Here is a 57,671-nt window from a genome sequence, read left to right on the forward strand (position 1 = left end):
CCCCTCGTTTTATCGGTATATTGATTCTTTAAAAGAAGAAGAACTATCTCATTTGATAGAGGAAACTGTAGAGTTGATCCTCCATCCATCACGGTGTCAGTAAGAAGGGGTGAACTTGATGAAAATCATACAATTGCATATTTACGGTTACGGAAAATTAATAAATAAGGTCTACAGTTTTGAGGATTTTCAACTGATCTATGGTGAAAATGAGGCTGGCAAATCCACCATCATGTCTTTTATACATAGTATATTATTCGGGTTTCCGACTAGACAGCAAACCGGGCTGCGCTATGAACCGAAAGGCTCATCCGAGTATGGGGGTAAAATCCTATGTGAAACAGAGAAATATGGAAAAGTCAGCATCGAGCGAGTGAAAGGCAAGGCAGCAGGTGATGTTTCAATTCGTCTCGACGATGGAAGAACAGGCGGGGAAGAAATCCTGTCTGAACTGATGGGGAATATGGATAAATCCACGTATCAAAACATCTTCTCCTTTAACCTGGATGGCCTGCAGGACATACACAAATTGAAAAAAGCTGAATTGAATCGTTATCTATTCAGTGCAGGCTCTACAGGAACCGATCTTCTACTGCAGATGGAGCAGCAGTGGCAAAAGGAAAGAGAACAATTATTTAAGAAATCAGGAAGAAAGCCGGTCATTAACACCAAACTTAACGAACTGAAGGCTTTGGAAAAGCAGGTTGGCGAAGCGAGGGAGAAAAATAAACAATATGGCCCGCTGCTTAAAGAAAAGCAGTTACTAGAGGCAGCAATCAGTTCCCTTGAAGAAGAAAGAGAATGCTTGACACAAGAAAAAGATGGACTGCATGTCATCGATGAACATTGGGATCGTCTCACTGAGTATGTTTCCACTTCGATTAAATTGTCAGCACTCGAAGAAATCTCTATCCCACCTAAGGGGGCAGAGAGACTGAATGGGTTGAAAGTGGAATGGAGACAGGCCTCCTCCTATATGGAAACACTGGATACAAGACACAGGAAACTGGAAGAAAAGCTTGAAGCCGTTCAGCTTCCTTCCCAATTTTCTTCACAAATTCATCATGTTGAGACTTTGGTGTCACAACAACCCATCTTCATGAAGTGGATGGATGATTTGAGTGACATCAGCCGGGAAATGAAGGCGGAAAAAAATAGAGTAAGTCATACGATGAGGGAACTTGATCTCAGGATTACAGAAAAAGATATACCATCCATCAATACAAGTTTGTTGATGAGTGAACGCATCGAACAGGTACTTCAGGAAAAGAACAAACTGGAGAATGAACATAAAAACCTTATGAAACAAGTTGAATCTGAATTTCATGCCATGCAAAGAATTGAAAGGAAAATGGGTGACCTTGAAGAACTTCTTTTGAAAGAAGAAGAGTATCAAGCGTTGCAAAGAAAAGTGAAACAGCAAACGTCGCAACATGCATCGCTTCAACAGAAAGTATGGGTTGAAAACCAACTGGATGAAGCAGAAAAAGATGTGGAGGGAAGACGTAAATCCTTTTCAAATCAAATTCTTTACAGTGGAATGGCAGCTTTAAGTCTTGCGGTATTCGCTATATGGGCATTCATGAATGATAACGCCACGGGGGCTTTGCTGGGCTTCCTCATCATTGCCATCCTTGCAGTCAATGGATGGAAATCAAGACAATATGTAAATGAAAAAGTAAACCGACTTCAGAGTCTTAAAGGAAAAGTCCGTGAATTTTCTGAAGGAGTCGAGCTTGAAGGTGACGCCGCTTCCATCGCTGCCTCAGAGCGCCTCTTCAGGGAACAGATGGAGTATCGAAGTGAATGGAAGCAGCGTATCCTTCAATTGGAGGAGCAAGAGGCGAAAGTAGACAAAGTGAGAAGGCTTCAAGAAGAAACCGAGTCCAAATTAACAGTGGAGCATAAAACACTTGAAGAAATAAAAGAGGAGTTGCATCTTCCATCTGAATTCCCATGGAAATGGCTGAGAGACGCCTTTGGGAAAATAAAGGAGCTTGTGCAATCATACGAAAGGTTACAGCAGTTGAGGGAGGATGAAAAATTCCTTCAAGAAAAGATTGATGGATTCTCAAAAGACTGTGAAGAGTGGTTCATGCGGCATTCATACGTGTTTACAACCATGCAGGAAGCCTTCATTAAAATGAAAAACATCTTACAGGATGTGGAGAAAAAGAAGCTTACTTTCGAACAACTCCAGGCAGATATTGAGTCTCTGCGTCTAGAAAGAGAACAATCCGCTCTTCACTTGAAAAAAATCAATGACGAGATTCAATCATTGATTAAAGAGGCGGGATGCAAGGACGAAGAGGAATTTCGTGAGCAATCACTGAGGGCTGAAGAGAGGAAAGACCTTCTTGCCAGGTATGAAGGGATGAAAACTAGAGTTAATCAGCTTACCCTGGACTTATTCTCAACATTTGAATTCAAAGAAGATGTGACCAATAGGCTTAGGGAAATAGTATTACGGTCCAGTGAGCTGATTAAAGACTTATCACATCGTCAAAAGAAGCTTGCTTCCGTGGAACATGAAATCAAGCTATTAGAGGAGGGGGCGGGATACTCAAAGCTCCTTCAGGAATTTCAGGAAAGAAAGGCAGATCTCCAGGAATACATCCTGAAATGGTCAAAATATACCCTTGCACAGGATAGTCTCAATAAAACGATTCATCATTACCAGCAAACAAAAATGCCGAATGTAATCAAATTGGCAGAAGAATATTTTGCAATTTTGACCAGGGAATTCTATCAATCCATTTATGTGACAGAAAACGAAATGATCGAAGTGGAGCGGAAGGACGGCCATCGTTTCCAGGCAGTCGAGCTCAGTCAGGGTACGAAGGAACAGCTGTACATCGCCATAAGATTTGCGCTCGTCCAATCATTAAAAGACATATATAAGCTTCCCCTCTTGATCGATGATGGAGCGGTTAATTTCGATTGGGAAAGAACAGGGGCTTTTGTAGAACTTTTGAGGAAAATGGGAAGAGAGCATCAAATCATATTGTTTACTTGTCATCCCCATATCAAACATTACTTTGAGGAAAGAGAAGCAATCGTATTAGAAAAATCTGTCCCTGTTTAAAAGTCCGGGTTAGAAACCGTCTGTCATCAGCCGGTTTCTGTCTCGATTACCGCACACACTTCTACGTAAGATAATAGATGAGCAGGCGGGGAAACAATGAATCTACCAAATATGTTATACTGATACTAATTACAATGAGGACGGAGGATAATGATGACTGGAATCATGACATATAATGTAGGTGAAACGGCTGATTTGTATCTTCTCATCAAACAGATGACCAAAGGTACGACGAATACTGGAAAGCCTTTTTTAACTCTCATTTTACAGGATAAAAGCGGAGAGATGGAGGCTAAGCTTTGGGACGCATCGGAACAAGATGAGAAAGCATACCAGCCCGAAACCATCGTCAAAGTGGTTGGCGATGTACATAGCTACCGTGGAAAAAATCAGCTGAAAATCAAACAGATTCGTCCTGCATCACCCGCAGATGGACATACGATTTCAGATTTTCTCCAAACTGCACCATTGTCTATTGATGAAATGACAAGCAAGATCACTCAATATATCTTTGAAATGAGAAACCCGAATATCCAACGCATAACAAGGCATCTGATCAAGAAATATCATAAACCATTTCTTGAATATCCAGCTGCAACAAAAAATCATCATGAATTCGTATCAGGCCTTGCCTATCATGTCGTCTCGATGCTGGACCTCTCGAAAGCTATCGCAAGCTTATATCCTTCACTGGATACTGATCTTTTATATGCAGGTGTGATCCTGCACGATTTGGGGAAAGTCATTGAATTATCAGGGCCGACTTCGACGACGTACACCATTGAGGGGAATCTGATCGGTCATATTTCAATCATGGTCAATGAGATCGGAAAAACGGCAGAGGAACTGGGGATTGAAGGGGAAGAGGTAATGATTCTCCAGCACATGGTACTAAGCCATCACGGAAAAGCTGAATGGGGCAGCCCCAAACCCCCAATGATCCGTGAAGCCGAGATCCTTCACTATATCGATAATGTCGATGCAAAGATGAACATGCTCGACCGGGCACTCGAACGCGTGAAGCCGGGTGAATACACCGAAAGGATCTTCCCTCTCGATAATCGCACGTTTTATAAACCGACATTCCATAAATAAAGAGATTGTATGATATATAAAGCAGTTCAGTTTGGAGACATTTTGGACCCGAATTTGGACTGCTTTTTTGGGTTCTGTTAATTCCTACCGGTTATTCTAGGTTAATATAGCGGTTGATTGGAGTGCAAGGCGAAGACTCCTGCGGGAAGAGTAGCTAATTAGAAAAGCGGAAGGGCTTTGCTCAGAGGCTTATGACATGTGCCACTAAGCCCTGCAGCTAGACAAGTGAGACCCCGCAGGAGCGAAAGCGACGAGGAGGCTCACGGGCTACCCGCGGAAAGCGAAGTCTTGCACGGATATCAAAAGCGGTATTAAATGGGCCTCTTCAAATTAGTTAGGCAATCATCGTTCGAAGCGCAAGGTTGATATAAATCTCCAATTATGGGTTATGTTTTCTTATAAAATCTCATATAGTGTCTATAAGATAGGACAAACTATAAGGAGATGAAGTAAATGACTCTACCAATTTGGATGTACTTCGTTGTGGCAGGGATCTTCGCCAGTGCCTTTATGACTATTAAATCAGCTAAAGAAGAAAAGCAGATGGAAGATGAGTGGATTGAGAAAGAAGGAGCAGTCTATATTTCACGAATGGAAGAAGAAAAAGAACGGAGACGTCAATTCTCCTAGATGAATTAAATTAAATGAAAAAAGAAGCCTGAAGATGAACATTCTCTTCAGGCTTCTTTCATTGTTTGATATTGCTATTCAGCAGCAGGTGTTTCTTCACTCTGAGGAGCCGGTGTTTCTCCATTTTCAGGAGCAGCCGGCGGGTTCAAAACTTGATCAAATGCTTTTTTCAGATCTTTATCTTTAATATTCAAGTCAGCCTTTTCGATTTCACGCTTCATGGCTTCTTGAATTTTTTGAGGATCGACTTTTGAAAGTTTTAATTCCTTTTCGATTTCTTTTTTCATTTCATCGAACGGTTTCTTTTCTTTCTTATCAGTGACTTCAATGATATGGAATCCGTATTCCGTTTTGATCGGCTCGCTGACTTTCCCTTTTTCTAAAGTATCAAGGGCTTTGGAGAATTCAGGTACGAAGTTTTGTCTGCCTGCATAATCGACCCATCCAAGGCTCCCGCCGTTTTCAGCTGAACCTGGATCTTTCGAATATTCTTTAGCGAGATCTTCAAATTTACCGCCCTCAGCCAATTTTTTCTTAACTTCCTTAGCTGTTTTTTCGTCATCGACAAGGATATGGCGGACCTGGATGTCAGGCTTCCACTTTTCATAATATTCTTTTAGTTCCTTTTCAGATACCTCTACATCGGAAATCGCTGCTTTTTCCTGCAGAAGTTGAAGTTTAAGGTATTCTTTAAATGATTTTTCATCAAGGTTATACTGCTGGAGGAACATTTCGAATTGCGGTCCCAGCTGATCCTTTGCTTCATTCAATTTTTCTTCCACTTCTTTATCACTAACTTCGTATTTATCTGAAAGAACCTTTGTGTATACAAGTTCTTGCAGAGCTTGTTCCATTTGAGGTGTGAATTTCTGCTTCATTGACTTATAAAGTTCTTCCTGTGTGACATCCCCTGCTTTTGTCGTTGCTACAACATCGCTGTTTTCCGCACCGTCTCCGCTGCAACCTGCCAGTCCTATCACTCCGGTTGCAAGTGTCACTGAAATAATCCATCTTTTCATGCTGAACATCTCCTAAAATATATATTCGCTTAATGGCTTGTCAAAATTCTACAAACCATACTATATCACACTTTTTCCATTAAAAAAAATATTTTCCAAACTTAACATAAGAAAAATGGGCATTTTACACACCCATTTCCTAGGTTCCTTCATATGATAAAAACGAATAGAAAAAAGGAGGTAATAAATATGAGCTGTGGATACAATTCCGGATTCGCGTTAATCGTAGTGCTGTTCATCTTATTAATCATCGTTGGTGCCGCGTATCTATATTAAAAAAATTAGAAATATGACAAATGCCTAAAACAAAAGGCGACTAACTTGAATAAGATACATTAGCGCTTCAAAGGAGGTGGAAAGTTATGGGTAACGCATACGGCGGAGGTTTCGCGTTAATTGTTGTACTGTTCATCTTGTTAATCATTGTAGGTGCAGCTTGGCTATAATTTAGCCTCAGGATAGTGTAGTGTTTCACCGGATAAGGACTAAAAGAGGGGGCGGTACCGATAGAAAGGCAGCCCCTTTTGCCAATTCTTATTCCGGTGGCTTTTCATAAATGAAAGGAGGAGCACATTATGTCTGGTGCTTACGGCGGAGGATTTGCGTTAATCGTTGTGTTATTTATTTTGTTGATCATCATCGGTGCAGCGTACGTTTGCTAATTGATGTAGATAAAAAAAACCAGTCTCGATTTGAATCGAGCTGGTTTTTTTCGTTCGAGCTCCGGCGGCTGAACGAGCCGCCGGAGCATTTCGATTGTCCGGCTGCAGGGCTTAGAGGCTCGAGACATAAGCTAAGCCACCCAATAAGGCAAAAAACGCCTTTTCGGGTGGCTCATCTTATGCTTGTCGCCTCTGGGCAAAGCCCTTCCGCATTTCTATTGTCCAGCTCCGGCGGCTAGTCCCTCGAGGTCATAACTGAAAAATCCCCAAAGGCAAAACACGCCTTAGGGGATTTCCCAGTTATGCTTGTCGGTGCTGAGCGAGCCGCCTCCGCATTTCTATTACGTAAACAATATTTCTATGTATGAAGATACCAAAAGAATAGTGATTAGAATGTTGATGGTTCTAAATACCTTCGGCTGGCGATCTTCAGGTATTTCCTTTTGTAAGCATAGTGCGTTTGTCATTTTGTTTATATAAAATAATATAAATACTGCAAAGACTAAAAACATGGAGATCATTCTAACCCCTCCCCGTTATCTCCTATAAGCTATACGATACCAAAATATGAAAAAGAATGGTAGAGCAAGATATGCCGAAATATTGTAATAAAGCAGAAGGATGATAGCATACCATTGCTGTCATTTTAGCCAATGGGTTTTTATCATCCTTACTGATAAATGAGAATTTCATATCCGTCATCATTCTCCTCAATTAATGCATTCTTTGGTGAGTGCATCAATTGTTTTGCATAAATAAAATCAATGAAACAAATTCCTGAATGAAACGCTAATAATATAGCGAAATAATGAGAGTAATGCGGGAATTGAATGCATCCGTAAAGCAGGAGGCTGTTAATGACCAGGAACGGTGCAAACAGCGCAATCATATACAGATACTTTGAAATCGGGCGATCGACCCTCAAGCAAACGATTGGAAGGATAATGAGCTTCCGATTCCATCTCCATCTCATCTTTTTCACATAAGGTAAAATAGGTAACAAATGAATGAATTTATGCAATGGGTAGATACTCAGAAGTCCTATCACAAAACCGAGCAAGTAATTGTCATAGAACGTACTTGAATACACTAAATTCATGGGTACGTATATAAAAGAGAATACCATCATCATGATTATAGATGAAAGTAAAAAGACTCGATAAAATCCAAATTGTCTTTCAAGATTGATTGTTTTCCAACAGTGCATAAAAAAATCGCCTCCATAGACGATAGTGTTTTAAATGAGCGCTTTACATACTTTATTACGATTGAAGGAAAAAATCAATACGAAATTTGAGATTTTTTTAGGTAAAAAAGTACAGCTGCAGCAGCGAATTGAAAAAAGCGATAACAAAAGGGGATTGGTGAAGTGAACCTTGAAAATACAAATGATTTCGACATTTATATTCAGATAGGTGAAAGTGAAAAAATAAGGATTCCAGCCCTAAAATTTACGAGTAAAGGATTTCCTTGTGAGGTCATGCACAAAGGGAAGAAAAAGCAAAAAGCGGATCGTTTTTTATGTACTCCGCTTTTTAAAAGTGTTCACATATGGATTGAATTCTATGATGGAGCTCTTGAAGTGATTGATAGCTGCATGGACCGAAGCGTAAATCAATTCCTGAATGGTAGCTGACATTTAAGCAAGTTCTTCTTCATTATCAAATAATTCATTGAGTTTTGAATTGTCTTCAGCAAATTCACTATCGATGTTATGGAATGACTTCTCGAAGATTTCCATGAAATCATTACCGTAAATATTTCGGACTACTGACATCATCTCGATCATTTCCGGGAATTTTCCATATAACTCTTTTAATGGGGCTACCCCTTGAAAGATTGAATGTGTCTCTGGTTTATAATTTTTCATTAGCTCAAGCAGGATTTTTTCTCCTTTATCAGTAAGCTGGATATACGTGTTTCTCTTGTCGTTATCACGTTTTGAGAATTGGAGTAATTCCCGCTCTTCAAGCTTTTTTGAAAAGTTGAAAGCTGTAGATACATGCATGACCCCGAACTTTGCAACATCTGAAATTGATGCACCCTTAAGATGATAAGCAATCCAAAGGATATGATGTTCGTTGATATTTAAATCATAAGGCTTTATCCATTGCTGCCAGTCTTTTTCGATGGCTTTCCACAGCGCTTTACTAAGCTGAGCCATACGTTGACTGAAGATGATCGCCTCTTTCAATGAATATTCTCTTTCTTCCATTCCTTACACCCACTTTGTTAGAAAATCTTTTCTTTATATGCGCATGCTCATTATTCTCGCGTAAACAGCTATCGATTAAAAGAAAGCGCTTTTATTTTATTATGCCAATAAAATAAAAATTAATAAAGGATAAATTGACAAAATTTTTCGAAGTATGTGTTTTTATTTGTAGTTGGACTTCTTATACCGCTATTGATTTCCGTGCAGAACTTCGCTTTCCGCGGGTAGCCCGTGAGCCTCCTCGCCTTTGTGCTGCACCCCTATTGTTGGACACCCATCCAACAATAGGAGGTGCCCGTCAAATGGCTAAGTTTACCCAAGAGTTTAAACTTCATGTTGCCAAGCGTTATCTCAATGAATTGGTCAGTTATCGAGACCTAGCGAATCAAGTGGGTGTTGATGATTCGATTCTCCGCTACTGGGTGATGTTAGTTCGTCACCACGGTGATCAAGCTTTTACCTTTCCCTATACAAACTATCCTCGTGCCTTTAAACTGAGGGTAATTCAATTTATTACGGAAAAGAATTACTCCATTCGAGAGGCATCAGCCATTTTTCATATCCCAGATCCATGTATGGTTCGCAGGTGGAAGAAAAAGTGGGAGACAGCTGGAGAAGATGCCCTTGAACCTAAAGGAAAGGGGCTTTCTACAATGACTTCTAATAACAAGAATAAAAAGGCCAAAGACAACTCTTCCAACCAGTCGGTAGAAGATATGAAAAAAGAACTTGAATACCTTCGTATGGAGAACGCCTATTTAAAAAAGCTGAAAGCCTTAGTTCAGGAAGAACAATCACCAACGAAATCAAAGCGAAAGTAGTGTATGAACTAAGGAATGAATTCCCGGTGACTCGAACGATAAAAGTAGCCAAGATGCCCAAAAGTACTTACTACAACCTCATTAAAAAGTGGAGCCAACCAGACCCTGACCGTAAATGGAAAAGGAGAATACATTTCATTTACCATAGACATTCAGGTCGGTTTGGTTACCGTCGCATTACCGACGTGCTTCAGGAAAAAGGATATTCGATCAATAAAAAGAAAGTACTTCGAATTATGAGAGACCTCGGACTTAAATGCATGGTGCGAATGAAAAAGTACAAATCGTATAAAGGAGAAGTCGGAAAAGCAGCTCCAAACATTTTAAACCGTAACTTTAGTGCCAAAAAACCTAACCAAAAGTGGGTGACGGACATTACGGAATTTGCATTGTTTGGACAAAAGCTATATCTGTCTCCGATTTTAGACCTGTTTAACGGCGAAATCATCACCTACACGATTCAATCAAGGCCGACATTTGATTTGGTTGAAACGATGTTGGCACAAGGTTTAAAACATGTAAACGAAGGTGACGAGCTCTTAATTCATTCCGACCAGGGTTGGCACTATCGAATGGCCCAGTACCGAAGGGTACTGAAGGAACACAACATCACCCAAAGTATGTCTCGCAAAGGAAACTGTTATGACAACTCTGTCATGGAAAACTTTTTTGGAATCCTAAAATCAGAATTCCTTTATCTACAAGATTTTGATAGTATCGAGCACTTTAAAGACGAACTTGAACAATACATGCATTACTACAACCATTTGAGAATTAAATCAAGGTTGAAACGGAAAAGTCCAGTAGCTTATCGACTTAGTACAGAATTAGCTGCTTAACAAATAAGTGTCCAACTTTATGGGTCCAGTGCACTTCGCCTGCGGGGTCTCACATAAGCTACTTTTCCCGCAGGAGTCTTCGTCCTGCACTCCAATCAACCGCTGAATCCGCTAAAAGTACTCGTATTAAAAGATGATGCTTATCTCCTTTAAGGTTAGTACTTTCATTTCATTTAATCTTAAAATATTTAGTAATGAGAAAGAAGACCCTGCTTGCATTTGTGTTACATAATGCAGCATTAAAGGTCTTCTTTCATTCATTTCATCATTCCATTTAGTTTGCGTTATTACTGTTATTCAATGAGCTTTCGAGTTCTTCGATTTTGGATTGGATCAATTGGATTTCCTGCTGGAGTTTCTGGTTGTTGGGTTCGGTTGATGCCTGCCATTGCTTTACGGATGACTGGAGATCCTTGGAAATTTGCTGGACGGTTTCTTTTCCTTCCTGAGAGAGGGTGCTTATCGAATCTTTCAATTCTCCCAGATGCACCTTCATCTCTTCAAAAACCTGGCTCCAGTCTTCTTTCTTGCTTTTGAGTTGGCTTCTGAGCTCTTTTCCAGATGAAGGAGTTGAAAGGAGGGAACCAATACCGCCGATCACACCGCCAATGATTAATCCATAAGTAAGAGATTTTATTTTCATTTACATCACCTCGTTATTCTATAATACTTACTTCTACAAAAAACATGTATATTCCTTTTCCCCAATGAAAGGGATTGGAAACAAGGAAGTTCATATCCCTTTTCATTTCTGCATAAAAATATAGATAAGAGGCGTGTAGGGGAGGGGTAAGGAGATGGACGGGATTATTTTCGGCTTTTTTGCTTTGAGCGGTGTATTATTCTTGTGTATGGTTTATAACTTTATCAAAATCCAAAGGCCCGGTATGTATCCTCCTAAAAATATGTTAAAGAGAAGAGCGTCGATTATGGGAACAGGCGGCGTGATCACTTTCTTGATAGGGATCCTGTTTTTGTTTGCTGCTTGAAAACAAGAAAAGCAGAACTAATGATCGAAGTGAATTTATACTTTGCCGGACAACAAAAAAGGACTGTATAGCCAAGGCTATACAGTCCTTTCATTAATCAAGAAAGTTGTTGTTCTGTAGTAACTGCTTCTTTCATGCTTGATCGCTTCAAAATGGAGTGGATGATTGGATAAACAACAAACATCGCTCCGGCGTTAACGATTGTTGCAGGCAGTACGACCGCTGCAAACAGTGCAAAGAAAGCTCCTGGAAGGCCGACGATCAAATAAGCGGATAGCAAGAATATACTACCGGATACAAGAGTTCCTGCCGCCGTTAGTACGGAAGCTCCGATAACTGTACGTGTGACCTTTTGTGTAGCCAGGAATAATCCATAGAACACGAAAGCTGTAATTGGTTTGTCAATCAAGTTGGGTAAAAAACCGCCTGGGAATTGTGTAGTTAATCCGGAAATGACTCCCGTCAGCACTCCAAGAAGTAACACATTCTTCTTGGCTGGAAACAGGATGATGCCCAGAAACATCATCGTAAGCATCATATCAGGTTTCATTCCTAAAAAGAATCCCGGAATAACCGTATGCAGCACGGCTCCGATCCCTACTAATAGTGATAGGGATACAAGTGTTTTTGTATTCATTTCTCATCTCTCCTCGACTAATCTAACTTTATTTGTCTCCTCCTGATGTGCACTCATTGCCATCAGCGAAAAGATAGATACATTATAACACAGCGAAGAAAGGTGTCAAAGATTTAATTTTCTAAAAATAATCAGCCGGCACCATTAGATATACCGGCTGTGCTTTCGATTTATGAAATATGTTTTGAGATGGACTCTGCAATGCCTTTTAAATCATCTGTGCTGTAATCGTCGTTGTGTGTCTTCCACACGGCTCCAAAGCCGTCTCCTGAACCGTAGCGGGGGATGAAGTGCATGTGGAAGTGAAAGACGGATTGACCAGCCTGCTCACCGGTATTATTTAATAAATTGAATCCAACCGGATCGAATTCCGCCTTAAGGGCATTGGCGATCTTAGGCGCTACAGAGAAAAGGTGACTTGCTGTTTCCGGTGTTAGTTCATAGATGTTTTCCTTATGTACTTTCGGGATCAGAAGGGTGTGTCCCTTTGTAACCTGGCTGATATCCAAAAATGCTAATACATGTTCATCCTCATATACTTTCATTGAAGGGATCTCACCGTCGATAATCTTGCAAAAAATGCATTCGCTCACGACATTTCCACCTTTCAGTAATGTGATTATAAGGTTTATTTTATCACGAATGGAAATAGAAAGAAAAGTAAAGAAGAGACAGGAACGGTTTTCCTGCCTCTCTTTGAAGGGGTAATCCTAAAGGTTTATACGTCCAGTTTCCTTTCTTTGATAAACACCTCATTTGCTTTGTAGCGTAAATTGAGATCCCATTCCTTTAGAAGAATGAAAAATTTGCAATGCGACCATCCCCTTATCTTTTAGCTGTTAGCTGAAGACAATAGAAACTATAAGTGGTCTGCGACAAACACCTCATTTGCTATAAGCATGATTTGTGTAATCTTGGAAAATGAATGACTTTGTTCAAAGTGACCATCCCCTTATCTTTTTTAGCTGTAACGCTGTACAAGATAATTGATTCAGTCAAAATGTTCTTTAACAAACACCTCATTTATCAAGTTAGTGATCAAATGAATCGGTGAGTGTGTCATTCACTATGAAAGACGACTATCCTTTAAGCCGTAGACAATAGTGAAATCGGTTAACTGGTCTTTAACAACCACCCCGTTTTTCTTATTGCTGGCCCCTTCAAATATTAGAATGTACAGTTGGAAGGAAGTTATGAATACTAAAAATTGGAATGAGGCTCCATTGCACGATGTCTTCAGTCAGAAATTTTGCTAAAATAGAGTCAAACCATGTAGAAGAGAAAGGACGTTGCTGCCCATGGCATTATTAGAGATCAATCACCTCATAGGAGGCTACACAAGGAAACCTGTATTAAAGGATATCAGTTTTTCAATCAATTCGAGGGAAATCGTCGGCTTGATTGGCTTGAATGGAGCAGGGAAAAGTACGACGATCAAACATATCATTGGGTTGATGGAGCCGAAACAGGGCGGGATTGCAATCAACGGACATACATTGAAGGAAAATGCTGATCAATACCGCAAGCAATTTTCATACATACCTGAAACGCCTATCCTTTATGATGAATTGACTCTTGAAGAGCACTTGAAGCTCACGGCCATGGCGTATGGTCTGACAGAAGAAGAATATAAAGGAAGGGTGGGAAAGCTCCTCAAAGCTTTTCGTATGGAAAAGAAACTGGGATGGTTTCCTGCCCATTTTTCTAAAGGGATGAAGCAGAAGGTGATGATTATGTGTGCCTTCCTCATTCAACCCAGTCTATATATAATAGATGAGCCATTTGTCGGCCTTGATCCACTTGGCATCCAATCATTACTGGATTGGATGGAAGAAATGAAGCAAAGCGGGGCAGGCATATTAATGTCCACCCATATTCTTGCCACAGCAGAAAGATATTGTGATTCATTCGTCATCCTTCATGATGGGAAAATCAGGGCAAAGGGGACATTGAAAGAGCTTCAATCAGAGTTTTCAATGCCTGGAGCGACGTTGGACGACATTTACATCCAGCTGACAAAGGAAGAGTCCGATGATGAATAATGCAGAAAATATTTGGAAGAAACGAGTAATCGAATATAACCAGGAACTTCAGAAGTACCTGAAATACATGTTCAATGATCATCTGCTCTTTGTGCTGATCTTTGCGTTGGGCGGGGCAGCTTTTACTTATAATCAATGGGTGAAGACACTCGATCCAACTTTCCCGGCAGCTTACATAATGGCGGTGATACTGGGGCTGATCCTTGCGTGGAGTCCAGTGTACACGTTTCTTAAAGAAGCGGACGCTGTCTTTTTGCTTCCTCTTGAGAATAGACTGACGGGTTATTTCAGGAAGAGTATCTGGATCAGTTTCATGTTCCAATCTTATATCCAGCTTCTCGTGCTGGCGGCGTTGATGCCTATGTATGTTGCCGTGTCAGGTAATGGGTTTAAAAGCTTCCTGCCTTTACTTGTACTGGTTCTGGCATTGAAGGTGTGGAATCTCTATGTCAGGTGGTTCATGCTGCGTTTCCAGGAAAAAGAAGCTCACTGGATCGATAGTTTCATGCGGTTTTTGTTATCCGGGTCGATACTGCTGCTGATTTTATCAGAGGCATCCATTCTCATGATAGCGGCAGTGGCACTGATCATGGCGGGTTATGTATTCTATTTCTATCACACAGCGAAAAAGAAAAATTTGAAATGGGATTTACTGATTCATCTCGAGCAGCAAAGAATGCTGATGTTCTATCGTATTGCCAATATGTTTACGGATGTGCCGAAGCTTAAAGGAAAGGTGCATAGAAGGAAATGGCTTGATTTCATTGTTAAAACCGATTTTTCACAAAGTCAATCCTACCGGAATTTATATCTTCGCTCGTTGGTGAGAACGAGTGAATTTTCAGGTTTGTATGTAAGGTTGACATTAATCGGCGCGGTATTGATTTATACGAATCAGTCCTTTATCGTCAACATCCTGACGTCTCTATTATTCCTTTACTTAACAGGTTTTCAGCTGGTTCCTCTATATAAACGGTTTGATTACAAAATATGGGTGCTAATTTACCCCATTGCGAAAGAATTGAAAACATCATCCTTTAAGAAAGTGTTGAATCAGTCCATGATGATTCAATCGATCATTTTTTCGCTTCCTCTCCTATTAAAAGGAATGTGGGTGGAAGGAGTCATCATTCTCCTCGCAGGATTCGTTTTTTCCTTACTGTTCAGCCAATACTATTTGAATCAGCGGCTTAAAAAAATGGACAACAGCTTTTCTCTGTGAAACTTAAGGCAGGCCACCTGCGTATAAACAATTGAGAAGCGAAAAGGCGGGATGATTAAATGGATCAGGAAAGAGAAGAACTTGAATCCTGGAAACGAAAATTTAATAAAAAATCATCAGTAATTCAAAGGGTTTCAAAGCAGGCCCAAAAAAAAGTGAATCAATTTATTCCTGAAAAAGCACATCAGTTGATCACGGAAAGTATAAAAAGGATGGTCGAAATAACCTTGAAGGGAAGTGAATGGCTCAAACTTTCAAATGTGGAAGCACTTCCTTCCTTACAAGAAAGAGAAAAACGGATGAAAGAAAGGCTCGAATTTCATCGGAAGGCTGCGGTCATAGAAGGGGCAGGTACAGGAGCGGGAGGAATCTTTCTGGGTCTGGCGGATTTCCCTTTGCTTCTTTCCATCAAGATGAAATTCCTGAGCGAGTGTTCCATTATACATGGCTGCGATGTAAGAAGGTATGAGGAGAGGTTGTTTCTTCTGTACGTGTTTCAGCTGGCTTTTTCAAGTGATGAACATAAACAAGGAACTTTGAGGGTCATTGAGAACTGGAATGAAGAGAAGGAAAAATTAAAACAACTGGACTGGCGTTCTTTTCAACAGGAGTACCGGGATTATATAGACTTTGTGAAAATGCTTCAGCTAGTACCCGGAGTGGGTGCAGTGGTGGGAGCGTATGCCAATTATCAGCTTTTGGACCAGCTTGGGGAAACAGCTAAATATGCGTACCGGATTCGGTATTTTAATGAATAACATCAAAAAGATCGGCCGGAGCCGATCTTTTTTTTTACTTTTTAACAGTCATTCCTGAATCTGCATGCTTCCTCTGATAGTGAAGAGTGGCTGATGCCAGTGTCTTGGCAGCGACCAATAACGCTTTTTCGTTAATATCGAATCGGGGGTGATGATGGGGGTAAAGCGTTTCTGCATTTTCTGGGGCCGCACCGGTAAAGAAGAAGGTGCCTTTTACTTTTTCCAAGTAGTAGGCAAAATCTTCCCCTCCCATTTGCAGTTCGATCTCCTCCACGTTGTGAACTTCATCTATATCGGCTGCAGATTGGATGAGAAGCTGTGTTTCCTCGGAGTGGTTCACAACCGCTGGATAACCCCTTTCAAAACGGTACTCATAATCGCAGTCGAAGGATAAAGCGACTCCTTTGATGATTTGTTCGATCTCAGTTTCAATGAAATCCCTTACTTCCGGGTTGAAGGTACGTACGGTACCGATCAGTTTTGCTTGATCAGCAATTACATTAAAGGCATTATCCGCCATAAAGGAACCCACAGTGACGACTGCAGGGTCAATCGGGTTCACCCTTCTACTCACAATTTGCTGAAGATCAGTGATAAGCTGGGCACCAGCCACGATGGCATCCTTTGTTTTATGAGGCTGTGCACCGTGTCCTCCCGACCCTTTTATCACGATTTCAAAGCGGTCCGCTGCGGCCATGACAGGCCCTGTTCTGAACAGGATTTTCCCTAGCTTTTCAGTTGCCCATAAATGAGTGCCGAAGATTACATTGACGCCTTCCAGGCAGCCATCCTCTATCATGGGTTTCGCTCCCCCTGGAGCGTATTCTTCGGCGTGCTGATGAATCAGTTTGACTGTTCCGGGGAGCTGGTCCCTTAGCTCGTGCAATGTTTTCCCCAAGACCAGCAGGGTTGCGGTATGGCCGTCATGTCCGCATGCATGCATCACACCAGGGACAGTTGATCGGTATTCCACCTCTTTCTCATCCTGGATGGGAAGAGCGTCAAAGTCAGCACGCAGTCCGACGGTTTTTCCGGGGAGACGGCCTTCAATGGTCGCCACTACACCATTTCCACCTACGTTTTCCCGCACATCTATTCCCAGTTTGCGGTAATACCCGGCAATATATTTTGCCGTATTTCTTTCTTGGAAAGAAAGCTCTGGATGTTTATGTAGATGTCTTCTGATTTCTACCATTTCTGTCCAACGCTCTTCTAATTTCTGATATAATTCATTTAGCAAGATGTAACCTCCTTATAACTGTTGAAGATTTAGAATATTATAACATTAAATAAGAGGAACATATAGGGTATTGAAAGTTAATAATAGAGGAAAGGAGGATTGAAATGAAAAAGATCTACTACATATTCGGTATTATTTCATTCATTTTATTTATGGCTATTGCCCACTTCGTATACCACGGACTTTCGATACCGTGGGATCCCTATTTATTGGAGAGTATGAATCATCTTCATTTCTTGAAGATTTTTTCTGTCATTGGGACTGAACCTGTCATCGGGGGAGGTTCAATACTGCTGATCCTTTATCTTTGGTGGGCGAAAAAAGATTTCCCCGGCATTCTGACGGTTGTAGTCGCTGTTGCAGGAAGCAATGTATTGAATAAAACAATAAAAAATCTGATGGAAAGAGACAGGCCGCCTTTTCCCCACGGGGAAGATGGCTTCAGCTTCCCGAGCGGACACGCAATGGTGGGCATTGTATTTTTACTGACTGCTGCCTATTTTATAAGCAGGGAATTTTCTTCTGTCAAAGTGAAATGGTGCTTATACGTACTTGCACTTGTGATTGTTTCTCTCACCGGTTTAAGCAGAGTAGTGGAACAAGTCCACTACCCATCAGATGTTCTGGCTGGCTTTCTGGTCGGCTATTCCATCTTTACCCTGACAACCTTCCTATATGAAAAAAGACCCAAGTAAAGAGGTCCGTCCCTTGGTGCATTCGTGCACTGAGGGACGGACCTTTGTTTAAATAAGGAACATGGCGACGATAGTGGTGACAGTAAGGCCGATGATGACCGGAAGCATATTCCTTCTTGCCAGCTCGAATGGATCCACGTTACATATGGCAGCTACTGGGATGATGGCCCATGGTACGAGAGTTCCGCCTCCTACCCAAATGCCTGCTATCTGCCCCAGTGCTGTAAGTGTTGCAACCCCGGTGCCTATACTCTCCGCGAATAAGTTCGCGACGGAACCTGCAAGTGAAATGCCCGAGAATCCGGACCCGTCAAGACCTGTGATGGCCCCGACAATCGTTAACGTAACCGCTCCGACCGCTTTGGAAAGAGGAACGACGGCAGCAAGGGATGCGCCGAGATCGTTAACGATTCCCTGTGATGTGTCCGGCAGGAAATCCCCTATGATAATCTGGAACCCGGCGTCGCCAAGATAGAAGAAAGCAGCAATCGGGATGACCGGGCCGAATACTTTAAATCCAAATTGAAAGCCTTCAATCAGAAAGGTGGTTGAACGTTCCAACCCTTTTCCTTTGTAGGCAGTAAGAGAAATAATCAGCAATATGAAAATGGAGGTTCCTCCAATAAGGGCTGTCGCATCACCGCCCTGAAGATCAAACGATACCATTGCCGCAATATTCAGGGCAAATACTAGCGGAATAAGAAGGGCAATCAACTTTTTCCACCTGCCCGTTAACAAGTCATGATCTGCACCCGAAGCACTTTCCTCAAGGTACGATGATTGGTCGACCGTTAATATCCCCTTTTTCATATCACGCTTGATGAAAAAGAAAGCTGCGATCGTCGTGACCAGTCCCATGACAATTACCAGCGGCACACTTGCTGCAATCACATCACCCACAGGAATCCCGGCGGCATCTGCAGTCAGCTTAGGGGCCGCTTGTATAACGAAATCCCCTGACAGTGCAATCCCATGTCCAAATAGGTTCATGGCCATTGCAATGCCGAGTGCAGGCAGCCCGACCCGCAGTGCGACCGGGACAAGAACAGCTCCAAGCAGCGCCACCGCAGGGGACGGCCAGAAAAACCATGAAATCAGCATCATGACAATCCCGATCGTCCAATAGGCAAGAGCAGGAGTTCGTATGAACTTTGTAAATGGACGAATCATGACATCGTTGATCCCTGTCGTTGTCAAGCCTTTGCTCATGGCAACGATGATCGAAATGACAAGGATCGTGGACAGTAATTCAGTGATTGCAAAGATAAAGCTGTTAAACACAGAGCTTATTGATCCACTGATGGAACCTGTCGCTGTAAGAGCGATACAGAAGATTCCAAGTATACATACAATAGTTGTATCTTTTCTGAAGATCATAAATAGGATAATCAATCCAATGAAAACCAAGTAGATCCAATGAAGAGCGGTTAAATCGATCTCCAAAAGAATTCCCCCTTACTTAAATCCTTTCTCAAATTGGGTATACGCCCTAATCTGTACTATAGATTATGAAATTCAGGGGAAGGTGTGAAACAACTTTTTTCAGTCTGGGGGCGGAGAGGGAATCATTCGTATGCTGCTCATTCTCCTTCCGTTTGCCATTTATAATGAATACAGTTACAGGAATTCTGAACCTTTTATCGAAATGAATAGAAGTGAAGGTGGTGTGACAGTGAGGCACAAAGGAAGGAATCAATGGTTCTTCTCATTACTATTATTAATGGCCGGTGTATGGCTGTTACTGTTGAATATCGGTGTCATTTCCTTGGAAATAACGAGAGACTTTGTCAAAATACTTCCTATTTTGTTGATTTTGATCGGATTGAAATGGGTGGTAGACAGTTTTCTGAAAAATAGCTTCGGTAAATTATTTTTCGGGCTGTTCACCCTTGTATTTGGTTCACTTATTATTCTCGATGAATGGAATATCGTGGATTTTGATTATGGAAGCTGGTGGGAACTGTGGCCGATATTGATTATTTCGATTGCCATTTACAGAGTAGCTTTTAAAAAATCGATTCAAGTGACCGTTACAAATGAATCTCCCTATGAAAAAAAATTACCAGTGGGTTTCGAAGGTGGAAGGAAACATGAGGAGAAGACCAAAACGAACAAGCTCAAAAGAAATTTCATTATAGGGGAAATCAAGTTTTCAGAACCTAATTGGCCGTTAGAACCTATGAAACTTCAAAATGTCGTGGGAGACTATTATTTCGATATGAGTAAAGCGTTTATCCCTGAAGGTGAGACCCCCATTGAAATAAAGGGCTGGGTCGGGGATGTGAAAGTGATCATTCCTGAAAGGGTTCCGGTGGACATCACAATCAATGTCAAAGTCGGGGAACTGAAATTATTTGATCGGAAATCATCTGAAATCAGGTCTGATTTCTACTATCAATCACCTGGATACGAGGAATCAAGCAGGAAAATAAAACTTTTTATAAACGTAAAAGTAGCTTCGATCAGGATCAGTGAAGTATAAAAGCGAGAGTGCATAAAGTGTTCGTCAACTTTAGGAAGGGGGAGAGGAATTGAATCATTCTTCTGCCATCAGGAATTTGATCTTTAAAAGTTTTTTTATGATGACTATCATGGCGACCCTGAGTTCCTTCATCTTTCTGCAAATCTATTTGTTTATTTCAAAAAATGATGGTGTTTCGCTTAGTCTTTCGATTTACCTGACACTTGCACTATGTCTTATCCTTTTTTTATTAAGTGTATATTTTGGGTTCAGGACGACCTATGCATTTAAAGGGCGTGTTGATGATATTTCCACTTTCGTTACCTTGCTGAGAAGCGGGAAGTTTTCCGCAAGGGTCGATTGGCACGAGCAAGACGAGCTCGGGGTGCTGGCAGATGAATTGAACCAGCTTGCAAAATACATTCAGGAACAGGTGAAGTCCCTTCAGCGTTTGGCTGACGAAAAATCAGAACTTGCCGAAAGAGCTCACGGGGCTGCTGTCATGGAGGAACGCCAAAGACTGGCAAGGGATCTGCATGATTCAGTGAGTCAGCAGTTGTTTGCTCTGAATATGCTGTCTTCAGCAGCACTTAAAAGCATGGCGAATCATCCTGATAAAGCAGAAGGGATCATGGGACAGGTGGCAGAAATAGCTGCTAAGGCTCAGGGAGAAATGAGGGCACTGCTTCTGCATCTAAGACCCATAGACTTAAAAGGTGAGAGTCTTTGTGAAGCGTTGACGATTCTGATTCAGGAACTAAAAGAGAAGACACAAATTGAAATTGAAGCAAGCCTTGATGGAATAGAGAATCTCTCAAAAGGCACGGAAACACATTTGTTCAGAATCATCCAGGAAAGTCTTTCAAACATTCTGCGTCATTCAGAGGCAACAAAAGTGAAGATCATGACTGAGAAAAAAGAGGGATTCATCATTTTGTATATAAGTGACAACGGGATAGGGTTTAGTTTAAGAGAAAGCAAGATGACGTCATATGGACTTCAAACGATGAGGGAACGGGCTGAAGAAATCGGCGGATACTTTCAAATCCGTTCCAAAGAAAGAGAAGGAACGTATATCGATTTGAGGATTCCGGTCTGAATAAGGGGGAGAGCATTGTGGAGAAAGTGAAAGTGATGATTGTCGACGATCATGAGATGGTCAGATTAGGAATCAAAACCTATCTGCTCACTGAAGATCGAATCGAGTTCCTTGGAGAAGCAAAGAGTGGGAATGAAGCTGTTCAGCTCGCAAAAATCTATAAACCGGATGTTATTTTGATGGACCTTCTGATGGAAGATGGCAACGGAATCGAAGCAACTGAAAAAATATTATCCTATTATGGCAGCTGTAAAATCATTATACTCACAAGCTATTATGATGATGAGAAAGTATTTCCGGCGATAGAAGCAGGTGCCCACAGTTATCTGCTGAAAACAGCAAGTGCCGAAGAAGTTACCACTGCCATTTATAAAGCGGCAAAAGGAGAACCCGTCATTGCATCAAAAGTCGCTGATAAAATGATGACAAGGTTCAGGCCGCAAGAGAGGAAGCCCCATGAAGATTTAACGACGCGGGAATATGAAGTCCTGAGGTGTCTCGGGGAGGGGATGACCAATCAGGAAATATCCGGGGTCTTATACATAGGGGTGAAAACGGTAAAAACCCATGTAAGCAATATCTTAAGCAAACTGGGAGTAACCGACCGGACACAGGCGGCAATTTATGCAAATAGGAACGGGATTTTATATAAAAAGGATTAACATGCTAAAAGGCTGACAGGGATTCCTGCCAGCCTTTCAATATAAGCCTTACGTGTTGAAGGACCTGAATGATAGGGAGTTTAATCTTCAGTAACCTGGTACTCCGTTACATAAGATGCCCCCGAAAAGATATCTTTTTTGGCATCGATTCCTTCTTCTGTTCCCCTTTTTTCATGCGCTTTCTGATATTGCTTGGAGTCCTGCCAGCCTAAGAAGCTTTTGCGATCTTCCCAAAGCGTCATGATCACATATGTATCGCTCTCCAATGGGCGAAGCACACGAATGGCGATAAAGCCCGGGACTTCTTCAATCAGTCCTGCCCGATTTTTGAATCGGTATTCAAATATCGGACGTCCTTCGTCCGTAACAGGGATGTTGTTGAAAACGGCATATCCCCTTTTTTCTAACGAGCCGGATTGGTCGACAACCTCATATCTTCGGGGGGATTCAAATACGCTCTCCCCATCTGTTTCGTGAACAAGAAGGGCATCTGATTCCTGCATCAGAATCATGTTCTTATCAGGATGCTTCTTTAAGATCTTACTTAAAAATTCATGAGTTCCTGTCGTCATATACATCTTCATCATCATTCACCTCGTAAAAGTAGTCTCCTTACTAATCTTCCCTAATCTTAACTCTCTGTAACCTGATTTCCAAGATTTTATGATAGTGAAAAAACATTATGATGGTTCATCAAGACATTAAGCTGTTTAAACGTGAAAGCGGGCGCATAGAGCCGGGCGGAGGCGCCCATTTTTACTGCTTTGGTTAATAAAATCGGCAAATTTATGACATTTTCTGTTGATAACTATACATTTTAATGATAAAAGTCTATAGTTTATAAGGGTTACAGTTGTACGGTTAAACAATTTTAGAATTTAATTCATTTATTATACAATAGAATCAATGGATCTTTGAAAGGTGGCCGACAGGTATGAAACAGTTAAACGACACATTTTTAAAAGCGGCAAAAGGTGAAAAAACAGACTATACACCGGTATGGTATATGAGGCAGGCTGGCCGTTCGCAGCCCGAATATAGAAAAATAAAGGAAAAGTATTCCCTTTTTGAAATTACGCATCAGCCTGAGCTTTGTGCGTACGTGACCAGACTTCCGGTAGAACAATACGATGTGGATGCTGCGATCCTCTACAAAGATATCATGTCACCGCTTCCGGCAATTGGAGTGGATGTAGAAATCAAGTCGGGAATCGGTCCTGTAATCGACAATCCTATCCGTTCTGTGGCAGACGTTGAGAAACTTGGGGAAATCGATCCTCAAAATGATGTTCCTTATGTTCTGGATACAATCAAGCTTCTTACTCAGGAACAATTATCTGTACCGCTGATCGGCTTTGCAGGAGCACCGTTTACGATGGCAAGCTACATGATTGAGGGCGGTCCTTCCAAGAACTATAACAAAACGAAATCATTCATGTACTCTGAACCGAAAGCCTGGTTTGCTTTAATGGACAAGCTAGCAGATATGACAATCACGTACGGTAAAGCCCAAATCAAGGCAGGGGCATCGGCTTTTCAAATCTTTGATTCCTGGGTAGGAGCATTAAACGTACAGGATTACAGAACATTCATTAAACCGATCATGGAAAAGATCTTCACTGCATTAAAAGAAGAGAACGTTCCTTTAATCATGTTTGGTGTGGGAGCCAGTCACTTGGCAAAAGAGTGGCATGACCTTCCCATCGATGTAGTTGGACTTGACTGGCGTCTGCCGATTACAGAAGCAAGGCAGATGGGGATTACCAAAACTGTTCAAGGGAATCTTGATCCGGCTATCCTACTCGCTCCGTGGGAAGTAATCGAAGAAAGAGCGAAAGCCATATTGGATCAGGGAATGGAACTGCCGGGCTACATTTTCAACTTGGGACACGGGGTATTCCCATCCGTCAACCCTGACACCTTGAAGCGTTTGACGGCTTTTGTCCATGAATACAGTGCGAGATAATGCAAATCCTGTAACAATAGAAGGATTAGACACTAAACATGAGGTGAAAACAAATGGCAAAAAAGAAGATGGGTCTGTTGGTTATGGCCTATGGAACTCCATATAAAGAAGAAGATATAGAACGCTATTATACTCATATCCGTCATGGCAGAACGCCTTCTGAAGAAATGCTTGAAGACTTGCGCGGAAGATATGAGGCAATCGGCGGCATCTCCCCGCTTGCCAAGATCACGATGGATCAGGCCAAGAGCCTTGAGGAGCATTTGAATTCCAAGCAGGATGAGATCGAGTTTAATATGTATCTCGGTTTGAAGCATATCGAACCATTTGTCGAAGATGCAGTGGAACTGATGCATAAAGACGGCATCGAGGAAGCGGTATCCATTGTCCTTGCTCCTCACTTTTCTACCTTCAGTGTTAAGTCGTACAATGGAAGAGCGAAAGAAACAGCTGAGAAACTAGGCGGTCCTTCCATTACATCAGTTGAGAGCTGGTATGATGAGCCGAAATTCATCCAGTATTGGGTAGAGAAAGTGAAAGGGACGTTTGAGAGCATGAATGAAGAAGAACGCCAGAATGCTGTGCTGATCGTCTCTGCACACAGCCTGCCTGAACGTATCCTTCAGTCTGGAGATCCATATCCGCAGCAGCTGGAAGAGACGGCAAAAATGATAGCTGAAGGTGCCGGTGTGGAGCACTATGCCGTTGGATGGCAGAGTGAAGGGAATACCCCGGATCCATGGCTCGGTCCTGACGTTCAGGACTTGACGCGCGAGCTTCATGAGGAGAAAGGGTACAAAACGTTTGTATACACTCCAGTAGGTTTCGTTGCCGACCATTTAGAGGTATTGTATGATAATGACTATGAATGTAAAGTGGTAACGGATGAGATAGGTGCAAGCTACTATCGACCTGAGATGCCGAACGCTAAACCTGAGTTCATCGACGCGATGGCAGATGTCATCTTAAAGCATTTAAATAAGTAGTGATTCATCTTTCGTACTCTAATACGAAGATGTGGAGGACTGCAGCTGATGAGTTCATTCTCAGGAGCTCAGTCCTTCTCTTTATTGGTAAGGAAGCGTGACAGGCTGCACGTTTTGTTTTCTGAATAATGAGCAAACTCCAGATGAAAATCATTAGGGATTAATAATTAGATAAAGAAGGCGATGTTATTGAGGGGACAACAAGTGAAAAAAGTTGTGGTCATTGGCGGAGGAATTACTGGTCTGGCAACCGCTTATTATTTGCAAAAAGAAATCAAGGAAAAAAACCTTCCCATCCAACTGAAATTAGTAGAGGGATCACACCGGTTAGGCGGTAAAATCCAAACGCTCATTAAAGACGGTTATGTCATTGAAAGAGGACCTGACTCATTTGTACCTCGTAATTCAAGCCCGATCACTTTGGCAAAAGAAATCGGGATCGATGATACGCTGGTCAGCAGCACTTGGGGAAAATCATTTGTCATTGCCGGCGGGGAACTTTACCCTATGCCTGGGGGTTCTATTATTGGAATACCGACCCAAATCGCCCCATTTATCACCACGAATCTTTTTTCTATCACTGGAAAGATGAGAGCTGCCGCTGACTTTATCCTTCCGCGCTCCACAGTCACTGACGATCAATCACTTGGCAGATTCTTCAGAAGACGAATGGGGGATGAAGTAGTCGATAATCTGATCGAACCCCTGTTGACCGGTATATATGCCGGGGATATCGATCAATTAAGTCTTATGTCTACATTTCCTGAACTGCATCATATCGAACAAAAGCACCGCAGTCTGATTGCCGGTATTAAAAAAGCTGCTTCCCAGACTGAGAAAGAAGAGAAGAACGGCAGGTTCATGACTTTTTCACAAGGACTTCAATCCCTTGTCGATGGAGTGGAAAATGCGTTGGAGCCTCAGACGATTCATAAAGGGATGAAGGTTTCCCATGTTCACCAAGAGGGTGATGGAGGTTACACGATTGAGTTTACAAACGGCCATGTACTGGATGCTGACAGCTTGGTAATCACCACGCCTCATCACTCACTCCAATCCATGTTTCCTTCCTATTCATTTATGGATTATTTAAAGGAAATGCCGGCAACTTCAGTAGCTACTGTTGCCATGGGATTTGACCAATCTGCGATTAAAAAGAATGTGGATGGGAACGAGTTTATTGTGTCGAGAAACAGTGACTATTCTATCACAGCGTGCACATGGACTCATAAAAAATGGCCGCACAGCGCTCCCGATGGAAAGGTATTGCTGCGTTGTTATCTGGGGAAATCAGGGGATGAGACCATTGTGGACCTTTCAGATGATCAGATTGAGCAAATCGTGCTCGAAGACTTGGAAAAAATCATGGACCTTGAAGGTGAACCTGAATTTACAGTCGTCACCCGTTACAAGGATTCGATGCCTCAGTACACGGTTGGCCATATTGAGCGGACGAAAGCCCTCTATCAGAACCTGGAAGAAAGGTTACCCGGGGTCTTCATTGCGGGAAGTTCATTTGAAGGTCTCGGCATTCCTGAATGCATTGAGCAAGGGGAGAAAGTGGTTCGGAAGGTAGTCAACTATATGCAATGAAAAAGAGGATGGGACAAAGCCAATACATCCCTGTCCCAGCCTCTTTTTGATTATTTAAGATCTATTTCACGACCCTGTACCTTGCATGCTGCATCACCCAGTTTTGGGGGAATGCACTTCCGAGTACCCAATAGCTCATCCCTCTCAATTGATATTCATCCAATATGTTATGTTTGGCTAATATGCTCCTGGCATCTTCAAACCATACTTCATGCTGCTGCCCGGTTTCATCCCAATATTTAAAGTAGGGTGCCTGATATTCTGTGTCGTACTGAATCCGGACACCATATTTACCTGCTAAATCAACTGCGGCCAGGGGCGAAACGGTTTTGGCGAAAGTTCCCTCTACCCAGGGGACCTTCCAATCCCGTCCGTATAAAGGTACACCCATAAGGATCTTATTGCGGGGAATAACAGTAACTGCGTAATCCAATACTTTTTTTACTTCGCTGATGGGAGCGATCGCCCATGGCCTTCCGCCTGCCCACCCCCACTCGTATGTCATGAGCACGATGAAGTCGACGATCTCCCCGTGGGCTTTATAATCATGCGCCTCATATAACAGCCCTTTTTGATCTTCCTTTATTTTAGGAGCCAGGGCAGTGGATACTGAATACCCTTTCGGCTTCAATGCCGCTGTAACTTTTCGAAGGAAGCTGTTATAATTTTCGCGATCTTCGGGATAGACGTATTCAAGGTCGAAATTCACACCCTTATATCCTTTGGTTTCCATTGTTTTTATCAGATTGGAAATAAAAGTTGTCTGAAGTGTTTCGTTTCGAAGAAGAGAAGCAGCTAAATCCGAGTCAAACATTGAGCCGGAATAATTCGTCATAACAAGAAGCGGATCAACATTAGTATCGTAAGCGGCAGATATCAATCCCTCATCATTCAAAGCAGTCAGCGTCCCATCTTCTTTAAAGGAATAAGTGAATGGAGTGAGATACGTAAAATAATTCCCCAATCCCCTTACCTCACCGACCCCTTCGCTCCCGGTTTGAGTGATATATGAATTGATTTCAGTTGATTTCTTTTTATTGGGAATCCGGATTTTCTGATCGGGATAAATGAGTGAAGGGTTTGGGATCTGATTTGCATTTAGAATGTCCTGCAATCCAACTTTATAGTTATAGGAAATGGTATAAAGAGTGTCCCCTGCTTTGACAGTATGGGTGAAGTATGGCAGGACGATCAGCTGTCCAATGTAAAGTTGCGAAGGATTTGCAATTTGGTTGAAGTCGATAAGTTCCTGCAGTCCGATGTTGACTTTCTGACTGATTTTATTTAAAGTATCACCCGGCTGCACGATATATTCTTTATTGGGCTCGGGAATGATGAGACTTTGTCCGATAATAAGAAAGTTAACGTTTTTCAATTGATTCCCATGGGAAATCTGGGACATGTCAACGTTGAATTGCCGGGAAATGGACCAAAGCGTATCACCGCTTTTTACAACATAGATATTCATGTAGCACCTCCTAGACAGAGTGTTCTGTATAGCTTATTCTTGGAGGCTTATTTTATATGTCTCTTTACAAACATTGCTGCTGTCGGGAATTCAACAGCGGCCATGAATGAAGGTTACTAGAAAAATGCTAAAAAATAAAAGAGTTGTATAATTTGTAAAGGTGTGATAGATTAAACAATGTGATAATGACTAAAATTCAATTTTGGTCATACAGTCAAAAAGAGGTGAGTGAATGGCAGTTAACAGGAAACAACAAATAGTAGAGGCAGCTTCCAAGTCATTTTCTTTATTCGGATATAAAGCTACCACCATGGACCAGGTCGCCAAGCTTGCAAACGTTGGTAAAGGCACCATCTATACGTTCTTTAAAAATAAGGAAGAATTGTTTGACGAGATTGTCACTTCATTAATCAATGAAATGAAAAAGGAAGCAGAGCAAGTGATTGACCCTCAAGAATCTTTTACGGAGAATGTTCATCGTGCACTTTTTCGCCTGCTTGAGTTCCGAAAAGAGCATCAGCTGACAATAAAGCTGTATCAGGAAGCAAGAGAAATCGGAACCCCCGCAGTATCGGAAGTGATTGATCGAATGGAGAAAGCGGTCATCGAGCTTTTGAGTCAACGAATTGAAAAAGCAATAGCTTCTGGAGCGATTAAGCCGTGCAATCCAGAAATGACCGCATTTATTATGTTGAAGCTGTATGTCTCATTGATCTTTGATTGGGAACGGACCCATGGTCCACTCGATAAAGACGAAATTTCCAATCTGTTTGAGCTGTATCTTATAAAAGGGTTATCTGCAGGATAGTCCTTTATTTTTGATCGGGAATGACCAAACGAATAATATGGTCAATTATTTTTTGTTTCAAAGTGACTATTTGAGATAAATGGTCATTTATTCTTATTTCAATCAACATAGGAGGAAAAGATGAAGAAAACTTTTACAGGTTCAGAATTTAAAGCAATATTCCGTAACAAAAAACTGCTTATACCCATTCTCGCTGTGTTATTCATCCCTGTCTTATATAGCGGTATGTTTCTGTGGGCGTTTTGGGATCCTTATGAACAGCTGAATGATTTACCCGTAGCAGTTGTAAACAGTGACCGCGGAGCAGAGTTTAATGGGGAGGAACTTCATATTGGATCTGATCTCGTTCAGAAACTGAAGGATAGCGGTCAATTTGACTTTCATTTTGTAGATAAAGAAGCAGGTTATGAAAACCTGAAGAAACAAGACTATTATATGCTGGTAGAAATTCCAGAGGACTTTTCTGAAAATGGCACTACACTTCTGGAGGATCATCCTCAAAAGCTTTCCCTGAAGTATGTCCCTAATGAAAGCTTCAACTTCTTGTCTGCTCAAATCGGTGATACAGCGATGAAAGAAATCAAGGCCAGCCTTTCCCAATCTGTGTCCGAAACCTATGCGGAAACGATGTTTGATAAAATCCAGGAAATGGGTGATGGGTTCCAGACAGCGAGTGATAAGGCGGGAGAAATCAACAGTGGAGCCCTGGACTTGTCCAAAGGTGCACAAACATTGAAGGATAATCTAACTGTTTTGGCTGAAAAGAATGTTGAAATGACAGACGGCGTCGCAAAAACGAAGGCAGGAGCCGCTGAACTTGCCAAGGGTTCAAAAGAACTATCGGACGGTGTCGGTGTCATGGCCGACAAATCTCAACAATTGTATAAAGGAACACAGGATATACAATCAGGTATTGATGCTCTGGCAGGAGGTATTGATAAGAGCAAAGCCGGCTTGGAAGAAGTGGATGCCGGACTGGATAGTGCAATCCACAATACAGCCCAATTATATGCAGGTTCTCAAACCCTGACAGATAAAATAGGGGAGCTTCAGGCAGGAGCTGATCGTGCTGAAGCCGGAGCGCAGGCGATTGGGGCAGGTGCCCATGAACTTGAAACTCAATTGGCGCCATTCATGGAAAACCTTCCAAAGGAGAAACAAGAACAATTGAAGGCAGCCATTAATCAAATTAAACAAGGTGCCACAGGTCTGGAGACAGGCACAGGGTCCCTCAACAGCGGGGCTGCAGAGCTGCAGAAGAGTGCTGGAAACCTTGCAGGCGGACTCGGAAAACTGAATGAAGGACAGAAAAAGCTGCAAGGCGGGGTCACCCAACTTGTTGATGGAACGGTTCAGCTTGACCAAGGTTCCAACCAGCTCCAGGCGGGGCAGGCTGAGATTGTAAAGAACGTTGGTCTGTTAACTGGAAAGATGGGAGAAGTCCACCAAGGAACGGTTCGACTTGCTTCAGGTGCAAGTGAATTAAGTTCTGGGCTGAATAGAGTTTATAATGGCTCGACTCAATTGATGGATGGATCTAAAAAGCTCGCTGACGGCTCTGTTCAATTAGCGGAAGGGTCGACAAAATTATCCGATGGAACGACGGAATACGAAAACAAGTTAAAAGACGCTGCCAAAGAAGCAAACAGTGTAAAGGCAAATGGAGATACCTATGACATGATGGCAGCACCAGTCGATGTAAAAAACGAAAAAATAAATCATGTGCCGAACTACGGAACTGGTTTCGCTCCTTACTTCTTATCCCTCGGACTGTTTGTGGGTGCACTTTTGATTTCGATAGTCTATCCACTGAAAGAACCTGCAGATCGTCCTTCGAGTGGGATGAGCTGGTTCATGGGTAAATTCACGGTCCTTACGACAGTAGGGATCATCCAATCCCTGATTGCGGCAGGAATTCTACTGTTTGGATTGGGTCTTGAAGTAGAAAGTGTACCTTTGTTCTTGTTTTCTACCATCATCACAAGCCTTACGTTCCTTGCGTTGATTCAGGTGCTTGTGACGATCTTGGGTGATCCGGGACGATTCGTGGCGATCATCATTTTGATCCTTCAATTGACGACAAGTGCAGGGACATTTCCATTAGAATTGATACCAAGTGCACTTCAGCCTATCAGTGCATTGCTGCCGATGACATACTCCGTATCAGCGTTTAAAGCAATCATCTCAAGCGGCGATGTTGGTTACATGTGGCAGAATCTCTTGATCCTTCTGGGGTATTTCCTTGTCTTCATCGTCCTAACTTCAATTTTCTTTGTAGGACAATTCAAGAAACAATATACGAAAGCCATTGAAGCTTAATATGTAAGAGGAGATGCCCGTGCATCTCCTTTTTACATTCATAAAATGGACAAACCAATCATGACAATCAAGGTGTATACTATGTGGTGAGAAGTTCACAATGATTATTGAACACAAGATTGCTTATCAAAGGAGAGTTATGATGAAGAAGTTGCTGCTGTTCTTACTAATGAGTGTACTGGCACTATTGGTTTCTGCCTGCGGAAACTCAAATGCAGGTGACTCATCTGAGGAAGGGAACAAGATGGAACCGATAGCTGCAGAACTTGAGGTCCCGGAAAAGGGTGAAAAAGGAAAAGCCCTGTCTCTTTCCACAAAAGTTACTCAAGGTGCAGAGAGTGTGGAGGATGCAGATGAAGTAAAATATGAAATATGGAAAAATGGTCAAAAAGAAGAAAGTGAAATGATTGAGGCGAAGCATGACAAGGACGGAGTATATAAAGCGGAAAAGACATTAGATGAAGACGGCATGTATACTGTACAGGTCCACGTGACGGCCCGCGAAATGCATACCATGCCGAAAACGGAAATAACAATCGGTGAAGGTCATGAAGAAGGACATGGAGATGAAGGCGGCGATGATCATGGCCACCACGATAGTACAGTCTCTATTGACTTGATAAAGCCTGACTCGATTAAAGCCGGGGAAGAATCTGAATGGAAGGTACATGTAGAAAACGAAGGGAAGGCATTGGAAGGTGCCGAAGTGCGTCTTGAAATCTTTAAAGAGGGTCAAGAAAAGCATGAATGGGTCGATCTTGCAGCTGGTGAAGACGGTGAATATAATGTTTCTTATGCCTTTCCGGAGAAGGGGAAGTATACCGTCGAGGTCCATGTGACCAAAGGGAAAGAAATTCACGAACACACCATGCAGACAGTAGAAGTTAAATAACATGAAAAAGGATGCTCTCATTTTAGAGCATCCTTTTTGTTATCCATTTCCGGCGGCCAGTAACCTCGAGAAGTCAAAGAACGTCATTTCAGCGGGTACACACTTTTTACCTCATACAGATCGTCTTTTTAATAACCCTATTAATCCTTAATACTCGTAATCAGTCGTACATTTCTCGCAGTAAATACCGTAGCATTCATGCTGCTCTTCAATTACTTCTCCACATTGTGCACAAGACTTAGGCGGCAAATTTCGAAAGAATTCCATAATATTTTTTACCATGTTCATCACCCTCCGTAATTTTTATTCACCCGTCATTTGTTTGTGTTATATAACTGGTGTGTTAATTTATTTTATTGTATTATAACAGTATGAATCCCGTCAATGGTTTATTCAAAATTAGGCGGAAAAAATGAAAAAATAGGCAGAATGAAGTATAGTAGGGTTATATGACATGACAAATTTCGCAGGGGAGGTTCAACATGAAGCTGACCATCATCGGTCATTGGGGTGGATATCCGAAGGCAGGCGAAGCCAGCACAGGGTATTTGCTCGAACACAATGGCTTTACATTATTAGTGGATTGCGGGAGCGGGGTACTCTCCCATTTACAAAAATATATTGATCCTACTGAATTGGATGCCGTACTAATTTCCCATTATCATCCGGATCATATTGCGGACATCGGTGTACTGCAGCACGCTTTATTAATACAGTATTTCTTAGGGAAATCAAAAGGTACACTGCCGGTTTATGGGCATGACGAAGATGCCCAGGGTTTCAAGTCACTTACATATAAACAATTCATGAAAGCTCATCCGTATAATGAAAAGTCAGAATTGACCATAGGACCTTTCTCTGTAACATTTGTGAAGACCAAACATCCTGTACCATGTTACGGGATGCGCATTGAAGCGGATGGGAAATCCATTTTTTACACAGCTGATTCTTCCTACAAAGACTCTTTTGTACCGTTTGGAAAGGATGCAGACCTGCTCCTTTGTGAGTGTAATTTCTATGGGGATATGGATGCTTCCGGTGCTGGTCACATGACAAGCCTCGATGCAGGAAAGCTTGCCCTGGAAACCGGAGTGAAAAAGCTGATTCTGACTCACCTTCCTCATTTTGGGGATCTGGAACAATTAGCCTCTGAAGCAAAAACGATCTATAAAGGAGACGTACAGCTCGCCAAACAGGGGATGGAAATCATCATTTAGGAGGATTACGATGTTATTTATTGATAATAAAGGGATCACAGATCCACGAATCAACTTGGCAATCGAAGAGTATGCACTGAAAAACCTCGACATCAACGAAAGTTACTTACTGTTCTATATCAATGAACCTTCGATCATCATAGGTAAAAACCAAAATACAATCGAAGAGATCAATACAGAATATGTTGATAAAGAAGGACTGCACGTAGTAAGGCGCCTATCAGGCGGTGGAGCGGTCTACCACGATCTCGGTAACTTGAACTTCAGCTTCATCACAAAAGACGACGGAGAAAGCTTTCATAACTTCCAGAAGTTCACCGAACCCGTTGTGAAAGCTTTAAACAAGCTTGGTGTCAACGCTGAACTGAGCGGCCGTAATGACTTGCTGGCAGAAGGAAGGAAAATCTCAGGAAATGCCCAGTTCTCTACAAAGGGACGGATGTTCAGCCATGGAACGTTATTGTTTGATTCAGAAATGGAGAACGTTGTGTCTGCGCTGAAAGTGAAGAAGGATAAAATTGAATCAAAGGGAATCAAATCAATCCGCAGCCGTGTCGCGAACATCTCTGAATTCCTTTCTGAAAAAATGGCGATTGAAGAGTTCCGTTCCACGCTCCTTGACTATATTTTTGGTGGAAGCGATGTAGAGGAATATGTTCTAACAGATGAAGACTGGAAAAATATCCATGAACTTTCCAAGGAACGCTATCAAAACTGGGATTGGAATTATGGGAAATCCCCGAAATTCAATCTGCAGCATTCGCACAGATTCCCGGTCGGCCAGATCGATGTCCGTCTGGAAGTCAATAAAGGTATGATTGAAAACTGCAAGATTTACGGAGATTTCTTTGGCGTCGGCAACGTGGAGGACGTAGAGGAGAAACTCACGGGCACGCGCTATGAAAGAAAAGAAATTGCGCAGGCATTGGAAGGTGTAGAGATCCAGCATTATTTTGGAAAAATAACTAAAGAAGAATTTGTTGATTTGGTTTATTGATATTGATATACGTGGTAAAGCACTCCCTGGTTTTGGGAGTGCTTTTTTTATCGTGCAGATTTGGAGGGTTAGCCATGCATTTGTTCAGTGATATGGTTGGTAATATTCTACCATATAAAATATAGAACTAAATATTTATGTACCACATTGAATTATTATTCTATCATTATAGTATTACATAATTTGGAGGTACATACATGAAAAACAAGTTACTTGCAGGAATTGCCAGTTTTACACTGCTGGCTTCCTCCCCACTCAACGTATTGGCCGATTCTCCCCAAACGGTCATCCAAAACACTCAATTAGAGGAAAAGGAGAAGAGCTTATTCAATAGTGAGCACTATGATTTTGTGAAGTACTCGCAAATAGAAGGGAAACTGAATGCCCTTGCCAAAGAAAGCAGCCGGATTTCCGTGGAAAAGAGTAAAACGAAGTCTGCTTTGGGACAGGACATGTATGTCGTGACAGTGTCCGACCCTTCTGCAAAAGGGAAATTCGGATATTACAAGGGTCTCCGCAAAAAGATGATCAAATCTCCTGATAAAGCCCAGGATTTCATCGAAAAGCACCCCGATTTAAAAGTACCGGTCATGATAAATGGCTCTATCCATGGTACCGAGTTTGTAGGCACTGACGCAGTTCTTCAATTGATTGAACGATTCGCAACCGACAATGACGAGGAGACAAAATCCATTTTAGAAGACCATATTCTCATCTTCAATGTTACAGCGAATCCGGATGGGCGCATTGGTGCAACCCGTTTCAACGGGAATGGGATCGATCTTAATCGTGACTTCATCACTCAATCGCAGCCTGAAACAGAACATATGGTAGATTTGATCACTGAATGGAATCCAATGGTATTCCTTGATCTTCATGGATACGTGAAGGGATATGGCGGTCCTTCTAAACCTGGTCTTATTGAACCGTGCACTCCTCCACATAACCCAAACTATGAGTATGATTTGTATTCCAAATGGGCCATGGGTCAAGCTGAAGCGATGGAGGCAAGCATTGTAGGCAATAAGGCTAATTACGAAAATACAAATACGGAAACGTCCAAAGTGGATTATCAGAATATGGAGGGGACCTATATCCCGCAGCGTGATGATTCTGCAGGATGGGACGATTATCCGCCTATCTTCACCCCGATGTATGCCATGTATCATGGGGCATACGGTTATACGCTTGAAGCACCGACAAATGACTGGGATGGTGTCAAGTGGACGTATGATGCTGTAATGGGGGCGTTGAATTTTGCCAGTGAAAACAAAACTGAAATGGTAAAGGATCAAATTGAAGTGTTTAAGCGCGGCGTCCAATTCGATCATCCATTCCATAAAGAGGGGCATTTCCCATCTGCCTATATTTTACCAAACGACGCAGAAGATCAAACAGCTACTCAAAAAGCTGTCGCACACCTTCAAGATAATGATATAACCGTGGAAGAAGCGAAAAAAGAATTTACTTACGATGGTGTTACGTATCCTAAAGGCACCTACATTGTGCCAATGGATCAGGCAAAAGCAGGGCTTGCCAATACGATGCTTTGGGATGGTGAGGATATAACGGAAGACACGCCGAGCATGTATGACATTTCCGCATGGAATCTGCCGGAATTATGGGGATTCCAGGCAGTTGAAGTAAGCAGTGAGGATCAACTGAATGTGAAGTCAAATGAAGTACGCGCCCTTGATTCCAATGGGGAAGTGATTGGAGAGGGACCATATGCCATCCCGAATTCATCAGTCGAATCTGTATCTCTGGCAAATCAGTTATTAAATAAAGGTCACACGCTGTACAGGGGCAGTGATGGCACATTATATGCCGACAGTTCAGCTAAATCTGAATTGCAGACCCTTGTAAAAGATTCAGCTGTCACAATCGCCACGAAGGCAATCCCAGAGGGGGCAAAAGAAGTGAAGGCCCAGGTTGTTACAATCCTTAAAGATGGAGGAATCAATAAAGCTCAATCTCATGCCGGAACAAAGCTGGCGTTGGAGCGTCTTGGATTCCAAGTTGTTGAAAAAACTCCCGTTCAAATAGCCGAAGAAGGATTGGGAGAAAGTGATGTGTTCATCTATAATGGAAAATCAAATTTGATTTCTTATGAAAACAGTACTGCCAATCAGGAGTTTGGACTACAGGATGCAGCTCAATATGAAGCGTTTAAAGCAAACGTAAAAAGCTTTATTGCTGAAGGTGGAAACTTCCTGGCTATCGGGGCTGGCGCTTCCCAGGCATCAACCAAACTTGGCCTGAGTGACGTTGAAGTGAAAACCGGCGGATCAAACAGCAACGGCATCGTGCATTTGACACATGGAGATTCAACTTATACAGCCGGGTATAATGCCGAGGACCTCGGGTTTGTCTACCAGCCGACATGGTACTCAAATACCGAAAACAAGGAAGTGTTATCAAACTATAAAGATAGTGAAGATTTCTTCATGGCCGGACACTGGAAAGGTAGAAGTCAAGCGCAGGGGAGACCGGTCATGGTGAAAGACGGGAATGTCTTGCTCATTGGATTGGAACCAACTTTCCGAGATCATACGGATTATCTGTTCCGACTGGTATCAAACGCCATTTTTGCCGAATCGAATTAATCACCATACAAAGAAAGACTGTCTTGGACCAGGGCAGTCTTTTCTACTATTCTATCAAAGGTTTTATGATGCGGGGGACTTGTAATAATAGTATTCTTTATATAAAATATATTTTGAATACTTTTAATAATTAGATGAATGACCATTCATTCATTTTGCAAAGGGGAGGTATTTTTAATGAATATTTCATCACGTTTGGAACAAATTGCTCTAGAAAAATCAGATAAGACAGCATATCATTTCCTGGCTCATTCGAGTACATACGGAGAGTTAAATGCTGCTGTGTCTAAATTTGCAAGCGGGTTGGAGCAGCTGGGATTGAAAAAAGGGGATCATATCGCACTTGTTCTTGGAAATTCACCACATTTCGTCATCGGATTGTACGGTGCACTGCGCCTTGGATTAAAAGTCATTCCTATTAATCCGATTTATACGCCTGACGAAATCGGCTATATCCTTAAAAACGGGGATGTCAAAGCCATCGTTACGTTAGACCTGCTTCTCCCATTAATTGAGAAGATGCAGCATCTGCTGCCTGATGTACAGAGCTTTATCCTCTGTGAATCTGGTGATGAACGTGCTAAGGGGATCGATCTGGAAAGACTTTCTGAAGCAAACCCAAAATTGAAATCGTTTTCAAGTGTATTGTCCAGTGGGGATATGGGCTTTAAAGGACCCGAGATCGCTGAAGAGGAAGTCGCCATCATCCTGTACACATCCGGTACAACAGGAAAACCTAAAGGAGCCATGCTGACACATAAGAATATTTATTCAAATGCAATGGATGTCGGCAGCTATCTGAAGATGAATGAAGAAGATCGTGTCATCACCGCGCTTCCGATGTTCCACGTCTTCTGTCTGACCGTCGTCTTAAATGCACCACTGATGACCGGTGCCACATTATTGATTGTCCCGCGCTTCAGTCCGAAAGATATTTTCGCCTTATCGAAGGAATATCAACCGACTGTGTTTGCAGGTGTACCGACGATGTACAACTTCCTTTACCAATATCCCGAAGGCAATCCGGAAGACCTATCTTCGCTGCGTCTATGCATTTCCGGCGGAGCTTCTTTACCAGTAGCCTTACTGAAAAACTTCGAAAAGAAATTCAATGTCATGATCTCAGAAGGGTACGGATTATCTGAAGCATCACCTGTAACATGCTTCAATCCACTCGACCGCCCTAGAAAACCGGGGTCCATCGGTACATCGATCATGAACATCGAGAACAAAGTAGTAGATGAACTGGGAGATGAAGTTCCTGTCGGTCAGGTGGGCGAACTGATCGTAAGAGGCCCGAATGTCATGAAAGGCTATTATAAAATGGAAGAAGAAACAGCTGCTGCCATTCGTGACGGCTGGCTGTATACCGGCGATCTGGCCCGGATGGATGAAGAAGGCTACTTCTATATTGTGGACCGCAAAAAAGAATTGATCATCGTCGGCGGCTACAACGTCTATCCGCGTGAAGTAGAAGAGGTTCTCTATGATCACCCTCAAATTGTGGAAGCCGCAGTCATCGGTGTACCCGACCCTGAAATGGGAGAAGCGGTAAGCTGCTACGTGGTCAAAAATGACCCGGCACTAACCGAGGATGCCGTGATGGAGTATTGTAAAGAACATCTGGCAAAGTACAAGCTTCCTTCTCAAATTGAATTCCTGGAAGAACTGCCTAAAAATACAACAGGGAAGATATTGAGGAGAGCATTGAAGGAGCAAGTACTGCAGTCTTGATTGAGGAGGTGCCCAGTGAGTTATCACTGGGCCTCTTTTTTTATTCTTCACACATAAGGAAATTTCGTGCGATTTGTTATGTTACGGGCAGCCATCAGAAAACAGATTTTTGATTAATTCATGGTGTTTGAAAGGGTTTACACTATTTTTGTCGAATGTTAGTTACTGAGAAACTATACAAACAAAGGGGAGAACCATCTTGGAAACGATCTTATTAGAACAAAAGGGACATACTGCAATTGTAACGATCAATCGACCAGAGGCGATGAATGCCTTTAATTATGATACGTTAAATGAATTACAGCAGGTAGTGGACTCACTGCGCATCAATCCTGATGTACGAGTTGTGATCTTTACCGGGAGCGGTGAGAAAGCATTCAGCGTAGGTGCTGATCTGAAGGAGCGAAAAACACTGACCGAAGCGCAGGTGCTTCGAAACGTATATAAAATAGGGGAAGTCTTTCAATCCGTTTCGACCCTTCCGCAGCCGACAATTGCCGCAATGAACGGCTACGCATTCGGCGGGGGGATGGAGCTTGCACTCGCCTGTGATTTCAGACTGGCGGCAGCCGGAACCTCAATGGGCCTTACCGAAACAAGTCTTGCCATCATCCCGGGAGCGGGAGGAACACAGCGCCTGCCAAGGTTGATTGGGGAATCGAAGGCACTCGAACTGATCCTCACAGCCAAGCGCCTGACCTCAGAGGAAGCACACGAAATCGGATTGGTGACAAGGGTCGTCAACAAAGACAACTTCTTCGAGGAAGTACATGCATTTGTGGAACCTATGCTTTCCAACGGACCGGTCGCTCTTCAACAGGCAAAATATGCAGTTAAGAATGGCATGAACGTGGATCTTCAAACCGGCCTGCAAATCGAAAGAAAAGCGTATGAAATCACGATTCCGACAGAGGACCGCGTTGAAGCGTTACTGGCATTCAGCGAGAAGAGGAAGCCGGAGTTTAAGGGAAAATAGTTTATACGGGGAGAGCTCGCCTGGTTTTTGGGCGGGTTCTTTTATTTTGGGTGTGGATAGTGTGCAGCGTTTGAGATGGAATTGGGCTTGGTATGAGTAAGATGGTTCATCCGTTCATGTTATGTGGAAAGTCATTGGTAGATTTGTCTGTTTTGGCTGGATAGTAGGGGAATGGGGGAGGTGGTGTTTGATATGGATTGCAGGGGAAGGGGGGTTTTTTGAAAAAGGTTTGGACAAATTAGGGTTTTGGTTGTTTGGTTTGTATTGATCGGCTGCAATAGGGGGAGGTTTGTAGCGACCTTGAATGGACGTATGCGGTGATGAGGAGACAACCCGTGGTCTGTAACGAAATTCGACAAGTGGTGCAATTATCTGGAAAGTAGAACGATTATTTTTATAACGGTTCAATTTAAGATAAAACGGAACAATAATCTCAAAACCGGTTCAATATTCCAGAAAGCGGAACAATTAATATAAATATATTAATATTCAATCCTCGAAATAAAAAACATATCAGGTATTCTGACAATCGACCCCGAATTTAATCAGCTGACCAGGAATTACAATGGGACACCAAAGGAACCATCTACCACAAACAATTCCATTAACCCCAATCACATAACCGGTACCAAAATTCAAACCCATCCCCCAACTCCAAACCGCACCTTTGACATCTCCCCCTAAATCTATTACTATATTAAAATAAATTCATACTAAACCAATCAGATTAAGGAGGGTTTTGCATGGGAAGCTATGTTCAACCTATAGATGAAACAAAAGGTCCCAAGAAGGGCAGTACTGAACTTAACCCGCCTCAGACGTCTTTAGTGGCCAGTGGATTAGTGGCGGCGGCTATTCTCGGGATTTATTTGTTATTTACCCAGGAAATAGCTCAAACGGTATTGCTTGTTCTTGGATTGCTTTTAGGATATACATTATTTCACGCAAGATTCGGCTTCACTTCGGCATTCCGTAGAGTAATGTCAGTGGGGAACGGGCAGGCGCTCAGATCTCATATGTTGATGCTTGCTGTTGCCGTTACGCTTTTTGCACCGATTTTGGCAACGGGCTATACGTTCTTTGGCGGTGAAGCTGCCGGTTATGTGTCACCGGTCGGTGTGAGCTTGATTGTCGGTGCCTTTATGTTCGGGGTCGGCATGCAGCTTGGCGGGGGGTGTGCTTCAGGTACGCTTTATGCCATTGGCGGAGGTCGTTCCGTCATGTTCATCACGCTGCTTTTCTTTATCGTAGGAGCAACGGTCGGAGCGGCTCATTTACCATTCTGGACAGAGGAACTGCCTTCATTTGAACCCATTTCACTTGCAACTTCTACGGGACTGGGATATTTCGGAGCATGGGCAGTGTCTATTGCTTTATTTGGCTTCATTGCCTGGATCACTTTAAGAATAGAGAAGAAGAAAAATCCGCCGAGAATGGCGGCACTTCCAACGACGCAAGGCTGGAAAAGGATTTTTCGCGGATCTTGGCCGCTTATCGCAGCAGCCATTGTTCTTGCAGTTTTAAATGCACTTACACTCATGACGAGAGGAAATCCTTGGGGCATCACATCTGCTTTTGCGCTTTGGGGTTCAAAAGCGGCAGCAATGTTCGGAGTGGATGTTGCGAGCTGGGGATACTGGAGTGGATCGAATGCAGCAGCTCTGCAATCGTCCATTTTCGCTGATTCCACCACGGTCCTGAACTTTGGTGTCATCCTTGGAGCGTTCCTCGCGTCAGCAGCGGGAGGACTATTCCGGTTTAATAAGATCACTGGTAAAAATGCAGCGGCATCCGTCATTGGCGGTCTGCTGATGGGATATGGTGCACGTTTGGCATTCGGATGTAACATCGGTGCTTATTTCGGAGGGATTGCTTCATTCAGCCTTCATGGCTACATTTGGGGCATTCTTGCATTAGGAGGAACATTCCTTGCCCTATATCTCAGACCTTTATTCGGCCTCTCAGTACCTAAACCTAAGGATACGTTCTGTTAACTCCAAACTAAAACTCCTGCCTGAACAACCGGGCAGGAGTTTTTTCATTCATTTCCATAATAAATCATCATTTGGCAGACAGCCTGTTCCTCCGAAGAATTTATATATTGATGACCTGAATCCGCTGCAAAGCGAATGGAACTTCCTTCGTCCAATTCATAGGTTGCATCCGCTATCTTCAAGGAGATCTTACCGGCTATCACGGTGATATATTCCTCTACTCCGGGAGGGTGGCCTTCATTCTTATAGGAACAGCCCGGCCTCATCTCCACCCGATAGCTTTCCCATTTTTTAAAAGGGTCGAATGGGAATATTGGATAGACAATATAGTTTCCATCATCTTCGAGTACAGGCTGCACATCCTTATAGTGGGTGATCGATACCTGGTGCTGCGGCTTTTCGATAAGCGATGAAAATGAGACCTTCAGTCCATTTGCGATCTTCCATAGAATGGCTACGGTTGGATTGGAATCACCCCGCTCGATCTGTCCGATCATTGCTTTACTCACCCCGGTGGATTCAGCCATTTGTTCAAGGCTAAGTCCGCGTTCGCGTCGTATTTTTCTGATGTTATCGCCAATTTGTATCGGGAAATTTTCCATATTAAAACCTCTCTTGTATACTATAACGTCTATATGTATAATATAATAAATTATCAAATTATTAAAATAGCTTATTACCTTCTATTATAAAGGATGTGAAGAGATGGAGGCACTGCTTTCCACAAAAAAAGTAAGTGATTTTCGCCATGGCCTGCAGGGTGGGATAAGTATTGCCATTGGATATATGCCAGTTGCCCTTACGTTTGGATTGCTGGCAAGGACTACTGGACTTACTGTCACCGAAACCGTATTAATGAGTATGCTTGTATTTGCAGGGGCGGCTCAATACATATCTCTGAGCTTGATTGCAGTCGGTACGGGGATTCTTGAAATCATTCTCACCACGTTTATCGTGAATATCCGCCACTTCTTGATGTCTGCATCACTGAGTGAAAAGCTGGAAGAGGATGTTCTGTATAAAAAATTGACATATGCTTTTGGGATAACGGATGAAACGTTTACAGTCATCAGTGTGAAAGAGGGTAAAGTGAAAACCGGCTTTGCCTTTGGCGTCATCCTGATTTCCTATGGCAGCTGGGTGCTCAATTCCGGTATCGGGTACTTTATTGGAGAGATTCTTCCCCAGTTCCTGCAGGCAAGCATGACGATTGCTCTTTACGCCATGTTTGTCGGGCTTCTTGTCCCGTCCATGAAAAAAAGCATCAAGGTGACCTTTCTTGCGGTGACGGCAGGGGCTTTAAACAGCGTCCTCCTGTTTACAACAAACTTATCAAATGGCTGGTCCATTGTACTCGCTACGCTTGTGTCTGCCATCCTTGTAGAAGCAGTCGTCATGATTAAACAGAATGGGGGAGCAGCGAATGAATAGTACGGTTATATGGATGATTATCGGGATGGCTGTCGTCACATATATTCCGCGGATGCTTCCGTTTCTCGTTTTTAAAGGAAAAGAACTTCCTCCGTTTCTACAAGGGGTGTTGAAAAATGTCCCGTTTGCAGTGTTAGGGGCACTGATTTTCCCCAGTATATTATTGATTCAGGAAGGGAATCTTTTATTTGGGGTGGTAGGGACGGCTGCAGCATTCCTCATCGCCTTTCTGGGTGCCAATGTGATTGTTGTCGTTATCGGTGCCATTTCCATTTTATCACTCTATTCGGTATTCTTAATGTAAAGGATGAAGTCACGTGTCCCCGTGACTTTTTTATTTGGTTGGTTTGCCTCTGTTGTCCTTATACTTGTCGCCTCTGAGCGAGCCGCCTCCGCCTTTCTAGTGTCCAGCTGCAGGGCTTAGAGGCACATGTCATAAGCCAAATTGTCCAAGAAGGCAAAGAGCCGCCTTCATGGCCAATTTGGCTTATGCCACCCGCCTCTGACCAAAGCCCTTCCGCATTTCTATTGTCCAGCTCCGGCGGCTAGAGGCTCGAGGTCATAAGTCAAGCATACCAAAAAGGCAAAAGGCGCCTTTCCGGTATGCTCGCCTTATGCTTGTCGCCTCTGACCAAGCCGCCTCCGCTTTTCTTGTTCTAAATAGAAGGACAAGGTATTACATATAGTAAGAGAGAAGGAAGGGAGGAAGTAATTTGGTAAGAAAGTGGGCTTTCCGGGCGGTAATGGGTTATTTGCTGCTGGGATTATTTTTATATGTGTATTTGTTCTTTCTGGCTGACTCCTCATTACCCGACGGCTTTAGAGGGAGCAGTGCAGATCCTGCTACATTCATGAATGCAAGAGAAATCATGCTGAGTGAGGAATTTTCGAAGATCAAGAATCTGTTGTTTTTCCTTTCGACGCCTTATGAATGGTTATTTTACTTTTTGATTCTTATTTTTGGAATATCGAGAGGCTTTGAAAAATGGGCCAGGGGTACGGCGAAAAACCGCTTCATCCAAACGGCGGTTTACCTGTTCTGGTTATCACTTGCTTCATTCATTGCCATTTTCCCTTTGTCGTTCATCTCTTATAAAATTTCTAAGACTTACAATATCTCGACACAGACTTTTTCCATGTGGATGAAGGATGAATTGACGGATTTCTGGGTGAACTACTTGATTATGTTCATCATTGTCTCAGTCCTGTATGGGCTTATGAAAAAGTTTAAGAATCGATGGTGGCTGGCGGCATGGGCCTTGTCCGTACCATTTACGATTTTCATGATGTTCATCCAGCCGGTGGTGATCGATCCCCTTTATAATGATTTCTATCCTTTGAAGGATAAAGCACTTGAACAAAAGATCCTGACGCTTGCTGAAAAAGCCCAAATTCCGGCTGATCATGTGTTCGAGGTCAATATGTCGGAAAAGACCAATTCCCTTAATGCGTACGTAAATGGAGTGGGCTCAAATTCCCGTATCGTTCTTTGGGACACCACCCTTGAAAAGCTGACGGATGAAGAAATTCTGTTTGTCATGGCCCATGAAATGGCCCACTATGTAGAAAAGCATATTTATATCGGGATTGCGATTTATTTAGTGCTTTCGTTCTTCGGTTTATTCCTGGCTTCCAAGCTGATGAGGGGAATCGTTGCGAATTACAAGGATGAAATCAAGGTAGGGAATGTATCCAGCCTGAGTTCATTGCCTTTATTCCTCCTGATTACCTCTATGCTGATGTTTACGGTCAGTCCATTTTCAAATTGGATCTCCCGATATCAGGAAACACGTGCAGATCGGTACGCGATTGAAATGACCGAAGATAAGCAGGCAGCCATCACGTCCTTTCAAAAGTTGTCTAAGGTTGGCCTCTCACAGGTAAATCCACCACTTTTGGTGAAGATTTTCCGGTATGGGCATCCAACCATGATGGAGCGATTGAACATGCTTGAGCATCATGAACAAGAGAAGAATGAATAAAGAAAAGGCCTGGTCATCTGACTAGGCCTCTTCTCTTTTACTGATGATTAGGTTTTTCTTCTTTTCCGTCATATAGGCGAAGATGACTTCTTTTGGTTTTATTCCTTCATGTGATAATTGATCAAGCAGCCAGTTCCGATCTTTGCCGAGGAGGTGCAAGTTTCGTTTTTGAATCTTTCCATCGACAATGACAGAAATCGGCAGCCCTTCATCATCAATCTTTAAATCTAAATGCTGAACCGTTACCGGTGTGTTTTCTACTTTAGGGATGACACTCACTTCCCCGATCGGTTCGAGCATGGCATAATCCACATCAGAGATTTTAGGGTAGCCGTTCGCTCTCAGGATGGAAGTCAATTGGATAAGGGAAATCTTTGATTTTTCCAGATTGTCCTCCAGAATTTCGCCATTTTTAATCAACAGGGTCGGTTCCCCAAGGAAGAATTTGTTTCCCCATTGACTTAATGTGAGGTATGAGAACAAAACATGAAGGCCCACCAATATGACAAGCGCTGTGATTGTTGGCCAGAACTTTGTACTGATGAGCGGTTCTGATGCGATCGTCCCTACAATGATGATGGCCACAAGGTCATAGGGCGTCATCTGTACAATGGTTGATTTTCCCATGAGCCGCATGGCCGCAATCGTAATGAGATAAAGGACAAGTACCTTGATGAATATCATGTTGTTCGCTCCAAATTTATCGACTTGCGGTTAGTTTTTACCATTAGGAGCGAAGTCATTCTCTGATCGCGGTACAAAAAGGGAAGGCTGGCTCGTTCTCAGAGCCAGCCTTTTGTTATAATCCATAACGAATATTGATTTCTTTTAATTCTTCCGTAAGTTTCATAAATAACGATTCATTCTTATGGTCCAGGGCCGCATCAATGTCTTTTAACAATTTCGTCTTTTGGGTTGTCAGGATGCTTTCGTATAGAAGCATATCAATGTAAATCTCCATCACGCTTCTTTCAGCGTTTCGTTTCCGGGTCATCGCAGAAGCTTTCATCATTTCGGTATAGGACTTTTTATTTTCCAATACGATCACCTCTGAATTCTTTTTATTAGTATATGGAAGGAAACTCAAAAATTCAACCAAAAAATTAATTATTCTGATAATTTTTATAGCAGGAATTAGTGTCATGTAAATAATTTCAGAATTTTTTAATAATATTGGAGACACCTGGTGGTATTTATGGTATTATTTTGGAGAATTATGTAAAAGGAGGAGAAAATATGAAGGGGAAATCGCGAATTTTGGAAGAATATGAAGTAAATCCTCATACATTGATGTTAAAGCCCATTGAATATGGTGCCAAGACATTTACAGAAATCATTGAAATGGAGGATGTCATTCTTTCTCCGTTTAAACCAATGGACATCCTGAAGAAAAGCTGTGAATTTTTCGGTTCGTCGTATCAAGGCAGAAAGGACGGGACGAAAGAGCTGATTGGTATTTCATATAAGGCCCCAATCATGTTAAACCCCCAAATGTCGATGTTTTTATTTCCGACTGCTTCTCCTGTGAAAAGTGAGTGTATGTGGATCTCCCATTCCCATGTAACCAGTTATTCTGCCGCCGAGAACGGTCAAACTTCAGTAACCTTTCAAAATCGGGAATCCCACCTGGTTCCCATTTCATACAGTTCATTTGAAAATCAGATGCTTCGTACATCCAGCCTTCGAATCGCTTATTCCCAGCGGGTTTCAGAGATGGAAAGCAAGTACACCATGAAATCATTTTACCTTAAAGATAAAACAAACGCGTGAGGGCATCCAATCACGCTTTTTTTATTGTTGTGAAAGGCTGATGAAACATATCAGGCCTGACGGGGATGGTCCGGTTTTTCCGGTGCGGATTTGGTTTCAAGAAACCGGCGGAATAGATAATGGCGCATTAAATCTTCCACCTTGTTTCTGAGCCGGGGGTTAAAATAATTGTGATGTTCCTCGTATCCCTTATACAAAAACATATACATCGTGAAGGCATCGTCTGATTGAAGCCTCTCCACCTTCATTTTATTCGTCCTCATATACTTTCTTACATAAGCAAGCTCCCCCTGGATGACTTTCATGGTTTCCTCTATCAGCTCTAGATAAGGACGCTTGAGTTTAAATGGGCTTTTGTCTACAATTTGTAAGTCTCGATTTAGTATGGTCAGTACCATTGGCAGATAAATCGCCTGTTCCAAAATGTTACGGTCATTCTCTGGGATTCGTGTCATATGAAAAGACCCCTTTTCATTCAATTATCGAACTTATGTTCGTATTTTTATTTTAAGGTGAAATGACTGAACTTTCAATAGCGAAAAATGGAGAAATGGGGATTTGTTGTTAGTATGAAGGGGAGAGCTCATTCTTATCCAATAAAGGAATTCAATTCCCCCTGTCGAAATCATATATAGGTCAAACGAAAGGGAGTTATTAACTCATGAATACCAATGGAATCAAAATAAAAGATCTTTATCAAATAAAAGCTCTGTCCGATCCGCGGATTTCTCCGGATGGTAAAGAGGCAGTCTTTGTACAGACGATCATGGATGGGAAGAAGGATGAATACCAGTCTCATTTATTTTGTCTTGAATTGGAATCCGGGGACAGGACGCAATGGACATTCGGGGAGGAAAAAGTCTCTTCGCCTAGATGGTCGCCGGACGGCAGGCAGGTTGCATTTTTATCCAATCGGACTGGAAGTGCACAACTTTATGTAATGAACCGAAATGGCGGGGAAGCAGAACGGCTGACAGAAACCCAAAGAGGAATATCAAATCCTGTCTGGTCACCGTGCGGAAAGAAAATTGTCTGTGTAATCCGTTTGAAAAAGGGGGAAGGACTTCAAGAAAAAGAGGAGAAGGAAGAAGATAAAATCAAACCTTTTGCCGTTTCCTCGATGAAATATAAATCGGATGACCGGGGGCTGCATGATGATCGTTACGCTCAATTGGTGATGATCGACCTTGAGCATAAAGAAATGAAGAGACTTACTCATGACGAGAATGATTACACGCTGCATGCCTGGAATGGAAACTACATAGCCTTTTCTGCAGACTTAGAAGAAAAGAAGGATCTATCTTTTACATCTTCACTGTACTTACTCGATATAGAAAAAATGGAATCCACGAGAGTGACAGAAGAACAAGGGTATTACGGGGGAGCAAGCTTTTCGGTTGACGGGAAACACCTTGCCTATATAGGGCATAACCGGGAATTTGAAAATGCCACTCAGAACAAGGTTTATTTATACAATATGGAATCCGGCTTCTCATTGCCGCTTACTGAAGCGATGGATATCCCGGTCGGGGACTATCTCAACAGTGATAGTATTCAAGGGGCATCACATACGGGAATCGTATGGTCGAAGGATAACGAAAGCCTTTATTTCATCGCTTCCGATCGCGGTAATACAATCCTTTATTATGCACACATAGATGGAGCGGTTTATCCGGCTCTATTTGAGGAAGAGCAGCATATTTATGGATTTGATTTTCACTCGGAAGGCCAAAAGGCGGTGCTTGCCATGAGTAAGCCGGAAGAACCGGGGGAACTATATACCCTCCATGTTCCCACAGGAAAGATAAAGAAACTCACGGATGTGAACAGTGAATGGTTGAAAGGCCGCCAGCTTTCTTCTCCTGAGATGATCATGTTTAGCGGGGAGGATGGGACACCCGTTCAAGGATGGATTATGAAGCCCGTAAACTTCGAGGGTGGAAAGAAATTCCCTCTCGTCGTGGAAATCCATGGTGGTCCCCATACAATGTATGGCAATACTTTCTTTCATGAACTGCAGCTGCTTGCAGGTAAAGGGTATGGTGTCTTATTCATAAATCCACGGGGAAGTCATGGGTATGGCCAGGCGTTTGTCGATGCAGTACGCGGTGACTACGGAGGCGGGGACTATGAGGATATCATGGCAGCAGTCGATTACGTCCTGGAGGAGTATGATTGGATTGATGAAGCCCGGCTTGGGGTGACCGGAGGGAGTTACGGAGGGTTTATGACCAACTGGATCGTCGCCCACTGTGACAGATTCAAAGCGGCTGTCACCCAGAGATCGATCAGTAATTGGATCAGTTTCTATGGAGTGAGTGATATCGGGTATTACTTCTCTGAATGGCAGATGAAATGTGAACTGCATGATATAGAAACGCTATGGAAGCATTCTCCTTTAGCGTATGTGAAGAACATCAGCACGCCTCTTTTGATCCTTCACAGCGAAAAGGATTACCGCTGTCCGATTGAACAGGCTGAACAGTTGTATATCGCATTAAAACGGGACGGAAAGCAGACGAGGTTTGTACGATTCCCGGAATCCAATCATCATCTATCCCGCAGCGGTATCCCTTCCTTGCGGGAAGCAAGGCTGCAGGAAATCATCGATTGGTTTGAAGAATATCTTTAAGGAACGGACCGCCATTTCGCACACGATATGGCGGTTTTGTTTTCAATACGGCATGAGGCCGGAGACAATGAAGTGGTCAACCCTGCAATTAAATTTATCCAGATTATATCCGGCTGCCTGTTTAAATTTCCTTTCTTTAGGAAAAGGTTTAAATACAAGAGTATGGAATTATGAAAGTGGTATGATATGATAAAGTGAGCAAGCTAATGTGAATGCGAATGAGAATGGTTCATCGTCGTATAAGGGGAAACATATACTATGGATATTAATGCAATTAAAGAGTGGTTTACCCTCGAAAATATTATGGAATTGATACAGCAGTATAAAGCCCTGGGGCCGTTTGCGGGTATTCTGCTGCCTATGGTGGAGGCCTTTCTACCCTTCCTGCCGCTGGTTGTGTTTGTTATGGCAAATGCCAACGCTTTCGGCTTATGGTTCGGGTTCCTTTTTTCCTGGATCGGTGCAGCCGGAGGAGCCCTGCTTGTGTTTGTACTTGTCAGGAGGTATGGAGAGGCACGGATTTTTCGCTTCTTACGAAACAATCGTCAAGTGAAGAGGCTGACCCGCTGGGTGGACAAACATGGTTTTGGACCTTTGTTCCTGCTTTTATGTTTCCCATTTACTCCTTCAGCGCTTGTAAACGTCGTTGCTGGATTATCAAGCATCAGCATCGCTCAATATATGCTTGCAGTCCTGACTGGAAAAATGGTAATGATTTTTACCATAAGTTTCATTGGATATGATATTATATCATTAGTGAAACAGCCTGTACGTACAGTAATAGTAGGTGTAATCATCTTTGTTTTGTGGCTGGTAGGAAAACAAATCGAAATACGTTTAAATAAAAAGCTGGATATCGATCAAAGGATTGAACGGAAAAAGCAGGAGGAATCGAATTGAGAGAAGAGGTAAAAAGAGAAGGTCTTGAATGGATTAAAGCTCTGGGTATTGGGTTGATCATTTTTATTGTCATTCGAACTTTTCTTTTCTCAAATTATGTGGTGGAAGGCGAATCGATGATGCCTACGCTGGAAGATGGGAATAAGCTTGTCGTTAATAAAATCGGATACCAATTAGGTGATTTGAACCGGTTTGACGTAGTGGTCTTCCATGCAAATGAAAACGAGGATTACGTGAAGAGGATCATTGGACTGCCTGGTGATAAAGTGGAGTATAAAGACGATAAACTTTACGTCAATGGAGAATATTATCCGGAGCCGTACTTGGATAAATTCAAGCAGGAATACATCGGCAATAAGCTGACGGGTGACTTTACAATAGAAGAAATCACCGGAAAACAGATTGTACCCGAAGGAAAAGTATTTGTTCTCGGCGACAACCGCAGGGGGAGCATGGACAGCAGATATTTCGGGTTTATCGATCAGAAGCAGGTTGTCGGGAAAGTGGATCTCAGATACTGGCCTTTAAGTGAATGGGATATGCAATTCAAAAACTGATGCACAGAAAGAATTTTGTTCAGAATAGGAACAGAATTCTTTTTTTTTTGCCCTTTTTTCAATAAGTACTGCCCGGACCCCATAGACTACTATAGATATGGTAAAATAGTAAGAAAATTCGTTCGTTTTGAGGGTGATGGTATGGCAGCAGAAATTCCTATTATTGAAACGAAGTTTGTTCCGCCTGTTGTCAAAGAGACATATATACGACGACCTGCGTTAATGAAAAAAATGAGAACGATTACAAATTATAAACTGCTCATTGTTCATTCCGGTGCAGGTTATGGAAAAAGTACAGCTATCAGTCAATTCTTACAAGATGAGAGCCTAGATTATTGCTGGTATTCCATAACGGTGAACGACGACGGTTTGATTCCTTTTGTCACGAACATTTTATACAGCATAAAGAAACAGGTCCCTGCATTTGGAAGCGAACTGAAAGAAGCACTGGCTTCCATCGGTCAGTATATCAAAGAAGAGGATTTATACAAATTAAGTACTGTTTTTATTAATGAATGTATGAAAATCCCACACTCTTTGACCGTCATACTTGATGATTACCATCTGATTGATCATTCTTTTCTTATTAATCAGTGGATGGAAAAGGTGCTGGAACACCTGCCAAACCATATACACTTCTTCCTCTCCACACGGACCAAACCTTCATGGACTTCTTTCATTCAGCTGAAAATTTCCAGGCAGCTGCTTGAAATAACAGAAGCTGATTTGTGCCTGACTGACGAAGAGGTGGAAATGCTTTTAACCGACTTCTATGACACGGCGATTCCGGAAGCACAAATCCAAGCCATCTGCAAATTGACCGAGGGATGGGTGATCGCAGTCAGCATGATTCATTCACAGCTTCAGGAGAATCCCTATATTTTAATGGTGGATAAGCAGTATTCTTCGTTAACAGAACTTTTTCAATATTTGGCCCACGAGGTCTTTTCGAAGCAATCTCCTATTGTTCAACAATTCTTGAAGCAAATCTCCATTCTTCAGGAAATCGATGGTGAAACATGTGAAGCGATCTTTGATGTGCCGGGATCTCATCATATGCTCAAACAGCTTTCGGAGAAGAATGCCCTTTTGCAGGAGATGAAAGGAGCCTCTCATTATCGTCTTCATGCATTGTTCCAGGCGTTCCTGGAACGGAAATTGGCAGAGGAAGATGCACAGCTGTACAATGAGCTGCAGCTGAAGTGTGCTTTTTATTTTGAGAGAAAAGGACAGTGGGAGAAAGCAGTGCTGCATTATTTCAAAATGGGGAACATGGATGCTGTAGCTTCCATATTATCGAGGGAAGCAGAAGGCATGATAAAACGGGGTCATCTGGAGACGCTTGGTGATTATCTTCGCCAGCTGCCCCATGATATTAAGGATCGATATTATTCTCTATGGGTTTATCAGGGGGAGTTCTTCCGTTATCGATCATTTTACGAAAAAGCAGAAAAAGCGTACACAAAAGGAATTCAACAGGCGTTTGAAAATCAAGATACGTTCAACCTCAGCAGAGCGTATGAAGGAATAGGCAGGATATATCTTGATACGATACAGCCGGGTAAAGCCCAGCGTTATCTCTTGAAAGCAATTGAGGCGTTAGAAGATGACCATGATCGTTTCACGCAGGAAAAAATTCAGCTTTACTATTTGATTTCTGAAAATCTGGTTAATTCCGGGAAAGCCGTCCAGGCGAAAATCTGGTATGAAAAAGGGAAAGAAAATGGGGTCATGATGGAAGAAGGGAACCTTGGAGCAAGGATGCTTCTCCGAACAGGGAAGCTTCAGGAAGCGAAGGCGCTTCTCCTCGATAAAGAAAATCATGACGGGCTCCCCCAGTCTCACAGGGAAAAAGAGTTACTGCTCTCTTTGATTGAATCATTCATGGGGAATGGCAGTGAAGCAAAAGTACTTGCACAACAGGGGATCAGCCAAGGCATCAAAACCAAATCGCCCTTTGTGGAAGCGTGCGGATGGATTCGGATGGGGCATGCCGTCCAACTACTAAATGACTATGATGGCGGACTCGCAAAAAATTGTTATGAAACCTCGCTGGAATTAATGAGTCAAATCAACATTTCCAGAGGGAAGGCAGAGCCGTTTATGGGGCTTTCGATTATGTACAGCAGGATGGGCGATTATCAAAAGGCAAAAGAATATGCGGGGGAAGCACTGCATGAAACCGAGAAGGTTGAAGATGCGTGGCTTTCTTCCTTAATCCTTCTGAGTGCAGGGATAAATGATTACTACCGCGGAGAGGAAGACGAAGCATTCACCCAGATCACGAGGGCAGGCAGACAATTTGATGCGTGCGGTGACGGCTATGGAAAGATGCTTACAAATCTATGGAAAAGTGCAGTGGCCTACAAAAGGGATAAGCATGATGAATTTCAAGAATACATGACAGCTTGCCTGAATGAAGTGCAGATAGGGAATTATGAATTTATTTTCTTTAAACAGACGACGTTCGGCCCAAAAGACCTTCAGAGCCTCATCCCGTTATTGGTGAGGGCCCATCAGGAAGGAATCCATTCTTCTTATTGCCTTGAACTCTTAAGGAAAATGGGCTATGAATCCCTTTCTTCCCACCCCGGTTATACCCTGAAAGTCCATACGCTGGGGAGCTTTGAGATATGGCTTGGGGACGAGAGAGTAACCGAAAAACAATGGCAGAGAGACAAGGCCAAGGAGCTGTTTCAATATTTCCTCATCCAAAGGAATCATATTAAGCGAAAAGAAGAAATCATTGAAGAACTGTGGCCTGAAGGAAGCGGGTCAGACCGGGATTTTAAGGTGGCGTTGAATACATTGAATAACGTCCTGGAACCGAACCGGCCGGCGAGAGGGAAGGCTTTCTTTATCAGCAGGATTCAGGATGGCTACAAGTTAAATGGGCAGGCGGGCATCGAGTATGACAGTGACCAATTTACAAGCTGGATATCACAGGGCTTAAAAGAGCCGGATGCTGATAAATCAATCCAGTACCTGGAAAGGGGGATGCTCTACTACAAAGGGAGCTTCCTTCCAGATCGAAAAGGCACATGGTGGACAGAGAAAGAAAGAGAAAGACTGAAGCACCTGTACTTGAGAGGACTGGAGAAAAGGGCACAGCTGGCAGTGAGAAAAGAAACCTATGAGGATGCCATCGACTGCTGCCTGATCATCATCGAACATGATTCACTCTGGGAAGAAGCCTACCGCATTCTTATGTATTGCTACTATCAAAAAAATAATCGTCCCCAGGCAGTGAAATGGTATCAGAAATGCAAGGATTTACTCGACACCGAATTGGGGGTATCTCCCATGGAGGCTACCCAAAGAATGTATGAAATGGTGATTGGAGTGAGTGGATAGGAGGAACAGATTTCTGTGCGTTTGATCAATTCTTATATAGAGATTGGCCAGGACCCGGTGAGCATTCAATGCCTCGGGGGCCTGGCCACTTTCTTTTTATTGAATGTGGAAAAAGTGTCCTTGTCTTTGCTCCGTTATTGGTAGAGGGGAACTGTTCTTGTGAGTTGTGAGTAAATGGAAAAATAGTAGTTTGTTGAGTGAAACTCATAGATTATAGCTTGTAATTCATAGAATATGTTAAAAAACTTATAGAATATAGCTTAAAACTCATAGATTTTCCGCTGAAACTGATAGAATCCCTTCTTTTACCCACGCTTAGAGGCGTTTCAAGTTCATTAGAAGGATCATTTTGGCGCGGTGCAAGACGATTCAATTTACTTTCACCGATATTCGTGCAAGATTTTAAAAATACGTGCCACTTTTCGTTTTGTCCAGCTCCGGCGGCTAGAGGCTCGAGACATAAGCCATGCCATCCAAAAAGGCAAAGAGCGCCTTTATGGCTGCCCTGTCTTATGCTTGTCGCCTCTGAGCAAGCCGCCTCCACTTTTCGTTTTGTCCAGCTCCGGCGGCTAGAGGCTCGAGACATAAGCCATGCCATCCAAAAAGGCAAAGAGCGCCTTTATGGCTGCCCTGTCTTATGCTTGTCGCCTCTGAGCAAGCCGCCTCCACTTTTCGTTTTGTCCAGCTCCAGGGCTTAGAGGCACATGGCATAAGCCAAACCGGCCAAGAAGGCAAAGAACGCCTTCATGGCCGGTTCGTCTTATGCCACCCGCCTCTGACCAAAGCCCATCCGCTTTTCGTTTTGTAACTCATTTGTAACTCCCTTTTCTTACTATATGGTCAAAGCTATTTTCGCTTTAGTTTTTAAATAAGGGGGATAAAAGATGAGGAAATCGATGAAGTGGTCTGCTTTGATGGTTCTGCTGTCTTGCATGCTGGTTGTGTCAACGGCCTGTAATTCTGAGTCAAGTGGTGGATCGGGTGATGGGGCGTCGGAAAAAGAAACCGTGAAGGTCGGGGTGCTGGCTTCATTGACAGGAGCTTTGGAGTCGTATGGCAAGCAAACGCAAAGGGGCTTTGAGCTCGGGCTGGAATATGCGACTGACGGGACGATGGAAGTCGCAGGAAAGAAAATAGAGGTTGTCTTTGAAGATACTGAAACAAAACCGGAAGTGGCAGTTCAAAAGGCCACTAAATTATTGGAGGAAGATGAAGTGGATTTCCTTGTGGGATCGTCAAGCTCCGGTGATACACTGGCGGTGCTTCCACTCGCAGAAGAATATGAAAAAATCATGATTGTCGAACCTGCAGTTGCTGATAGTATTACAGGTTCAGAGTTCAATCCATATATTTTCAGAACCGCCCGCAACTCTTCACAAGATGCGGTAGCGGGAGCAGCTGCCATTGCGAAAGATGGAGTGAAAATCGCCACCCTGGCACCTGATTACTCGTTTGGACGTGACGGGGTAGCTGCTTTTAAAACAGCAGCAGAAGAACTTGGTGCAGAAATTGTCCATGAAGAATATGCAGATCCTGCAGCGACAGATTTTACCTCTAATATTCAAAAAGTGATAGAAGCAAAGCCCGACTATCTATTTGTCATTTGGGCAGGTGCCAATTCACCTTGGAATCAAATTGCTGATATGAAGCTGCAGGACAAGGGAATTAAAATTTCTACAGGAGCACCGGATATCGCGGCACTCTCGGCAATGGAACCGCTTGTGGGAATGGAAGGATTCTCTGTTTACTATCATGAGCTTCCAGATAACGAAATTAATGACTGGTTAGTCGAAGAACATAAAAAGAAATATGACGGAGAGGTTCCGGACTTATTCACCCCAGGAGGGATGAGTGCCGCCATTTCGATTGTGGAAGCACTTAAAAAGACTGAAGGTGATCTGGATCCAGATACCCTGATTGAAACGTTGGAAGGAATGAGCTTTGAGACACCTAAAGGGAAAATGACATTCCGTGAAGAAGATCATCAGGCATTGCAGACCCTTTATGCCATCAGACTGGAAAAGAAAGAAGGCGTACCTTATCCGGTGCCTGTTTTAATAAGGGAGCTTTCACCTGACGAAACAGCTCCTCCGATCCTGAATTAAGGTAGATAGGGTTGACCGGCTTGCCCTTTGCTCTATTAGCAGAGGGCATGGGTGCGGTCGGCCTTTTTCATAACATCATATACAAAAATGAGGTGAAGGAAATGAACATTTTAGAAACAAAAGATTTAACGATTAAGTTCGGCGGCCATACAGCGGTTGATAATGTATCGTTTTCTGTTCCCGAAAAGGAATTCAAATCGATCATCGGCCCGAATGGGGCGGGTAAAACGACTCTTTTTAATTTATTGAGCGGACAATTGAAACCGACTAGCGGAGATGTCTTCCTGAAGGGAAAGAAAGTGACGAAACTTTCCCCTACAAGGAGGGCTCGTCTTGGTATAGGGCGTTCTTTTCAAATCACCAATGTGTTTCCTAATCTTACAGTTTTGGAGAATGTAAGACTGGCTGTTCAATCAAAACGTGGAATCCGCTATATCATGCATCGTGATAAAAATGGTTTTGGAGATATCATGAGTGAAGCCCATCGATTGCTGGACCTGGTGATGCTGACAAAAAAAGCTGATTTTCTTGCCGTTAATCTGGCACATGGAGAAAAGCGAAAGCTTGAGATCGCCATGCTTCTCGCACTGGACACAGAAATCCTGCTGCTTGATGAACCGACTGCGGGAATGTCTTTAGAAGAAGTGCCGGCGATTCTTGATGTGATTCGGACAATCAAAGAACAAGGAAACAAAACGATTGTGTTGATCGAACACAAAATGGATATGATCATGGATCTTTCCGATTCAATCATGGTGTTATTCAATGGACGATTACTGGCGGATGATCACCCGAAGGAAATCATGAAGAATGAACAAGTGCAATCGGCATACCTGGGAGGACTTTACGATGAGCACACTGCTTAAGGTAGAAAACATCGAAACCTATATTGGGCAATACCATATCCTTCAAGGAGTCTCCTTTGAAGTGAAAAAGGGGGAGGTCACCGTCCTACTCGGCAGGAACGGCGCAGGAAAAACCACCAGTCTGAGGAGCATCATGGGTCTTACCCCTCCTTCATCGGGGAGAATCATTTATAAAGGGGAAGAAATCCAAGGACTGCCTACCTACAAAACAGCGAACAGAGGAATTGGTTATGTGCCGGAAGATCAAGGGATATTCGGGGAACTGACTGTCGAGGAGAATATGAAGGTAGCCATGAAAAATCAGGATGGCGAAACGAAAGACAGGATGGAATGGATAACCGATTTAT

General features: G+C 42.7%; 55 protein-coding genes and 1 pseudogene (2 of these 56 running past the window's edge). 40 read left to right on the plus strand and 16 right to left on the minus strand.

Annotated features, from left to right (window positions below; genetic code table 11):
* The 4 genes from HWX64_RS06190 to HWX64_RS06205 form a co-directional block, all read left to right on the plus strand.
* Nucleotides 1-103: the 3' end of a DNA repair exonuclease gene (locus tag HWX64_RS06190; RefSeq protein ID WP_175988220.1), read on the plus strand. 1,118 nt of this gene lie to the left of the window's left edge; 103 of the gene's 1,221 nt are visible here — the last part of the coding sequence; the start codon falls outside the window, past its left edge; it ends in the stop codon at nucleotides 101-103.
* A gap of 15 nt (nucleotides 104-118) precedes the next feature.
* The gene (locus HWX64_RS06195; protein WP_175988222.1) at nucleotides 119-3,085 is read left to right on the plus strand and encodes an AAA family ATPase; all 2,967 of its coding nucleotides are present in this window, start codon (nucleotides 119-121) and stop codon (nucleotides 3,083-3,085) included.
* Between the two features lie 150 nt (nucleotides 3,086-3,235).
* Complete coding sequence (yhaM, locus tag HWX64_RS06200) at nucleotides 3,236-4,180, plus strand: 3'-5' exoribonuclease YhaM (protein ID WP_175988224.1); 945 nt, start codon at nucleotides 3,236-3,238, stop codon at nucleotides 4,178-4,180.
* A gap of 453 nt (nucleotides 4,181-4,633) precedes the next feature.
* Nucleotides 4,634-4,810, plus strand: coding sequence for a sporulation YhaL family protein (locus tag HWX64_RS06205; protein WP_175988226.1), 177 nt, complete (start codon nucleotides 4,634-4,636; stop codon nucleotides 4,808-4,810).
* 74 nt (nucleotides 4,811-4,884) lie between these two features.
* Here the strand turns inward: HWX64_RS06205 and HWX64_RS06210 are convergent, their stop codons facing one another.
* A complete protein-coding gene (locus tag HWX64_RS06210; RefSeq protein WP_175988227.1) occupies nucleotides 4,885-5,829 on the minus strand; it encodes a peptidylprolyl isomerase in 945 nt (314 codons plus the stop codon).
* A gap of 189 nt (nucleotides 5,830-6,018) precedes the next feature.
* Between HWX64_RS06210 and HWX64_RS06215 the strand changes: the two genes are divergently transcribed.
* The 3 genes from HWX64_RS06215 to HWX64_RS06225 all read left to right on the plus strand — a co-directional run bounded on the left by HWX64_RS06215 (nucleotide 6,019) and on the right by HWX64_RS06225 (nucleotide 6,491).
* Complete coding sequence (locus HWX64_RS06215; RefSeq protein ID WP_032089275.1) at nucleotides 6,019-6,105, plus strand: YjcZ family sporulation protein; 87 nt, start codon at nucleotides 6,019-6,021, stop codon at nucleotides 6,103-6,105.
* Between the two features lie 86 nt (nucleotides 6,106-6,191).
* A complete protein-coding gene (locus HWX64_RS06220) occupies nucleotides 6,192-6,275 on the plus strand; it encodes a YjcZ family sporulation protein (RefSeq protein ID WP_032089274.1) in 84 nt (27 codons plus the stop codon).
* A gap of 129 nt (nucleotides 6,276-6,404) precedes the next feature.
* Nucleotides 6,405-6,491: a YjcZ family sporulation protein gene (locus HWX64_RS06225; RefSeq protein WP_082051156.1), complete on the plus strand. Its 87-nt coding sequence runs from the start codon at nucleotides 6,405-6,407 to the stop codon at nucleotides 6,489-6,491.
* Between the two features lie 341 nt (nucleotides 6,492-6,832).
* Here HWX64_RS06225 and HWX64_RS21885 read toward each other — a convergent pair whose 3' ends face one another.
* Both HWX64_RS21885 and HWX64_RS06230 read right to left on the minus strand, forming a co-directional pair.
* A complete protein-coding gene (locus HWX64_RS21885) occupies nucleotides 6,833-7,012 on the minus strand; it encodes a hypothetical protein (protein WP_254871050.1) in 180 nt (59 codons plus the stop codon).
* 149 nt (nucleotides 7,013-7,161) lie between these two features.
* A complete protein-coding gene (locus HWX64_RS06230) occupies nucleotides 7,162-7,698 on the minus strand; it encodes a DUF3267 domain-containing protein (RefSeq protein WP_175988228.1) in 537 nt (178 codons plus the stop codon).
* A gap of 162 nt (nucleotides 7,699-7,860) precedes the next feature.
* Between HWX64_RS06230 and HWX64_RS06235 the strand changes: the two genes are divergently transcribed.
* On the plus strand, nucleotides 7,861-8,127 hold the full coding sequence (locus HWX64_RS06235) for a hypothetical protein (RefSeq protein WP_175988230.1): 267 nt from the start codon (nucleotides 7,861-7,863) through the stop codon (nucleotides 8,125-8,127).
* A gap of 3 nt (nucleotides 8,128-8,130) precedes the next feature.
* On the opposite strand, the gene HWX64_RS06240 is transcribed toward HWX64_RS06235, so the two are convergent.
* Nucleotides 8,131-8,706 (minus strand): HTH-type transcriptional regulator Hpr, encoded by a 576-nt coding sequence (locus HWX64_RS06240; RefSeq protein ID WP_175988232.1) that lies wholly within the window; start codon nucleotides 8,704-8,706, stop codon nucleotides 8,131-8,133.
* A 302-nt stretch (nucleotides 8,707-9,008) separates the two neighbouring features.
* Here HWX64_RS06240 and HWX64_RS06245 point away from each other — a divergent pair.
* A pseudogene (locus HWX64_RS06245) lies at nucleotides 9,009-10,366 on the plus strand (IS3 family transposase).
* Nucleotides 10,367-10,640: 274 nt separating this feature from the next.
* On the opposite strand, the gene HWX64_RS06250 reads toward HWX64_RS06245, so the two are convergent.
* Complete coding sequence (locus tag HWX64_RS06250) at nucleotides 10,641-11,009, minus strand: YtxH domain-containing protein (protein ID WP_175988234.1); 369 nt, start codon at nucleotides 11,007-11,009, stop codon at nucleotides 10,641-10,643.
* Nucleotides 11,010-11,163: 154 nt separating this feature from the next.
* Here HWX64_RS06250 and HWX64_RS06255 point away from each other — a divergent pair, with 154 nt between their 5' ends.
* Nucleotides 11,164-11,355, plus strand: a complete 192-nt coding sequence (locus HWX64_RS06255) for a hypothetical protein (RefSeq protein ID WP_175988236.1) — start codon at nucleotides 11,164-11,166, stop codon at nucleotides 11,353-11,355.
* Nucleotides 11,356-11,452: 97 nt separating this feature from the next.
* Here the strand turns inward: HWX64_RS06255 and HWX64_RS06260 are convergent, their stop codons facing one another.
* Together HWX64_RS06260 and HWX64_RS06265 are read right to left on the minus strand one after the other, a co-directional pair.
* Nucleotides 11,453-11,992, minus strand: a complete 540-nt coding sequence (locus HWX64_RS06260) for a tryptophan transporter (protein ID WP_175988238.1) — start codon at nucleotides 11,990-11,992, stop codon at nucleotides 11,453-11,455.
* 170 nt (nucleotides 11,993-12,162) lie between these two features.
* A complete protein-coding gene (locus tag HWX64_RS06265) occupies nucleotides 12,163-12,585 on the minus strand; it encodes an HIT family protein (protein ID WP_175988240.1) in 423 nt (140 codons plus the stop codon).
* Between the two features lie 705 nt (nucleotides 12,586-13,290).
* On the opposite strand from HWX64_RS06265, the gene HWX64_RS06270 reads away from it, so the two are divergent.
* From HWX64_RS06270 to HWX64_RS06280, 3 genes are read left to right on the plus strand one after another with little or no spacing between them, the layout of a single operon-like run.
* Nucleotides 13,291-14,034: an ABC transporter ATP-binding protein gene (locus HWX64_RS06270; RefSeq protein WP_175988242.1), complete on the plus strand. Its 744-nt coding sequence runs from the start codon at nucleotides 13,291-13,293 to the stop codon at nucleotides 14,032-14,034.
* Nucleotides 14,024-15,256 carry an ABC transporter permease gene (locus tag HWX64_RS06275; RefSeq protein ID WP_254871051.1) on the plus strand — a complete coding sequence of 411 codons (1,233 nt, stop codon included), beginning with the start codon at nucleotides 14,024-14,026 and terminating at the stop codon, nucleotides 15,254-15,256. The genes HWX64_RS06270 and HWX64_RS06275 overlap by 11 nt, the downstream gene beginning before the upstream one ends.
* Nucleotides 15,257-15,315: 59 nt before the next feature.
* Nucleotides 15,316-16,014 (plus strand): EcsC family protein, encoded by a 699-nt coding sequence (locus HWX64_RS06280; RefSeq protein ID WP_175988244.1) that lies wholly within the window; start codon nucleotides 15,316-15,318, stop codon nucleotides 16,012-16,014.
* A gap of 34 nt (nucleotides 16,015-16,048) precedes the next feature.
* Here the strand turns inward: HWX64_RS06280 and HWX64_RS06285 are convergent, their stop codons facing one another.
* Nucleotides 16,049-17,254, minus strand: coding sequence for a M20 family metallopeptidase (locus HWX64_RS06285; protein ID WP_303049462.1), 1,206 nt, complete (start codon nucleotides 17,252-17,254; stop codon nucleotides 16,049-16,051).
* Nucleotides 17,255-17,358: 104 nt separating this feature from the next.
* On the opposite strand from HWX64_RS06285, the gene HWX64_RS06290 reads away from it, so the two are divergent.
* On the plus strand, nucleotides 17,359-17,949 hold the full coding sequence (locus HWX64_RS06290; RefSeq protein WP_175988245.1) for a phosphatase PAP2 family protein: 591 nt from the start codon (nucleotides 17,359-17,361) through the stop codon (nucleotides 17,947-17,949).
* A gap of 48 nt (nucleotides 17,950-17,997) precedes the next feature.
* Here the strand turns inward: HWX64_RS06290 and HWX64_RS06295 are convergent, their stop codons facing one another.
* Entirely contained in the window at nucleotides 17,998-19,392 is a 1,395-nt protein-coding gene (locus HWX64_RS06295) for a hypothetical protein (RefSeq protein WP_175988247.1), read from the minus strand.
* Between the two features lie 130 nt (nucleotides 19,393-19,522).
* Between HWX64_RS06295 and liaF the strand changes: the two genes are divergently transcribed.
* From liaF to HWX64_RS06310, 3 genes are read left to right on the plus strand one after another with little or no spacing between them, the layout of a single operon-like run.
* Nucleotides 19,523-20,431 (plus strand): cell wall-active antibiotics response protein LiaF, encoded by a 909-nt coding sequence (gene liaF, locus HWX64_RS06300; RefSeq protein ID WP_175988249.1) that lies wholly within the window; start codon nucleotides 19,523-19,525, stop codon nucleotides 20,429-20,431.
* A gap of 49 nt (nucleotides 20,432-20,480) precedes the next feature.
* Entirely contained in the window at nucleotides 20,481-21,509 is a 1,029-nt protein-coding gene (locus HWX64_RS06305; protein ID WP_254871052.1) for a sensor histidine kinase, read from the plus strand.
* A 17-nt stretch (nucleotides 21,510-21,526) separates the two neighbouring features.
* Complete coding sequence (locus HWX64_RS06310; protein WP_303049463.1) at nucleotides 21,527-22,171, plus strand: response regulator transcription factor; 645 nt, start codon at nucleotides 21,527-21,529, stop codon at nucleotides 22,169-22,171.
* 80 nt (nucleotides 22,172-22,251) lie between these two features.
* Here the strand turns inward: HWX64_RS06310 and HWX64_RS06315 are convergent, their stop codons facing one another.
* On the minus strand, nucleotides 22,252-22,755 hold the full coding sequence (locus HWX64_RS06315) for an antibiotic biosynthesis monooxygenase (protein ID WP_175989667.1): 504 nt from the start codon (nucleotides 22,753-22,755) through the stop codon (nucleotides 22,252-22,254).
* A 350-nt stretch (nucleotides 22,756-23,105) separates the two neighbouring features.
* On the opposite strand from HWX64_RS06315, the gene hemE reads away from it, so the two are divergent.
* The 3 genes from hemE to hemY all read left to right on the plus strand — a co-directional run bounded on the left by hemE (nucleotide 23,106) and on the right by hemY (nucleotide 26,716).
* Nucleotides 23,106-24,137, plus strand: a complete 1,032-nt coding sequence (hemE, locus tag HWX64_RS06320) for a uroporphyrinogen decarboxylase (protein ID WP_175988251.1) — start codon at nucleotides 23,106-23,108, stop codon at nucleotides 24,135-24,137.
* A 53-nt stretch (nucleotides 24,138-24,190) separates the two neighbouring features.
* The gene (gene hemH, locus HWX64_RS06325) at nucleotides 24,191-25,123 is read left to right on the plus strand and encodes a ferrochelatase (RefSeq protein ID WP_175988253.1); all 933 of its coding nucleotides are present in this window, start codon (nucleotides 24,191-24,193) and stop codon (nucleotides 25,121-25,123) included.
* Nucleotides 25,124-25,306: 183 nt separating this feature from the next.
* Complete coding sequence (hemY, locus tag HWX64_RS06330) at nucleotides 25,307-26,716, plus strand: protoporphyrinogen oxidase (protein WP_175988255.1); 1,410 nt, start codon at nucleotides 25,307-25,309, stop codon at nucleotides 26,714-26,716.
* Between the two features lie 61 nt (nucleotides 26,717-26,777).
* Here the strand turns inward: hemY and HWX64_RS06335 are convergent, their stop codons facing one another.
* Nucleotides 26,778-28,184, minus strand: coding sequence for a LysM peptidoglycan-binding domain-containing protein (locus HWX64_RS06335; RefSeq protein WP_175988257.1), 1,407 nt, complete (start codon nucleotides 28,182-28,184; stop codon nucleotides 26,778-26,780).
* 232 nt (nucleotides 28,185-28,416) lie between these two features.
* Between HWX64_RS06335 and HWX64_RS06340 the strand changes: the two genes are divergently transcribed.
* The 3 genes from HWX64_RS06340 (at nucleotide 28,417) to HWX64_RS06350 (ending at nucleotide 32,203) form a co-directional block, all read left to right on the plus strand.
* Nucleotides 28,417-28,992 carry a TetR/AcrR family transcriptional regulator gene (locus HWX64_RS06340; RefSeq protein WP_175988259.1) on the plus strand — a complete coding sequence of 192 codons (576 nt, stop codon included), beginning with the start codon at nucleotides 28,417-28,419 and terminating at the stop codon, nucleotides 28,990-28,992.
* 120 nt (nucleotides 28,993-29,112) lie between these two features.
* Nucleotides 29,113-31,311, plus strand: a complete 2,199-nt coding sequence (locus HWX64_RS06345) for a YhgE/Pip domain-containing protein (RefSeq protein ID WP_175988261.1) — start codon at nucleotides 29,113-29,115, stop codon at nucleotides 31,309-31,311.
* Between the two features lie 139 nt (nucleotides 31,312-31,450).
* Nucleotides 31,451-32,203 carry a FixH family protein gene (locus HWX64_RS06350; protein ID WP_175988263.1) on the plus strand — a complete coding sequence of 251 codons (753 nt, stop codon included), beginning with the start codon at nucleotides 31,451-31,453 and terminating at the stop codon, nucleotides 32,201-32,203.
* A 147-nt stretch (nucleotides 32,204-32,350) separates the two neighbouring features.
* Here HWX64_RS06350 and yhfH read toward each other — a convergent pair whose 3' ends face one another.
* Nucleotides 32,351-32,485, minus strand: coding sequence for a protein YhfH (gene yhfH, locus HWX64_RS06355; protein WP_175988265.1), 135 nt, complete (start codon nucleotides 32,483-32,485; stop codon nucleotides 32,351-32,353).
* A gap of 200 nt (nucleotides 32,486-32,685) precedes the next feature.
* On the opposite strand from yhfH, the gene HWX64_RS06360 reads away from it, so the two are divergent.
* The 6 genes from HWX64_RS06360 (at nucleotide 32,686) to HWX64_RS06385 (ending at nucleotide 41,727) form a co-directional block, all read left to right on the plus strand.
* The gene (locus HWX64_RS06360) at nucleotides 32,686-33,420 is read left to right on the plus strand and encodes an MBL fold metallo-hydrolase (RefSeq protein ID WP_175988267.1); all 735 of its coding nucleotides are present in this window, start codon (nucleotides 32,686-32,688) and stop codon (nucleotides 33,418-33,420) included.
* Nucleotides 33,421-33,430: 10 nt separating this feature from the next.
* Nucleotides 33,431-34,417: a lipoate--protein ligase gene (locus HWX64_RS06365; RefSeq protein WP_175988269.1), complete on the plus strand. Its 987-nt coding sequence runs from the start codon at nucleotides 33,431-33,433 to the stop codon at nucleotides 34,415-34,417.
* 197 nt (nucleotides 34,418-34,614) lie between these two features.
* Complete coding sequence (locus tag HWX64_RS06370; RefSeq protein ID WP_175988271.1) at nucleotides 34,615-37,023, plus strand: M14 family zinc carboxypeptidase; 2,409 nt, start codon at nucleotides 34,615-34,617, stop codon at nucleotides 37,021-37,023.
* Between the two features lie 177 nt (nucleotides 37,024-37,200).
* The gene (locus tag HWX64_RS06375) at nucleotides 37,201-38,757 is read left to right on the plus strand and encodes a fatty acid--CoA ligase family protein (protein WP_175988273.1); all 1,557 of its coding nucleotides are present in this window, start codon (nucleotides 37,201-37,203) and stop codon (nucleotides 38,755-38,757) included.
* Nucleotides 38,758-38,956: 199 nt separating this feature from the next.
* On the plus strand, nucleotides 38,957-39,733 hold the full coding sequence (locus HWX64_RS06380; protein WP_175988275.1) for an enoyl-CoA hydratase-related protein: 777 nt from the start codon (nucleotides 38,957-38,959) through the stop codon (nucleotides 39,731-39,733).
* 743 nt (nucleotides 39,734-40,476) lie between these two features.
* Nucleotides 40,477-41,727, plus strand: coding sequence for a YeeE/YedE family protein (locus tag HWX64_RS06385; protein WP_175988276.1), 1,251 nt, complete (start codon nucleotides 40,477-40,479; stop codon nucleotides 41,725-41,727).
* 44 nt (nucleotides 41,728-41,771) lie between these two features.
* Here the strand turns inward: HWX64_RS06385 and HWX64_RS06390 are convergent, their stop codons facing one another.
* Nucleotides 41,772-42,329, minus strand: a complete 558-nt coding sequence (locus HWX64_RS06390; RefSeq protein WP_175988278.1) for a helix-turn-helix domain-containing protein — start codon at nucleotides 42,327-42,329, stop codon at nucleotides 41,772-41,774.
* Nucleotides 42,330-42,432: 103 nt separating this feature from the next.
* Here HWX64_RS06390 and HWX64_RS06395 point away from each other — a divergent pair, with 103 nt between their 5' ends.
* From HWX64_RS06395 to HWX64_RS06405, 3 genes are all read left to right on the plus strand, one after another.
* The gene (locus HWX64_RS06395) at nucleotides 42,433-43,158 is read left to right on the plus strand and encodes an AzlC family ABC transporter permease (RefSeq protein WP_175988280.1); all 726 of its coding nucleotides are present in this window, start codon (nucleotides 42,433-42,435) and stop codon (nucleotides 43,156-43,158) included.
* The gene (locus tag HWX64_RS06400; protein WP_175988282.1) at nucleotides 43,151-43,462 is read left to right on the plus strand and encodes an AzlD domain-containing protein; all 312 of its coding nucleotides are present in this window, start codon (nucleotides 43,151-43,153) and stop codon (nucleotides 43,460-43,462) included. Before HWX64_RS06395 ends, HWX64_RS06400 begins: the two co-directional genes overlap by 8 nt.
* A gap of 409 nt (nucleotides 43,463-43,871) precedes the next feature.
* Nucleotides 43,872-45,140, plus strand: a complete 1,269-nt coding sequence (locus HWX64_RS06405; protein WP_175988284.1) for a M48 family metallopeptidase — start codon at nucleotides 43,872-43,874, stop codon at nucleotides 45,138-45,140.
* Nucleotides 45,141-45,161: 21 nt separating this feature from the next.
* On the opposite strand, the gene HWX64_RS06410 is transcribed toward HWX64_RS06405, so the two are convergent.
* Nucleotides 45,162-45,824: a DUF421 domain-containing protein gene (locus HWX64_RS06410; protein WP_175988286.1), complete on the minus strand. Its 663-nt coding sequence runs from the start codon at nucleotides 45,822-45,824 to the stop codon at nucleotides 45,162-45,164.
* 115 nt (nucleotides 45,825-45,939) lie between these two features.
* Nucleotides 45,940-46,179 carry an IDEAL domain-containing protein gene (locus tag HWX64_RS06415; RefSeq protein ID WP_254871053.1) on the minus strand — a complete coding sequence of 80 codons (240 nt, stop codon included), beginning with the start codon at nucleotides 46,177-46,179 and terminating at the stop codon, nucleotides 45,940-45,942.
* Between the two features lie 197 nt (nucleotides 46,180-46,376).
* Here HWX64_RS06415 and HWX64_RS06420 point away from each other — a divergent pair, with 197 nt between their 5' ends.
* Complete coding sequence (locus tag HWX64_RS06420) at nucleotides 46,377-46,910, plus strand: competence protein ComK (RefSeq protein WP_175988290.1); 534 nt, start codon at nucleotides 46,377-46,379, stop codon at nucleotides 46,908-46,910.
* 50 nt (nucleotides 46,911-46,960) lie between these two features.
* Here the strand turns inward: HWX64_RS06420 and HWX64_RS06425 are convergent, their stop codons facing one another.
* Nucleotides 46,961-47,365: a hypothetical protein gene (locus HWX64_RS06425; protein ID WP_175988292.1), complete on the minus strand. Its 405-nt coding sequence runs from the start codon at nucleotides 47,363-47,365 to the stop codon at nucleotides 46,961-46,963.
* Nucleotides 47,366-47,571: 206 nt separating this feature from the next.
* On the opposite strand from HWX64_RS06425, the gene HWX64_RS06430 reads away from it, so the two are divergent.
* The 7 genes from HWX64_RS06430 to HWX64_RS06460 all read left to right on the plus strand — a co-directional run.
* Nucleotides 47,572-49,542, plus strand: a complete 1,971-nt coding sequence (locus HWX64_RS06430; RefSeq protein WP_175988294.1) for a S9 family peptidase — start codon at nucleotides 47,572-47,574, stop codon at nucleotides 49,540-49,542.
* A 258-nt stretch (nucleotides 49,543-49,800) separates the two neighbouring features.
* Nucleotides 49,801-50,442 carry a TVP38/TMEM64 family protein gene (locus HWX64_RS06435; RefSeq protein WP_175988296.1) on the plus strand — a complete coding sequence of 214 codons (642 nt, stop codon included), beginning with the start codon at nucleotides 49,801-49,803 and terminating at the stop codon, nucleotides 50,440-50,442.
* Nucleotides 50,439-50,999, plus strand: a complete 561-nt coding sequence (lepB, locus tag HWX64_RS06440) for a signal peptidase I (RefSeq protein ID WP_175988298.1) — start codon at nucleotides 50,439-50,441, stop codon at nucleotides 50,997-50,999. Before HWX64_RS06435 ends, lepB begins: the two co-directional genes overlap by 4 nt.
* Nucleotides 51,000-51,140: 141 nt before the next feature.
* Entirely contained in the window at nucleotides 51,141-54,353 is a 3,213-nt protein-coding gene (locus tag HWX64_RS06445) for a BTAD domain-containing putative transcriptional regulator (protein WP_175988300.1), read from the plus strand.
* Nucleotides 54,354-55,237: 884 nt separating this feature from the next.
* Complete coding sequence (locus HWX64_RS06450) at nucleotides 55,238-56,458, plus strand: substrate-binding domain-containing protein (RefSeq protein ID WP_175988302.1); 1,221 nt, start codon at nucleotides 55,238-55,240, stop codon at nucleotides 56,456-56,458.
* Nucleotides 56,459-56,559: 101 nt separating this feature from the next.
* Nucleotides 56,560-57,324: an ABC transporter ATP-binding protein gene (locus HWX64_RS06455; protein ID WP_175988304.1), complete on the plus strand. Its 765-nt coding sequence runs from the start codon at nucleotides 56,560-56,562 to the stop codon at nucleotides 57,322-57,324.
* Nucleotides 57,308-57,671, plus strand: partial view of an ABC transporter ATP-binding protein gene (locus tag HWX64_RS06460; RefSeq protein WP_175988306.1) — the 5' portion only. The gene runs 344 nt beyond the window's last position; the window shows 364 of its 708 coding nt (coding positions 1-364); the start codon lies at nucleotides 57,308-57,310; its stop codon lies beyond the right edge, outside the window. The genes HWX64_RS06455 and HWX64_RS06460 overlap by 17 nt, the downstream gene beginning before the upstream one ends.

The organism is Bacillus sp. Marseille-Q1617 (genome assembly GCF_903645295.1).
Lineage (GTDB): Bacteria > Bacillota > Bacilli > Bacillales > Bacillaceae_B > Rossellomorea.

Coding starts and splice junctions, on each gene's coding strand:
- HWX64_RS06195 (WP_175988222.1), top strand. CDS start 119: ATGAAAATCATACAATTGCATATTTACGGTTACGGAAAATTAATAAAT.
- yhaM (WP_175988224.1), top strand. CDS start 3,236: ATGATGACTGGAATCATGACATATAATGTAGGTGAAACGGCTGATTTG.
- HWX64_RS06205 (WP_175988226.1), top strand. CDS start 4,634: ATGACTCTACCAATTTGGATGTACTTCGTTGTGGCAGGGATCTTCGCC.
- HWX64_RS06210 (WP_175988227.1), bottom strand. CDS start 5,829: ATGAAAAGATGGATTATTTCAGTGACACTTGCAACCGGAGTGATAGGA.
- HWX64_RS06215 (WP_032089275.1), top strand. CDS start 6,019: ATGAGCTGTGGATACAATTCCGGATTCGCGTTAATCGTAGTGCTGTTC.
- HWX64_RS06220 (WP_032089274.1), top strand. CDS start 6,192: ATGGGTAACGCATACGGCGGAGGTTTCGCGTTAATTGTTGTACTGTTC.
- HWX64_RS06225 (WP_082051156.1), top strand. CDS start 6,405: ATGTCTGGTGCTTACGGCGGAGGATTTGCGTTAATCGTTGTGTTATTT.
- HWX64_RS21885 (WP_254871050.1), bottom strand. CDS start 7,012: ATGATCTCCATGTTTTTAGTCTTTGCAGTATTTATATTATTTTATATA.
- HWX64_RS06230 (WP_175988228.1), bottom strand. CDS start 7,698: ATGCACTGTTGGAAAACAATCAATCTTGAAAGACAATTTGGATTTTAT.
- HWX64_RS06240 (WP_175988232.1), bottom strand. CDS start 8,706: ATGGAAGAAAGAGAATATTCATTGAAAGAGGCGATCATCTTCAGTCAA.
- HWX64_RS06250 (WP_175988234.1), bottom strand. CDS start 11,009: ATGAAAATAAAATCTCTTACTTATGGATTAATCATTGGCGGTGTGATC.
- HWX64_RS06255 (WP_175988236.1), top strand. CDS start 11,164: ATGGACGGGATTATTTTCGGCTTTTTTGCTTTGAGCGGTGTATTATTC.
- HWX64_RS06260 (WP_175988238.1), bottom strand. CDS start 11,992: ATGAATACAAAAACACTTGTATCCCTATCACTATTAGTAGGGATCGGA.
- HWX64_RS06270 (WP_175988242.1), top strand. CDS start 13,291: ATGGCATTATTAGAGATCAATCACCTCATAGGAGGCTACACAAGGAAA.
- HWX64_RS06275 (WP_254871051.1), top strand. CDS start 14,024: ATGATGAATAATGCAGAAAATATTTGGAAGAAACGAGTAATCGAATAT.
- HWX64_RS06280 (WP_175988244.1), top strand. CDS start 15,316: ATGGATCAGGAAAGAGAAGAACTTGAATCCTGGAAACGAAAATTTAAT.
- HWX64_RS06290 (WP_175988245.1), top strand. CDS start 17,359: ATGAAAAAGATCTACTACATATTCGGTATTATTTCATTCATTTTATTT.
- liaF (WP_175988249.1), top strand. CDS start 19,523: ATGCTGCTCATTCTCCTTCCGTTTGCCATTTATAATGAATACAGTTAC.
- HWX64_RS06315 (WP_175989667.1), bottom strand. CDS start 22,755: ATGAAGATGTATATGACGACAGGAACTCATGAATTTTTAAGTAAGATC.
- hemE (WP_175988251.1), top strand. CDS start 23,106: ATGAAACAGTTAAACGACACATTTTTAAAAGCGGCAAAAGGTGAAAAA.
- hemH (WP_175988253.1), top strand. CDS start 24,191: ATGGCAAAAAAGAAGATGGGTCTGTTGGTTATGGCCTATGGAACTCCA.
- hemY (WP_175988255.1), top strand. CDS start 25,307: ATGTTATTGAGGGGACAACAAGTGAAAAAAGTTGTGGTCATTGGCGGA.
- HWX64_RS06335 (WP_175988257.1), bottom strand. CDS start 28,184: ATGAATATCTATGTTGTAAAAAGCGGTGATACGCTTTGGTCCATTTCC.
- HWX64_RS06340 (WP_175988259.1), top strand. CDS start 28,417: ATGGCAGTTAACAGGAAACAACAAATAGTAGAGGCAGCTTCCAAGTCA.
- HWX64_RS06345 (WP_175988261.1), top strand. CDS start 29,113: ATGAAGAAAACTTTTACAGGTTCAGAATTTAAAGCAATATTCCGTAAC.
- HWX64_RS06350 (WP_175988263.1), top strand. CDS start 31,451: ATGATGAAGAAGTTGCTGCTGTTCTTACTAATGAGTGTACTGGCACTA.
- yhfH (WP_175988265.1), bottom strand. CDS start 32,485: ATGGTAAAAAATATTATGGAATTCTTTCGAAATTTGCCGCCTAAGTCT.
- HWX64_RS06360 (WP_175988267.1), top strand. CDS start 32,686: ATGAAGCTGACCATCATCGGTCATTGGGGTGGATATCCGAAGGCAGGC.
- HWX64_RS06365 (WP_175988269.1), top strand. CDS start 33,431: ATGTTATTTATTGATAATAAAGGGATCACAGATCCACGAATCAACTTG.
- HWX64_RS06370 (WP_175988271.1), top strand. CDS start 34,615: ATGAAAAACAAGTTACTTGCAGGAATTGCCAGTTTTACACTGCTGGCT.
- HWX64_RS06375 (WP_175988273.1), top strand. CDS start 37,201: ATGAATATTTCATCACGTTTGGAACAAATTGCTCTAGAAAAATCAGAT.
- HWX64_RS06385 (WP_175988276.1), top strand. CDS start 40,477: ATGGGAAGCTATGTTCAACCTATAGATGAAACAAAAGGTCCCAAGAAG.
- HWX64_RS06390 (WP_175988278.1), bottom strand. CDS start 42,329: ATGGAAAATTTCCCGATACAAATTGGCGATAACATCAGAAAAATACGA.
- HWX64_RS06395 (WP_175988280.1), top strand. CDS start 42,433: ATGGAGGCACTGCTTTCCACAAAAAAAGTAAGTGATTTTCGCCATGGC.
- HWX64_RS06400 (WP_175988282.1), top strand. CDS start 43,151: ATGAATAGTACGGTTATATGGATGATTATCGGGATGGCTGTCGTCACA.
- HWX64_RS06410 (WP_175988286.1), bottom strand. CDS start 45,824: ATGATATTCATCAAGGTACTTGTCCTTTATCTCATTACGATTGCGGCC.
- HWX64_RS06420 (WP_175988290.1), top strand. CDS start 46,377: ATGAAGGGGAAATCGCGAATTTTGGAAGAATATGAAGTAAATCCTCAT.
- HWX64_RS06425 (WP_175988292.1), bottom strand. CDS start 47,365: ATGACACGAATCCCAGAGAATGACCGTAACATTTTGGAACAGGCGATT.
- HWX64_RS06430 (WP_175988294.1), top strand. CDS start 47,572: ATGAATACCAATGGAATCAAAATAAAAGATCTTTATCAAATAAAAGCT.
- HWX64_RS06435 (WP_175988296.1), top strand. CDS start 49,801: ATGGATATTAATGCAATTAAAGAGTGGTTTACCCTCGAAAATATTATG.
- HWX64_RS06445 (WP_175988300.1), top strand. CDS start 51,141: ATGGCAGCAGAAATTCCTATTATTGAAACGAAGTTTGTTCCGCCTGTT.
- HWX64_RS06450 (WP_175988302.1), top strand. CDS start 55,238: ATGAGGAAATCGATGAAGTGGTCTGCTTTGATGGTTCTGCTGTCTTGC.
- HWX64_RS06455 (WP_175988304.1), top strand. CDS start 56,560: ATGAACATTTTAGAAACAAAAGATTTAACGATTAAGTTCGGCGGCCAT.